The following is a 56,929-nucleotide window of genomic DNA, read 5'->3' as shown; positions in this document are numbered from 1 at the left end:
CGGAGTGGCGGCTGTGGACGAACGCCATCCCCACCTGGATCCCGAAGGGCATGCGCCTTGAACGGCTGGGCGCCGCCGACCGCGAGCGTGCCCTGGCCGTGATCGAGGCCAGCCTGAGCAGCGCCGGGTACACGTCGGTGCGCTCGGCGATGAGACTGAACGCCAACCTCGGCGAGCTGATCGGCGACTACCAGGACACGCTCACGGAGTTCGCCTACTGGTTCACGGTCTTCGGTGAACCGTCGTCGGTCGAGCCGTGGGGCTGGCAGCTAATGGGCCACCACATCGACCTGCACTGCGTCTTCGTGGGCGGGCAGATGGTCTTCGCACCCTCGTTCCTCGGCGCCGAACCCACCTCCGGCAGCGGACGGTTCGAAGGCGTGGCTGCTCTCGACGAGGAGACCGAGACCGGGCTGGCGTTCCGCCGCGCTCTCGGGGCGGAGCGGGAGCACGAGTTCGTCCTCAGTGCGTCGATCCGCGCGGCGGACCTGCCGCCAGAGCTCGCGGGACCCTGGAACGGCCGGCACGTGGGCGGGGCCGGACGTGACAACCTCGTGCTCCGACCCGAAGGCATCGTCGCGTCGTCGCTGAGCAGGGACCAGCAGGACGGCCTGGTCGACCTGCTCAGGGTCTACCTCGGACGTCTCCCCGAGCAGCACGCCGAGCGGAAGCTGGCCCAGGTCCTCGGCCACCTGGACGAGACCCGGTTCCTCTGGCGCGGCGGCCAGGACGACGAGTCCGCCTTCTACTACCGCATCCACTCCCCGGTCCTCCTCGTGGAGTACGACAACCATCCCGGGGTGTTCCTGGCCAACCCCGAACCGGCGCGGTTCCACGTCCACACGATCGTGCGGGAGCCGCACGGCAACGACTACGGCAAGAACCTGCTCGCCCAGCACTACGCCGCGCACCACCACGCCTGACTGGCGTCAGCCCCACCCGGCCGCGGTCGTCATCGAGGCGAAGATCTCGGCGATGGCGTCGACGACCGCGGTCCGGTCGGGTCGCGCCTCGGTCCGCGTGATGGCGCAGACCTGGATCGGGTCCGCGTCGGCGACCGGTCGGAACACCACGGTGGACAGCGTGCTCGTCAGTGCGATGGCTCCGGGGTGCAGGCCGACGTGGCCGCGGGTCGCGACGTGCATCACGAGCTCGTCGTAGCGCTCCACCTCCTCGACCAGAGAGTCGGAGATGCCGGCCATGGTGAGCCCCGCCCGCAGCTGCCGCTCCAGGTAGGGGTTGTTCGTCCGCGGCGTCACCAGGATCCGCCGGGACCGCAGCTCGACCAGCGGGACGACCCGCCGGGACACGAGGGGGTCGTCCGCACGCAGGACGACAACGAGGGGCACCTCGCCGAGAACACGGCTCTCCACGCCCGGCCGGGACGGGACCGACCAGCACAGCCCGATGTCGATCGCGCCGTCGGTGAGGGCGGTCAGCTGTTGCGGGGTGTGCATCGGCAGCGGCCGCCACGACGGCAGGGCGTCGGCCCCCGAGCTGGCTTCGACCAGCCGTCCCAGCAGCAGCTGGCCCAGCTCCGGCGTGTGCCCGATGACCAGCTCGCGAGCGGAGGCCGAGTGCCGCCGCGCCGCCCGATGGGCCCGCCGGAGATCCTCGATCGGCTGCCGGATCGCCGCAGCGAACTCCTCACCCTGCGGGGTGAGGCGGACTCGTCGGCTCGTGCGCTGCAGCAGCTGGACACCCAGGCTGCGCTCGAGGGCGCCGACCGCCTCACTCACGCTCGCCGGCGCGAGGTGCAACCGGTCGGCTGCTCGTCGGAAGTGGAGCTCCTCGCACACGGTGAGGAAGCACTCCATCTGGCGCAGGTTCATCTCGCCCTCCACGCTCGTACCCAGCTGGCGTCGGCCGCACTGTTCTACCACGGATCGTTCGGCATCTCCGAAGGTTGACTTCAGGAACCCGGGATTGATCGGGACGAGGGCGCGCGCCCAGAATCGGACCACCGCCTGGCTGCCGCTCGGACCCACGGAGCGATCGTGCAGCCCGGTCGACCGGAGCCCCCAACGTCGAGGAGAAGACCCGTGAGCACGAGCACCTGGATCGACGACGTCACCGCCGCGCAGCTGGAGGACGACCCGCAGCCGATCCACGCGCGGCTCCGGGCGGAGGCGCCCATCTCCTGGGTACCCGAGGTCGGCATGTACGTCGCCTCAAGCTACGAGATTAACCGGCAGCTGACCGAGGACCCCGAGACCTGGCACGGGGTGATCTCCCCCTCGGGCCACCGGACGCACGGCGAGGGCACCGTGCTCAGCGCGAACGGCGAGGACCACCGGGGTCTGCGCGCGATGATGGACCCCTACCTGCGACCGTCCGCGGTCGACGAGTACATCGACTCGCTGGTGCGGCCGTACGCCCGACGCCTCCTCGAGCGGATCGAGGACAACGGCACCGCCGACCTGCAGGCGGAGTACTTCGTGCCGGTCAGCGTCCGGGCGGTCGGCGACGTGATGGGGCTGGACCAGGTCAGCGAGGACAAGCTGGCCGAGTGGTTCAAGGCGCTGGCCGAGGGTGCGCGTAACGTCGCCGTCGGACCGGACGGTACTTGGGCCGACCCCGACGGCTTCGCCGCAGCGGACCGGGCCAAGCGCGAGGTGCGCGAGATCGTCGACCCGCTGCTCGACCAGTGGGCCGAGCGGCCCGGGCACACCCTCATCTCGCACTGGCTGCACGACGGCCTGACCGAGGGGAGCACCCGCGACCGCGAGATCATCTACTCGAACATCAACGTGTACCTGCTCGGCGCCCTCCAGGAGCCCGGCCACCTGATGGCGACCACCCTGGTGGGTCTGCTCCGCTCGCCCGACCAGTTCGACCGCGTGGTCGACGACGCGACGCTCATCCCCCGCGCAGTGTCGGAGAGCCTGCGCTGGGTCGCCCCGATCTTCGCCGCCGCCGCCAAGGTGGCGACGCGTGACGTGCACGTCGGGGGCCTCGACCTGCCCGCGGGTACCGCGGTCCTGATGGCCTACGGCGCCGCCAACTGGGACGAGAAGATCTGGACCGCCCCCGACCGGTTCGACCTCGACCGTCCGCTGCAGCCGCACCTGGGGTTCGGGGCGGGTTCCCACGCGTGCGCCGGCGCGTACCTGGGCACCCAGATCGTTCGCGTGGCGCTCGAGGAGCTGTTCCAGTCGATCCCGACCATGGAGCTGACCGAGGACGTCACGTTCCACGGCTGGGCGTTCCGCGGACCGGAGCACGTCCGCGTCCGCTGGGACGTGTAACGGTGAGCCACCGCGTCACGCTGGCCGGAGTCGCCGAGTTCACCACCGCGGACGGCCAGAGCATCCTGGACGCGGCGCTGCGCGCCAACCGCTGGATCCCGCACAACTGCTCCCAGGGCACGTGCGGCACCTGCCGGTTCAGGGTGCTCGAGGGCTTCGTCGACCATCGTGACTCGCTCGAGGACGTGCTGCCCCAAGCCGACCGCGCGACCGGCTTCGCGCTCGCGTGCCGGTCGACGCCGCTCACCGACGTGCGCGGCGAGCTGCTGGGCACCGTGGCCACGACAACGCCACGTCACCGGCTCCGCGACCTCGAGGGACGCGTCTCACATCGGGAGCTGGTGGCCCGCGAGACCCTGCGTCTGGTCATCGACCTCGACGAGCCGCTCGACTTCGACGCGGGCCAGTACGTCGAGCTGCACATCCCTGGCTCACCCCTGCGACGCGCCTACTCGATCGCCAACCCACCCTCGCAGGACGGCTCGATCGAGCTGCATGTCCGGCTGACGCCGGGCGGCCTGGCCACCGAGAGGTGGATCTTCGCGTCCCTCGCGGTGGGCGAGCGGGTGCGCATGCAGGGCCCGCTCGGGTCGTTCCGCCTGACCGAGCCCGAGGAGGGACCCGTCGTGCTGGTGGCGGGCGGGACCGGGCTGGCGCCGTTAAAGGCCATGGTGCTCCATGCGATCGAGCACGACCTGGCCGACGACATCCATCTGTACCACGGAGGACGCCGGGACGAGGACCTGTACGACCAGGAGCTGTTCCGGTCGCTGGAGGGGCCGGGCTTCCGGTACGTCCCGGTCCTGAGCGAGCAGCGGTGGGTCGGTGCGACCGGCATGGTAACCGACGCCGTCGCCGCCGACTTCCTGACCTGCCGCGGGATGAGCGGCTACATCTGCGGCCCGCCGCCGATGGTGGCAGCCGCGGTGCACACCTTCAAGAAGCGGCGGATGCGGCCCGCGCGGATCTTCCGCGAGGAGTTCACCCCGGCCCCCCTGCCGGTCGGCCTCGACGTCAGCGCCTAGGGCTGTGACCCTTAGGTGTCAAACCCGGCCGGGCGCGGTCGGCGAGCCCACTCCTGGACCCGGTACGGCCAGGACAGGCAATCGAGGCGCCGGGGGCGCACGGAGGCAGGGTCGGTGACGAAGCGTTGGTCCACGGCCGTCGAGGCGTTGCGCGATGTGCTGGCCGACGGCCAGACGGTGGCGGTCGGCGGGTTCGGTCTCAGCGGCAACCCCAGCGACCTGATCGAGGCGGTCCGCGACTCCGGGGTGCAGGACCTGACGGTCGTGTCGAACAACATGGGGGTCGACGGTCAGGGGCTCGGGCTCCTGCTCGAGAACCGCCAGGTCGCGAAGGTTATCGCCTCCTACGTCGGGGAGAACCGGCTGTTCGCACGGCAGTACCTCGATGGAGTGCTCGAGGTCGAGTTCACCCCCCAGGGCACCCTGGCCGAGCGGATGCGGGCGGGTGGGGCGGGCATCGCCGGCTTCTTCACCCGGACGGGCGTGGGCACCCCCGTCGCCGAGGGCAAGCAGGTGCAGCGGTTCGACGGCGAGGACTACCTGCTCGAGCGTGGGATCGTCGCCGACGTCGCCCTCGTGCACGCCCACGTCGCGGACGCTGAGGGCAACCTCGGCTACCGCCTGACGGCCCGCAACTTCAACCCGCTCGTCGCCACCTGCGGGCGGGTGTGCATCGCCGAGGCCGAGCTCATCCTCGACGAGACGTACCTCGACCCCGACCAGGTGGTGACCCCGGGGATCTTCGTCCAACGACTCGTGCCGTGCACCGCGCGCTCGAAGCCGATCGAGAACCGGACCGTGCGACCCAGGACCGCCGCCACCCGGGCGACCCGGGCCGCCGCTGGACCGGGCGGAGCAGCCTGATGGCGTGGACCCGCGACGACATGGCCGCCATCGCCGCCCGCGAGCTGCGCGACGGGGAGTACGCCAACCTCGGGATCGGGATCCCCACCCTCGTCGCCAACCACCTGCCGCCCGGCGTCAGAGTCACCCTCCAGAGCGAGAACGGCATTCTCGGCATGGGTCCCTTCCCCGAGGAGGGGACCGAGGACGCCGACCTTATCAACGCCGGCAAGCAGACCGTGACGCTGCTCCCGGGAGCCAGCATCTTCGACTCGGCGACGTCGTTCGCCATGATCCGGGGCGGCCACGTCCAAATCGCCATCCTCGGCGCCCTGCAGGTCTCCGAGCACGGCGACCTCGCGAACTGGACGATTCCGGGGAAGTTCGTCAAGGGGATGGGCGGGGCGATGGACCTGGTAGCTGGGACCCCCCGGGTCGTGGTCGTCACCGACCACGTCGCCAAGGACGGCACCCCTAAGATCGTGAAGCGTTGCGACCTGCCGCTTACCGGTGCCCGCGTCGTGCAGCGCATCATCACTGATCTCGCCGTCTTCGACGTCGGGCCCGCCGGGCTCGTCCTGCGGGCGCTCGGCCCGCAGGTCCGGCTCGACGAGGTCCGCACGAAGACCGGCGCCGCGTTCGACGTGAGGCTCATGGTGGACCCCGAGGACCCGCACCCGACCGACCAGGGCCGGACCTCGTGAGGGCCCTGATCGTGGGCTACGCCCGCACTGCGTTCGTCCGCTACACCGGCTTGTTCGCTGACGTGCCCGCCACCCGGCTCGGCGGGCACGCCCTGCGGGCCGCCCTGTTGCGCTCCGGCACCGAGCCGGGCGCCGTGGAGCGCGTCTTCGGCGGCCAAGTGCTTCAGGGTGGCGCAGGCCAAAACCCCGCTCGACAGACCGCGGTCGCCGCCGGCATCCCGCTGACGGTCCCGTCAATCACACTCAATGCGGTCTGCCTGTCGGGCATGGAGGCCGTCGCCCAGGCTATCAGTCTAATCGAGGCCGGCCACGCCGACATCGTCGCCGCCGTCGGCCAGGAGTCCATGAGCCTGGCGCCGCACGTGTGGCCCGGGTCCCGCACCGGTCGTCGGTACGGTGCGGTGGAGCTGCTCGACACCCTGGAGCACGACGGCCTAACCGACGCGTTCGAGCACCGGTCGATGGGGGCCTCGACCGAGGACCACAACCGCGACCTCGGCATCACGCGCGAGGACCAGGACTCCTGGGCCGCGGCGTCGCACCAGCGGCTGGCCGCGTCCGCGGAGGTCCAGGCCACCGAGATCGAGCCGTACGTGCTCACCTCTCGACGCGGCGACCAGCGGGTCGACCAGGACGACGGCCTCCGACCCGGCACCACCGTGGAGTCCCTGGCCCGGCTGAGGCCCGCGTTCGGCGACGACGGGACCATCACCGCCGGGACGTCGTCCCAGATCACCGACGGCGCAGCCGCTCTCGTCCTGATGTCCGAGGCGGCGGCCGACCGACGAGGTACACGACCGCTCGCCTACGTCCGGGCCCACGGCCTCGTCAGCGGCCCGGACGTCGGCCTGCAGGCGCAACCCGCCAACGCCATTACCGACGCCCTGCGTCAGACGTCGTGGGGACCTGGCGATCTCGGCGCCGTCGAGATCAACGAGGCCTTCGCCGCGGTCGCGGTCTACTCCACCCGTCGGCTGGGGCTCGATCCCCGTCTCGTCAACGCCCACGGTGGAGCGATAGCCCTCGGACATCCCATCGGTGCCTCGGGCGCCCGGATCGTCGGCCACCTCGCCCGCCGGCTCGTCGCGCTGGGTCCGGGGACGGTCGGCGCAGCCGGCATCTGCGGCGGTGGCGGCCAGGGGGCCGCGCTGGTCCTGGAAGCAGTCTGACTGGCGCTCCGGGCGCTGTCCCCCGCGTCACGCAGATCACCTGTCGACCGGTCCGTATGAGGGCTCTTCTTACTTGAGGTGGGGGCTGACCAGTCCGCCGCCGATGAGCAGCATCCGTAGGCGGTAGTTTTCGCGGTTGCGGAAGCCGCGGGCGACGCGCCGGTGGAGCTCGATGAGGCCGTTCACTGCTTCGGTGCCGCCGTTGGAGGCGCCGGCGGTGTCGAAGTAGGCGAGGAACTCTCGGCGCCACTTCTTGAGGGTCCGTCCGAGGCGGGCGACCTCAGGGATCGGGCACGATGCGAACGTCGTCACGATGTTCTCTGCAAGCCGTCGGCCAGCGGCTGGGTCGGGCTGGTGGTAGACCCGCCGGAGTTGTTGGGCGCACTGCCAGGCCACGAACACTTCGAGGTGAGCGGTGTCGGCGTCCATGGCCGCGGCGAGGCGCGCCTGCTGTCGTTCGGTGAGGCGTTCCTCGGCGCAGCGCAGCACGTTCCTGATCTTGTAGAGCGGATCGTCGCGTCGGCCCCGGTGGCCGTGGATGCTCTGCTGGACCCGGCGGCGGACCTCGTCGACGACCTGGCTGCCGAGCTTGACGACGTGGAACGCGTCGAGCACCGATACCGCGTCGGCGAGTTGGTCGTCGATGGCGTTCTTGTAGCCGTGGAACGGGTCCAACGTCGCCACTGCGACCCGGCGGCGGAATCCGTCGCCACGCGCCGCGAGCCAGTCGGCGTACGCCTTTCCGGACCGGCCGGGAACGAGGTCGAGCAGCCGGGCCCGGGTGCGTCCGGCCTGGTCAGGGCTGAAATCGACCATCCCGGTCAACGCCTTCGGCCCGCGCCGGCGTTCGTCGACGTGGTGCCAGATGTGTTCGTCGACGCCGAGGCTGGTGACGTTGTCGAACCGGTCCGGGTCGTCGGCCATGTCCTGCAGCAAGGGCTCGATCGAGCGCCACAGCGTGCGCACGACGTGCCGAGCTGACGGGCCAGGCCGAGGACCGAGGCGTGCTCGAAGCGGAGCTGGCGAATCGCCCACCAGCACGCCCGCACCGTCAACAACGCCCGCGGCCGGGCGACGTCGTCGTGCTGCTCGGTGAACACCCTGGCCGGGCACGCCGGCTCCTCGCACTCCCAGGTCCGCTTGCGCCACACGACGCGCACCGGTCGGCCGAAGCAGGGGGCGTCGACGAGCCGGACGGTCCGCCGACCGTGGCTGCCCGCGATCACCCCACACGCCCGGCAGCCCTGCTCGGCCCGGGGCGACTCCACCGTCACCACCAGCCGTCGGTGCTCGGTGTGGACCTTGATCACCCGCAAGCCGGGTAGCCCGACCAGCAGATCGCAACGGTCGCAGTAGTCGTGGTGGGTGTCGATGCGCAGGCAGCCGCCAGCGCAGCCCGTAGGCTCGCTCATCGTCGGGGTCCTTGTGGAACGGAAGCTTGGTCGCCTCTGATCTTGAGGACCCCGACCCTCACCTCAGCGCATCCGCCCTCACCGGCGTGTCACGCCCGCCCCACCGCAGGTACGAAGAGCCGGTAAAGCCGTGCGCAACCACCAGGTCGGGGACCGCGTCACCGTCTGCTCGTTCATCGCCTGCGGGCAGTGCTGGTACTGCTCGCAGCAGTTGTACTCGCTGTGCGACAACGGCAACCCGAACCCGGCGCTCACCGAGACGCTGTGGGGCTCGAGCGTCGGGGGCTGCTTCGCCTACAGCCACATGCTCGGCGGGTTCGCCGGCAGTCACGCCGAATACGTCCGGGTCCCCTACGCCGACCAGGGCGCCTTCACCGTCCCCGACGGGGTGTCGGACCTGGCCGCGCTGTTCGCCTCCGACGCCGCCCCGACCGCCTGGACCGGCGCCGACGGCGCCGACATCACCCCCGGCGACACCGTCGCCGTGTGGGGCGCCGGCGGCGTCGGGCAGATGGCCGCCCGCGCCGCGATGCTGATGGCGCCGAGCAGGTCATCGTCATCGACCGGCTCCCCGAACGCCTCCAGCAGGTGCGCCAGCACATCGGCGCCGAAACGCTCGACTACACCCAGGACAGCGTCATCGCCGAGCTCAAGGAACGTACCGGCGGCCGCGGTCCCGACGTGTGCATCGAGGCCGTCGGGATGGAGGCCCACGGCACCGGCCCTGCGTACCTGTACGACCAGGTCAAGCAGCAGCTGCGGCTGCAGTCCGACCGGCCCACCGCCCTGCGGGAGGCGGTCTACGCCTGCCGCAAAGGGGGCGGCCTGTTCGTCCTTGGGGTCTTCGGCGGGTTCATCGACAAGTTCCCGATGGGCGCGCTGATGAACAAGGCTCTGACCGTGCGCGGCGCTCAGCAGCACGGCCAGCGCTACATTCCCCGGATTCTGCAGCACATCGCCGACGGTGAGCTCAACACCGAACACCTCGCCACCCACGTGATGCCCCTCGACCAAGGTCCCCAGGGCTACCAGATGTTCAAGAACAAGCAAGACGGTCGCGTGCGCGCCGTCTTCCAGCCCAACGGGGCTACCGAATCGACGAAATGACCCAGCCCCGACCGGCCGTTGCCGCGGTGGCGGCCTCGGGACACCTAGGCGCCCGAGCTGCCCGTCCGGCAACCCAGTCCTCCCGGGCTTACTCAGCCGGAGGGCCGTGGACACGTTGCGCCTGTGACCAGAACGACCGCGGTAACCAGGCAGAGGGTGGTCAGGCAGAGGGCTTCGGTCGCGCTGCGCGACGTCCTGTGGGCTAGTGCACTTGGCCGGCGGCGACCGGTCCTATCCGGGGTCGTCGCACGAGTTCCCACGTCAGACGCACCGCGCCCACGGCTGTGAGCGCAACGAGCGCAACCCATGCGGGCACGGACGTCGCGACCGGGATGATGAGCAAGCACGCGATCGCGGCGAGGACGCGGTCCGGCACGAGCTGGTGGTGCTCACGCTACCGGTAGGCGACATCGGCCGCGTAGAACAGCCCGACCCCACCGCTGAGCGCGATCGCCAGGAGCAGCGGCAGCGGGTCGGCGACACCGCGAAGCGCCTCGCGGGCGCCGAAGGCGAAGAAGCCGATCCCGGCGACGAGGAACAGGTGCAGGTAGCTGTAGGCGTCGCGGGCCAGCCGGGCGCGTTCGTCCCCCTGCGCCCGTTGCAGGCGTTGCTCGGCGCCAGCGGAGAGACCGAAGTAGGTCCACCACAACGAGGCGGCGATCAGGACCCCGAGGGCCGCGGCAACGAGCACGGCCGGCCGCCGGAGGTGCTCCGCGGCGCCGCCGCCCAGCCCGACGACGGCCTCACCGAGCACGATGATGACGACCAGGCCGTGTCGCTCAACGAAGTAGGAGGGGACCACCCGGAAGCCCCTCACCCCGAACGCCAGAGGTCCACCGAAGTCGACGACGGCTGCGCCGACCCAGAGCAGCTCCCGATACGGAGACGAGAACGCGGCGGCCACGGCGACCAGTACCGGTCCGGTGAGCAGGCCCGGGGCCAGCCGCAACAAAGCCGCACGGAGTCGTCGATCGTCGTGGGAGGCCGCCACCGCGAACATCACCAGGTGCAGGACGCGGACGCCGAGCAGGGCCAGCCCGAAGACGAGTGCCCCCGTACTGAACGCGGTCGGCAGCGCGCTCGCTGCCAGCAGCATCATCGCCATGGCGACGACGATCATGCAGCGGTACGCCACCCGAGCCGTGGTGAAGGAGTTGGTGAGCCAGGCGTAGCAGACCCAGGCCCACCACACCGCCAGCAAGCCGAGCGCACCATGCGCGAACCCCTGCCACGAGACGTCGGCGCTCACCAGCTCGGTGACCTGCGACATCGCGTAGACGAAGACGAGGTCGAAGAACAGCTCCAGGTGGCCCACCGACGCGTCGCCGTCGTCGCGGGCGTCCGGCTCGCCGTCCGACTCAGGATCCTCTGACACGCCCGACATGCTCTCGCATCCGCTCGAACCGCCGTCGCACCCGACGGCAGTGTGCGGTGGACCCAGGTCGATGCGTGCACCGGTTCGACCGAGCGCGGCTGCCGCAGCCGGGAGAAACGCGCTCTTGGGGTCGATGTACCGGCTACGTCGTGAAGACGATCTCGCTCGGCCTGATCTCCGCACCGGAGCCCGACCACCACAGGCTTCCTACGCGGAAAGGCCCGCAGCCTCCACTACGATCAGAGCACTTCCAGAGCTCGAGGTCCGTTGGGTGGCGGGAAGGCACGGTCGAGAGCTTCCAGGTCGTCCCACGTCAGCTCGACGTCCAGTGCCGTGGCGTTGTCGCGCACGTGCTGCGGGCTGCTCGCCTTCGGGATCGTGCAGAGCGAGTCGCGGCGCAGCACCCACGCCAGGGCCGCCGCCGCAGGACTGACCCCGTGCCCCGCCGCGACGTCGCCCAGCGTCGCGTCAGCCAGGATGCGGCCCTGCTCGATCGGTGAGTACGCCATCACCGGCAGCTCGTTCTCGACGCACCACGGCAGCAGGTCGTACTCCGGCCCCCCCCGCGACAGGTTGTACAGCACCTGGTCCGTAGCCAGCCCGCCACTGCCCGGCAGCTGCCCGAGGTCGGCGAGGGCCCGGTGGTCGAAGTTGCTGACGCCCCAGAAGCGGATCTTCCCGACGTCGACCAGCGACCCGAACGCCGCGATCGTGTCCTCCAGCGGGTGCCCGCCCTGCCAGTGCAGCAGGTACAGATCGATCCGGTCAGTGCCCAGGCGCCGGAGACTGCGCTCGCAGGCCGCCACGGTGCCGGAACGCGACGCGTGCGACGGCAACACCTTGCTCACCACGAACGCCTCATCGCGACGACCGGCCAGTGCCTCACCGACCACCTCCTCCGCGCCACCGTCGGCGTACATCTCGGCCGTGTCGACCAGGCTCAGGCCCAGATCCAGGCTGCAACGCAACGCTGCGACCTCGTCGCTACGCCGACCAGAGTCCTCACCCCAGCCCCAGGTACCCAAGCCCAGCACAGGAACGTAGGCCCCACCCGCCAGCACGATCCGCCGCACGGGCGACCACTCTCCTCCAGCACGCGTTGGGAAGTCTCCGCGGCCTGAAAACACCGCTTTCGCGCCATCGTCCCACCAGACGGCCACCACAGCGGGAGCGGCAGACTCACTGCGCATAGCTGCAGCAGACCTGATCCATGACGGCGACCGTCTCACCGCCCCCGCCGCCTGAGTGGTCGTTTCGCTGAGGTGCCCGGTAAGACGGTCCCCTTACGGGACAGGCCCTCGACCAGGACGTAATCGAACAGCCCCAGCCACTCGAGCTTCGAGGAACCCGACGTGTACGTCTGCCTAGCAGTGAGGGCGGGTCTGATGATGGAGCGTGGACCCCAACGACCCGGCCGCCGTCTTCACCGGCCTACCGACGCGCCTGTACCTCGACACTGGCGTTCTGCAGCGGCTCTGGGACTTCGGTGGGGTCGTCTGGGAGGACGAGCCGTTCGAGCCGTCAGCGAGGGCGGCGAGGGTCCCGCACCTGGCCGATGACCTGGAGGCGTTGCGTCGCATCTTCGAGGTCAACGACCGGGCCGGGTTCGAGTTCGTCGTGACCGAGGCGAGCCTGCGCGAGGTCGAGGCCCGCGGGCAAGCGGGCTACACCCGGTGGGTGCGCGACGTCGAGGACACCTGGCTCGTCCAATCGGAGGGCGTCGTCCATGAGCCGGTCGCGATGGAGCGGCTCGGCAGCGTCAGCAGTAAGGACTGGCTCCTCGTGCACGACGCGCTCACGACGTCGTGCGACGGTTTCCTGACTGCGGATCGGCCACTCGCCAGCCAAGCGCCGATCCTCGTGCGGAAGACCGGTCTGCGCGTGCTCCTGCCGGCCGATCACTGGGCGCTTCTGGCGCGGTGGGCGCCGCTCTGGCGCTAAGGGAAGCAGGCCCCGTTTCGACGAAGCCCTGGGGAACCTCGGAACGAGTGGTGAAGTCGAGGCCCACGGCCTACCTGGTGCGTCCCCGCAGGACGATTCGGCTTGCGGCGGCTCGCCTGAATCTGAACACCTCGGGCTGCCCCGTCTAGGAAATCAACAAGATAACGAGAACCGAGACGCTTGGACATCTTGTCGTCGCCCTGGTCAGAGCAAGATCACAGCGACAAGATGATCGAGTTCCTACATGTCCCGGGGGGGTGTCGACACGAGTTTTCGTGGGCAGCACCTTGGCTCCGCACTGGGCTCGTGGCCCTCTGATTCTGAATGTCTTAGGACGCAAGTCTCAGCCGGGCCACGAGCCCTCATGCGTCACGACGCGACCGGCAAGATCACCACGAACCTCGCAGAATCGTCCTTCAGGTGGGAGTTCGACCCACAGGTCAGCGGGTCGGAGACTTCCTCAGGCGGTGACTGCCTGGCGCACGGCTGCGGCGGCGGACGCCGGGTCCTCGGCGGAGTAGATTGCGCTGCCGACGACGGCGACCTGCGCACCGGCGGACTGGACGGCGCCGATCGTGCTGGGTGAGACGCCTCCGGCGACCGAGAACGGGACGCCGGCCTCCTTGCCCGCGGTCAGCAGGGTGTCCAGGGAGTACCCGTCCTGGGCCTGTTCGTCCAGCCCGGCGTGGATCTCGACGAAGGTCGCGCCCAGCTCGGTGACCTCGCGGGCGCGGGTCACCTTGTCCTTGACGCCGATGAGGTCGACCACGACGCTCTTGCCGTGGGCGCGCCCGGCGCCGACGGCGCCCTTGATGGTGCTGTTGTCGGCGACTCCGAGGACGGTGACCAGGTCGGCGCCGGCCTCGAACGCGAGGTTGGCCTCGAGGTAGCCGGTGTCCATGATCTTCAGGTCGGCGAAGATCTGCTTGTCCGGGTGCGCGTTCTTCAGCGCGGTGATCGCGGCGGTGCCCTCGGACTTGATCAGGGGGGTGCCCAGCTCCAGGATGTCGACGCTGGGGGCTGCGGCGGCCGCAAGCTCCAGCGCCTTCTGGGTAGTGGTGGTGTCGATGGCGAACTGGATCTTCATGGGGATTCCTTTCGGTGGAGTGTGAGAAGTCGGCGGTGGAGCATCACTCGAGGTTCGCGTGGCGGGCCTTGAGCTGGTCGCGGTCCTGCCCCGAGCGGTGCCACAAGACGGCGAAGAGTGCGTCGCCGACGACCAGCACGCTCTGCTCGAACAGCGAGCCGGCGTACTGGGCGGTGACGCGGCTGCTGCGGTCGGACTTGGCGGCCGCCGGGACGACGACCGTGGTCGTGGCGAGCGCGGCCAGCGGGGAGGCGTCGTCCGTGGTCAGCGCCAGGACCTCACCTCCGGCCGAGCGTGTTGCCTCGGCGACGCGCACCACGGAGCCGGTGGTGCCGGAGCCGCTGGCGGCGATCAGCAGGTCGCCCTCGCCGAGGGCGGGGGCGGTCGCCTCACCGACCACGTGGGCCTCGAGGCCCAGGTGCATCAACCGCATCGCGACCATCCGCAGCGCGATGCCGGAGCGTCCGGCGCCGTGTACGAAGACGCGCCGGGCACCGCGGATGCGGTCCGCGGCAGCTTCCAGGGCGGCTGTCTCGTCGTGCTGGATCCGAGCCGCGACGCCGCTGATCTCCTCGGCGATCTGCACAACTGTGGAGGTGCTCGATGACGCAGAGGGGGCGGTTTGAACTGTGGTGCTCATGTCCTTCACGGTAGGAGCGCGGGGCGGTCCGCACCTCTACCCGGAGGCGGAGGGTGCCCACCCGTCCGGGTAGGCTCGGGCGGATGGAGGCGCCCCAGAGTGACCGTTCCGAGACCGGAAGGGATCCGGACCGGTTCGCCGTCGCGCTCCGGTCCCTGCTCGCGATCCTGCGCTCCGAAAGGCTGACCGACCGCGTGGCCCGTGTCGAGGCCGAGCAGCTGGCGACCCGAACGATGATCGCGCTGCGCGAGACGGTCGAGGCGGAGCAGGCCGAGGCGTTCGAGCCGGCGGTCGGCGCGTTCGAGAAGCTGAAGGACGAGCTGGCCCCGCTGAACCGGTTCGGCGACATGGCGATTGAGTTCTTCCCACCGCCCGCCACGGGCCGCGCGGTCCCGGCCCCGACCGCGCGCGCCGCCCGGGCGGCGGTCCGGAACGCGCTGCTGGTACAGCTCGACGCCGGCGACGTCACACGTGAGCGCATCGAGTGGGCCTGCGACGGCACCAACCTGCTGGTCAATATGCACGACGACGGTCCCGGGCAGGTGCGGCGCGAGGATGACGCGCTACGACCCGTCGCCGAGCACGTCGAGTCCGCCGGCGGCACCTGGGATCTCGACTCCACGCCCGGCTGGGGATCGCACCTGCAGATCGTCTTCCCCCTAGACCCGCCCGCGCCGGCGACCGGGACCGCTCTCGAGGATCTCACCCCCCGGCAGCGGCAGGTCGTCGTCCTGATCGCCCAAGGCATGACGAACCCTGAGGTCGCCGATCATCTCGGGATCAGTGCCAACACGGTGAAGTTCCACGTGCGGCAGGCCATGCGGCACCTCGGTGCGTCTCGCCGCAGCGAACTGGCCGCACTCGCCGCCAGTGGAGGCAACCCTGCCTGAACGACGGTGCACCGGGGAACGCGGCGCCTAGACGGTATGGAGTAACGCACGATCCGGTGTGTCAGAAAGGGTCGCAGAACCTGCGGACGCGCGATTAATTCTGAGACGCGTTGTGGACGCGAAAAGAGTCGTAGTTTGTGGCTTTCGCCGTTAAGTGGCGGGGTGCTGTGGATGCTCCGTGGCGGTTTCAACTTTAGGTGGGTGCTGCCGTGACTCACGGCCCGTAAGCCGATCCCGCTAGGAGACGAACGGCTCATCGAGAAGCGGGAGACGAACGGCGAGGCGAAAACGGCCACCTTCGGTGCTTGAGGCGCTCGTCGCGCTCGCATCGACCTGAGCGAGCGCGGCGAGACCGCACCGACCTGACGCGTGGACGGGCCGAGCCACCGTCGAGGACGTGACGCACGAGCCGGCTGGCGCATCCTGGGCGTCGCGCAGTTCCTCCAGCAGCTGCTGCCGGATCTGCGCCTGCTTCTCCAACGCCCGGTACGCGGTCACCGCCAGCACCGCGACGCAGGCCGGACCGGCCAGCACGGTCGGGTCGAAGGCGCTCCGCATCGAGGTCCACGCCGCCGCCACGGTGAGGACCATGACGGCGACGACTCCCGCCGCGACCGGGAACGGCAGCACCCGGAGCGCGACGAAGGCCAGCGGGACCGCGCACCAGGCGAAGGACGGAGCGATGACGACCAGGGCAGCCCAGGCCAGCACCAGCACCCCGCACCACCCCGCCGGCCACCACCGGCTCCGGCGCCAGGGCACCCAGCCGTAGACGACGTAGCCGGCCAGCAGCAGACCCGCGCCGGCAAGCACCCACCCGGCTCGGTCGTCGAACCGGTGATTCTGCAGGTACCGCACCACCGACGTCAGCGTCAGCACCGCAAGGCTGACGTGCAGCCAGCGCCCCAGCTGACTCACGCCGGCCAGGATGCCCTGAGGGCCACTGGTCGAACCGGTCGTGCTCCTCGGTTGGGCGGTCAGGTCGGGAAGACCTGGTGCGGACGCGGTCATAGCTGGGCCAGGCTAGAGGCTGTTCGGTAGCGGGACATCGCCCATTCGGCTACCGATTCCTACCCAGGCGCCGGACGCGCACCAGGCTGGTGGCAGGTCACGGTGAAGGCTCGCCCTCGACCTTCTTGGAGACCCAGATGAAGTGTGCTGCCCTTGTCGCCGCGGCCCTGTCCGCCGGCTGCCTGCTGATCGTTCCCACCACGGCCGCCGAAGCCCACCAGCGCCCCACCACCTACGTCCTCCAGGGTGATCCGAGCGACCCTCAGGGCTCGAAGTTCGAAGGCATCGGCGTCGACCGACGCGAGCGGACGTTCTACGTCAGCGAGACCACCGGCGGGGAGATCCACCGCGGCGACGTCCGCACCGGCCGGACCGAGGTGTGGCTGCGGGAGGGAGCAGACGGCCGCTCGACGGCCCGTGGCGTCACCGTCGACCGTCAAGGACGCGTGTACGTCGCCGGCGGGCCGAACTCCACCCAGTCCGGCGGGCCGGACCTGTGGGTCTACGCGCCCGACGGCCGTCTGCTCGCCGCGCTGCGGGTCGACGTCTCGAACCCGTTCCTCAACGACGTCACCATCGGCCCGGACGGTGCCGCCTACTTCACCAACTCCAACGCTCCCCAGATCTTCCGTGTCGCCTTCCAGGACGGGCGGTGGCAGGTCCGCACCTGGGCCGACGCCACCGACGTCATCCCTACCCAGAGCGGCTTCAACCTCGGCGGGATCGTCGTCTCCCCCGACCGGCGCGCCCTGGTCGTCGCCCAGGGCAACACCGGCCAGCTCTGGCGGTTCAGCCTGCGCTCCGGCCGCACGAGGCCGATCGACATCGCAGACGCGAATCTGCTCAACGCCGACGGGCTGGTGCTGCGCGGCCACACCCTGCGGGTGGTGCGCAACTTCGACCGCAAGCTCAGCACCCTAAGACTTGACGACAGCGGCCGGGCGGCCCGGCTGGTCGCGGAACGCGACACCGACCCGACCCGGGTCTTCACCACCGCCAAGATCGCCCGCGGCCAGCTGCTGCTGGTCGACAGCAAGTTCGACGAGCCCGTCGCGGCGCCGCCGTACGAGGTGGTCGCTCTGCGGCTGCACCGATGAGTGGCCGCGTCCTGACGGCCGCCCTGGCCGTACTGGTCCTCGCCAGCGCCTGCAGCGGAGGGAAGGTCACGCCGGCCGCCGATCCCACGCCGGCCGCCACACAGCCCGGGCCCCCCGGCACCGGTTCGCCGACGCCTTGCGCATCGAGTCCAGCCGTGTCGTCACCGCGCGCCCCGCGCACCGCCTCAGAACAGCAGAACCTCGACGAGTCGCTGATCGCAGCCGCGACGGACAACGACGTACTACGCGCGCGCACCCTGATCCGTCGTGGCGCCGACGTCAACGCCCAAGACGACAGCCAGCAGAGCGCCTATCTCATCGCCGCCAGCGAAGGTCACCTCGAACTGCTCAACCTCACCCTGGAGCACGGCGCCGACGTCGACGCCAAGGACTCCTTCAACGGCACCGGGCTGATCCGCGCTGCCGACCGCGGTCACGCCGACGTCGCCGGGCGACTGGTACGGGCCGGAGTCGAGCTCGACCACGTCAACAACCTCGGCTGGGCGGCTCTCCACGAAGCCGTGATCCTCGGCGACGGATCAGCCCGCTACGTCGACACCGTAAGGGTGCTCCTCGCCGCCGGAGCCGATGTCCGGCTCCGCTCACAACGCGACCAGTTCACCCCCCTGGCCCATGCCCGGTCCAAAGGCTTCGGCGCCATCGCCAGGGAGCTGGATGCCGCACTCGACGCCGACGACCCCTCCAAGCGGGAGGCCAACCGGCGCCTGCTCGCCGCCGCAGCAACCGGCGACGCCACCCGCGCCGCCCTTGCAGTACGTGCGGGCGCGAAGCTGGAGACCCGGGACAACCGGGGCCGTACCCCGTTGCTCGTCGCCGTCACCGCGAACGAGCTGGCGGTCGCGCGGCTGCTAGTGCACCTCGGCGCGGATCCTGACGCGCTCGACGACCGGCACGACACGCCCTGGCTTGTTACCGGGGTCACCGGCAGCGTCGCGATGGCTGACGTGCTGCTGCCCGCCCACCCCGACCTGCGCATTCGCAACCGCTTCGGCGGCGTCGCCCTCATCCCGGCCAGCGAACGCGGCCACCTCGACTACGTGCAGCGCGTCGTGAAGACCGACATCGACGTGAACCACGTCAATGACCTCGGTTGGACGGCGCTGCTCGAAGCAGTCATCCTCGGTGACGGAACCCGGCGGTACCAGCAGATCGTCTCGGCCCTCCTCGCCGCCGGAGCGGACCGGCAGCTGCCCGACCGCGACGGTGTCACCGCTCTGCAGCACGCCCAACGACGCGGACACGAGGCCGTCGCGGACCTGCTCCAGGGATGACCGGCAGCCGGGGGGACAGATCCAGCGCCTGGAACGGACCATCACCATGCATCGTTCGCGCGTTCGCCACCTCTGAGGCCGGGCTGACGCACCCGGCGGGGTCCGGCGCTGGTGATGCTCACGAGCTGCCCTGGCGAACGATCAGACGTCAATCGCCGGCGCAGAGCGAGTGAAACAATGCGTCTCGTGGCCCAGCCGAACCAGCTTTGGTCGAGACGAATCGACTCAGAGTCCGAGTTCGTGCGCGCGACCCGCGGGATCTGGGACGACATCCTGAATGGGGTCGAGGTCGTGATCGAAAAAGGGCGTTGAGGCTGCGAACCAAGATCATCCGGGTACTGACAACTTAAGTGACACAAAATCCGGGTACTGACAAGAGCATTGGCACAGACGGCCCCCTTTCCGGCACACGCAGGACTGTCATCTAAGCGTGGAGCTACTGCCAAGTTCGATGACGCCGGACACTTCTGTCCTCTCTAGCCAATCACGATAGAGGTCCGGGCTGACTCTTTTAGGCTCGTCGCCGCCCCCCCCGCCCCCCCGTGACGGCGGCGGCGGCGAGGAGGCGCCGGCGGGGCGGCCCGCTAGCGGCTGTCCTGTCGCATGCAAGTTGTCAGTTTTCTCACGCATCTTGTCAGCAGTCCGGATCTGGCCGCGTTTCTCACTTATCTTGTCAGTGGCCCAGTACTCGATGAAGCACGGTGAGGCGCCGCCAACCCGTCCCGTAAGAGGACTGTCGGGCGGAGTACTGAGGCGAATAAGGCGCTGTGATGATGACCGGCGCTGAAGGGTCCTGGTCGGCGACTATTAAAAGGTGGCGCCGTCGATCAGGTAGGCAGACATCGTTGCCTGGAGCCGGTTGACGATGTCGCCGGCGAGACGGAGCTCATCCATCGAGTAGTGGCTTAGTGCCGTGTGGAGCTGGTCGGCAAGAGGGGCGAAGAAGTCGTCGGCTGCTTGGTGGATGGCTGGCGTGGAGTGCAGCGTGACGACGCGGCGGTCACTGTGCTCACGTGTTCGCTGGACATGCCCGGCCGCCTCGAGACGGTTCAGCAGGGTCGACGTGGCTCCGGTGCTCAGACCGATCCGCTCGGCCAGACGTGCGGGTGTCAGCGGAAGTGCACGATCTTCGGCGGTGAGGATCTCGACGACGGCGGCGGCGTCTGTGGTGTGCATGTGCCTGGTCCGGGCAAACATCCGCCCCATCTCGGTCTGGGTCGTGGCGAAGGCGCGAAGGTCCTGCACGAGCTGCGCGCGCTGCTCCTCCTGCTCTTGCCCTTCGTCCATACCTGATCCTCTCCTGCCGTCGTGACGAGCGAATTGAAAACTAGCACGACACGGAGTATCTTCACCGCGTAACTACTTTACGAGGGAGCCTGGAGGCTGGCTGCCTCACGACGAGGGCGAGAATGATCATGAACAGGACCCACATCCCGGCAGCCGACCGGTCGTCGCCGAGCTCGACGTCGGAGGCCGGGCCCGGCAAGCCGCAGCGCCTCGGCTGGGTTCTGCTGGTGCTCGCCGTGTCGCAGCTGATGATCGTGCTCGACGGCACGGTCGTGAACGTCGCGCTGCCGACGGCACAGCTCGACCTCGGCTTCGACACCGACCAGCGGCAGTGGGTCGTGACCGCTTACGCGCTCGCGTTCGGAAGCCTGCTGCTGCTCGGCGGCCGACTGGCCGACGTATGGGGGCGCCGGACCGTCTTCATCGCCGGCCTGCTCGGGTTCGCCGTGTCCTCCGCGGTCGGGGGCGCCGCCGTGAGCTTCGGGATGCTCGTCGCCGGCCGCGCCGCGCAGGGCGCATTCGGGGCGCTCCTCGCCCCCGCCGCGCTGTCGCTGCTGTCGTCGATGTTCACCAGCCCTCAGGAACGGGCGCGCGCCTTCGGCGTCTTCGGAGCCGTGGCTGGCGGTGGCGCCGCGATCGGACTGGTCCTCGGCGGCGTCCTCACTGAGTACACGTCGTGGCGCTGGACCCTCTACATCAACCTGTTCTTCGCGGCCGCGGCCGCCATCGGCGCCGTGGCGACCATCCCTGCGGATCGGGTCCTGGGTGCCAAGCCGAAGCTCGACGCCGCGGGTGCCGTCCTGGTGTCTCTCGGCCTCGTCGGCCTGGTCTACGGGTTGTCGACCGCGGCCATCAGCGGGTGGGACGACCCCGTCACTATCGTCACCCTCGGCGTCGGCGCCGTCCTGCTCGTCGTGTTCCTGGTCGTGGAGGCCCGGGTCGCCGACCCGTTGCTCCCGCCCCGTGTGCTGGCCGACCGGAACCGCGGAGCCGCGTACCTCACCGCCGGCCTGGTGTCGCTCGCCCTCTTCAGCGTGTTCCTCTTCCTCACCTACTACCTGCAGCTCCTCCGCGGCTATACCCCGCTCCAGACCGGGCTGGCCTTCCTCCCGCTCCCGATCAGCATCGCGATCACCTCGGTCGTCATCGCCCCTCGGACCCTCCCGCGTCTCGGCGCGAAGGCCCTCCTGGTGGGAGGCCCCCTCGTCGCCGCCGCAGGGCTGCTGCTGCTGAACACGATCAGCCTCACCAGCAGCTACTGGCTGACCATCGTCCCCGCCCTGCTCGTCCTGGGTCTCGGCCTCGGGCACGTCTTCTCGGCCGCGCCGAACATCGCCACCTCGAGCCTCGACCCCCGCGACCTCGGCGTCGGCTCCGCGATGGTGAACACCTCCCAGCAGGTCGGCGGCGCCGTCGGAACCGCATTCCTGTCCGCGATCGCCGCCAGCACTGTGACCGTCTACCTCCGCGATCACGGCACCGGCGCTGCCGCGCAGGCCGCCGCTCAGCTGGCCAGCTACTACGCCGCCTATCTCACCTCGGTGGCCATCCTGACCGTCCTCGCCGCCACGACCGTGTTCCTCCTGAAGTCCGAGCGCCGACCGTCGGCGCGCACCAACCAATGACCCCGACCCACCCAGCCCCGCGGTCAGCAGACCGCCAGAACGAAAGAGATCTGTCATGCGGCTCAACCACGTCAACCTCTGCGCCAGCGACGTCAACGCGCTGACGCGCACGCTCGAAGCGCACTTCAGCTACAGCACCGTCCAGAGCGGCACCGTGCCCAACTACCCCGGCGTGCCGAACCCCGGCACCGAGTACGCGATGCTCATCGGCGACGACGGCTCCGACATCGTCATCACCCAGATCGACCCGCCTTCAGACGGGGAGTCGGCATACCCGCCGCAGTTCCACTTCGGGCTCATCCAGGACACCGCCCAAGCCGTGCACTCACTCCACGCCGAGCTGACCACAGCAGGGTACGAGCCCGGCACGATCAGCGTCTTCGAGGTGCTCGGGGCTACGTGGACGGCGTTCTACTGCCCGCTGGGCGACGGACTCGAGATCGAGATCAACCACCGCACCGACTCGGATCTGCTCGACCACGCGGGCGCACAACAGCCCGAGGGCCAGCCCTCGTGACGCGCCGACCGCTCAACCCGCTGTACTGGCTGCTGGCCCAAATCGGGTCCCGGGTCCAGTCCAACCCCCAGGTCGCAAACGAGCTCACCGCCGCCGTAGCCGTCATGGCACCGACCACGCTGTCCGTGCCGACCAGGCACGGCCACGTACGCGTCCTCGTGCTCCGACCCACCCAGCAGGGCGCCAACCCCGGCACCAGATCGCCGATCATCATGCAGCTGCACGGTGGCGGCTTCGTCAACCGGCACCCCGAGCAAGACCTCCACCTCGCGCGATACCTCGCCGCCAGCCTGCACGCCGTCGTCGTGCTGCCCGACTACGACACCGCCCCGAAGGTGCGCTACCCCGTCGCGGAGGAGGAGGCGTTCGACGTCGCCCGCTGGCTCCGAAGGTCAGGACAGGAGCACGGCTGGGACGGCGACCGGCTGCTGCTCTCCGGAGTGAGCGCCGGAGCGAAGCTCGCCATCAACGTCTGCCAGCAGCTGCACGACGCCAGCGAGGCAGCTCCCCTCGCCGTCGCGCTCACGGTGCCCTTCACGGACCCCACCCGAACCGATCGCACCTCGTCCAACCCGAAAGCCGTCATCAGCCCCTTCGTCCAGCGGTGGGTGGCCTGGGCCTACTTCCCCGACATCGAACGGCGACGCGAAAAGCTAGCCGCGCCGCGCTACGACCCGACACTCGCGGACGCCATGCCACCCACGCTCGTCCAAACCGGCGAGCTCGACACACTCGCCGCCGAAGGAGCAGAGCTTGCCAAAACCCTCGCAGCAGCCGGCGTCGAGACGAAGCACCGCGTCTACCCGCGGGCCGACCACGACTTCTACTCACGCGAACCCGTCGACAACGTTCGCAACCTACTGATCGAGATCACCAAGTTCTTCCGAGCCCGACTTTGACACCGCGCACCTGATCGAAGCTTCCCGACAAGTTTGACCACGGTGTACGGGTGGCAAGGGCGCGTCACCAACCCTCACCGAAAGACGTCCGTCCAGCGGTGGCACCAACCTGTCCCCTCCCAGGCCGCGCGCCACAGAGCGGCCTTATCTTCGTAATCCCCGCCCGGGAAGAAGTCTCGATGAATGGGCGTCACCCGGAGACACCATGGCGAGGCGCGGGACCCGATGCGACCCCACGCAGTGCATGGCTTGCCGCGTGCCAAGCAAGATCATCCGGCCGATGACAACTTGAGTGAGACAGAATCCGCCTACTGCCAAGATCACTGAGACGGATCAGTCGTGGTTCGTCGCACAGAAGGTGTCAGCGGAGCGTGGAACCGCTGACACCATCAGTGAGACCGGACAGCGCCCGCCGCCGCCGCGGGGGGCGTGGTTGTCCTCCGGCGGGCGTTGAGCGTGACGACACCTGGTCGACGTCGTGGCGTACCGCACTGAGCGTGAGCGGGTGTCCGCATGTCGGTTCAGTGAGGCGTCGCGGCGACTGAGGGTCTAGCGGTACACCAGGGACGGCCGAATGGAGTGCGAATCGTGTCGCCCCAGCAGCGACGAGTACGTGGCGACATCGTCAACGGGTTCGCTCATCGGCCGGCCGTCCTGTTCTCGGGATGGATCCGTTCAGCGGCGATCGCCTGCAGTTGGTCCTCGCTCAGCAGGTAGTCGTTCCGGCCGATTGCGGGGCCCCGGCCCGCCACGATGCGCCGGTACTCGGCAAGCATCCGCATGTAGACGTCGAGCGTCGGGGAGTGCGAGTTCCCTCCGCTAGGCCCGTGAACGACGTCAACCTGCTCGGCCCAGCGATCGTCGTCGACGAGGTGCTTCACGTAGGCGGACATCTTGTGCTCGAGGGCACGGTTGTGGTCGAACCCCCGGTAGCGCAGCGCGCTGGCCAACCCCTCGCTGACCGGCGTCCCGCTCTTCTCGAGGTGCAGCAAGCTGTAGTGCGCGATCCGGAACATCTGGAGAATGTCGACGACCCGCTGGGAGTCGCGCTTGCTGAGCTCGGGCGAGATGCCGGCGAACTCGACCCCGTACTCCTCGGTGTACCCCGCCTCGAGCACCTGAGCGCGCTCGAGCTGGTAGTCAGGGTCGCCGTCGACGTCGTTCGCATCCTCGGGAAGCACCCTGGCGAGGATGCGGTGCAGCAGAGAGAGGACGTGGCGGTCCTTGGGGGTGAGAGAGTCCGGGGCGTACCCGTCGGGACGGTCGTCGTCGGACCGCACGCTGACGACCCGCTCGTGGATCAGGTCTCGGACGAAGTCGCTGATCGTGACGCCGTCCTCGCCCGCTCGCTGCTGCAGCGCGTCGCGAGTCTCGTCGTCGAGCCGAACGGTGATGGTAGGCATTGCGTGGCTCCTGACGTCCTACAAGAGTGTGTTTGCGTAGTACGCCAATACGGTAGCACCGTAACGAGAAAGTGGACTACTTCCTCCAGCACGTCGGGCAGTCCCAGCACGCTTGCAATGTCTGACCACTTCGTGCTCCTCAACCCCACCCGTCCGACTTCGACAAGGACCACCCGCGTAGCACCAGGCCTCGACGGAACGTCAACTCGCGCTGCACGCCGCATCAGTCGAGCTCGCCGAACAGGATCTGGTGTGCGTGGTGACTCCCGCTGATCGTGTCCGTCTCGACCTGGTCCACCTCACTCCCGCCGGGCTGGCAAGCCTCCTGCGCCTCTGAGGCCCTCCGAGGACCTACTTCGCAGCCGCAAGGCCGGCGGGTGTGGGGGCAAGAACCGTCGCGATAGTGGGATCGGTCTGGCTCCCACCCGACTGGATGATGCCGGCCTGAGTGGTTTCCGACACCAGCAGCTCCGGCTGCGCCAACGACGTCAGCGCCTCGACCACGTCGAGAACGGGGTATGAGCGCCGGTCCGCCAGGTAACGCGCCACCTGACGCGCCGCAGGCCTCGGCAGGGCGACCTCCTTCGGGACCTGCGCATCCGCCGCGATGAAGGAGGTCACCACCTCCCACGCCATGTAGAACACCTCGACGAAGGCACCGTCGTAGGGGACCGGGCACACCACCAGGTTCCTCTTGTCGTCGAGATAGACGACGTCGGACTTGCCCTGGCTCGCGGGCACCAGACCCATCCGCAGACCCCGAGCACCCGTCAGCGCCGAAGGGTTGATCTTGACTGTGGTTCCGACCCACCCGTCCGAGTCCGAGTTGCCCAAGAACAGATCTGCTTTCCACAACCCGTCGATGCTCTGGGGCAACCGCGACTTGTTGCCACGCGTCCGAAAGGCGGCGGCGGCCGACGCGATGTGGCGGCGCAGCAACGGCGGCCGGCCGACCTTCGCCGTGACCAGCTTTGAGTCCCAGGTCAGCAGGTCCTTGGCGGTGTCGATGAGCTGCTGGTTCCCGGCCTTCTCGACCCCGAAGAGGATCGACGCTTGCTGGCTACCCGTGACCTTGCACAGCTTGAGCGCGTCAGCGATCCGCTCCTGCACGGATGACTCACCTCGAGTAACGGCGTCGTGCACCGCGTACTCGAAGCAGATACCGGTGTCGCCATCACCAGGCCGGTGGTTCCGAGCGAGCATGAAGAGCGGAACGTTCTCGTAGCCCCCGAGCTGGGCCGCGACGTCGCCCTTGAGCGAGTAGAGGACACCAGTGAGGATCGGCCCGACCACCGCGGTGATCGCGGACACCTCGTCCGCCACCGGGCTGAGCTGGTGCTGCTCACGGATCTCCACGACACCCCACCCTAGAGCTCTGGACTCAGAGGGCTAGTGGAAGAAGCGTCTTCTTGCCTACGACGGTGAACCTTCGGAGACCGTGATCATCCGGCGAGTGACAAGTTGCCTGTCACAGAATCCGGGCGCTGACATCTTGCCTGTCGCGGAACCAGCCCGAAGCCACACCTGAACTTGTCAGCGTGAGCGGGAGTTCGCTGACAAGTTCCACGGCAACGGACACCTCCAATCACGGGAGAGATTCGGGCTGACTGTTTCAGGCGCGACCGCAGCTAACCCCTCGGTTCCCGCACATCCGTGTGATCGCACGGGTTAGCGGTCATACTCTGAGCAAACGAGACGAGAGGTGGTGCGACATGGCGCAGCCCCGAGGTGCAGAGCCCGGCGTGACCGGCTTGGCCGAGCCCCACGACCATCCGGTCGACCCGGAACGGGTCGCCCACGCACGGGCACGCGGGTTGTCCGCCGACGACGCCGGGCGGCTGGCTGCGCTGCTGTCCCTGCTGGCCGACCCCGTCCGGTCCCGGATCCTGTACGCCCTCGACGAGGTGGAGGAGCTCTGCGTCGGCGACCTCGCCCTCGCCCTGGAGTCGACGGAGGACTCCGTAGGCTATGGCCTCAAGATCCTGCGGACCGCCGGTCTGGTCGCGACCCGCAAGCAGGGCCGGGTCGTGTTCTACCGGCTCGCTCCGGGCTTTCCCGAGCCGCTGCGCCACCACTGCTTCCGCGAGCTGGTCTCGATGACCCGAGCGGCCGAGGAGGACGACCGGTGAGCCTGCTCGGCGCCGCCTGGCACCAGCTTCTCCGCGCGCTCGAGCGGACCGGCTCGATGACCTGGGAGATCACCTGGGCGCTCGTCCTCGGCTTCACGCTGTCGGCGGCGGTGCAGGCCGTCGTCCGGCGGGAGTCGATCACCCGCCTGCTCGGCGGGAATGGTCCCCGGTCCCTGGCCGTCGCCACCGGGCTGGGTGCGGCGTCCTCGTCCTGCTCGTACGCGGCCGTGGCACTGGCACGTTCGCTGTTCCGCAAGGGCGCGAGCTTCGCGGCGGCGATCGCCTTCCAGATCGCGTCGACCAACCTGGTCGTCGAGCTCGGCATCATCTTGATCCTGCTGATGGGCTGGGAGTTCGCCGCCGCCGAGTTCGTCGGCGGACCGATCATGATCATCGTGGTCGCGCTGCTGCTCAAGTTCTTCCTTCGACCGCGCCTGCTCGAGGCCGCGCGCCGGCAGGCCGACCGCGGGCTGGCTGGTTCGATGGAGGGTCACGCGGCGATGGACATGAGCGTCCAGGGCGACGGGTCGCTGGTCCGCCGACTGACGTCCGCCCGGGGCATCACGTCGGTCAGCCACATCTTCGTGATGGAGTGGGCGGCCGTCCTGCGCGACATCGTCATCGGTCTGCTGATCGCCGGCGCCGTCGCGGCCTGGGTGCCCGACAGCTTCTGGCGGGCGTTCTTCCTCGTCGACCACCCGTTCCTCGCGAAGGTGTGGGGTCCGATCGTCGGCCCGGTCGTCGCCGTGCTGAGCTTCGTCTGCTCGATCGGCAACGTCCCGCTCGCGGCGGTGCTGTGGAACGGCGGCATCAGCTTCGGCGGCGTCGTCAGCTTCATCTTCGCCGACCTGCTGATCCTGCCCGTGCTGATCATCTACCGGAAGTACTACGGCCTCAGGACGGCTGCCCTGCTCGCGGGCGTCCTCTACGTGGCCAGCGTCGTGGCCGGCTATGTCGTCGAGATCGTCTTCGGGTCCACCGGACTCGTCCCCGGCCAACGGATTGCGCGGGTCGAGACGACGCACCTGTCCTGGAACTACACGACCTACCTCAACATCGCCTTCCTGCTCCTCGCCGCCGCCCTGGTCGTCCGGTTCGTCCGGACGGGTGGGCCCGCCATGCTGCGGGGGATGGGCGGCGGCCCCGACGACATGACCGACCACGACCACAGCTCCCACGACCACGGCGCCCACGACCACAGCGCGCACTCGACTCCGACCGCAGAAGAAGGCTCCTCATGACGTCTCGCACGCAGCTCGCCCTCGCCGGCGCCCTGGTCGCCCTGGTCCTCGCGGGCTGCTCGACGGGGGCCACCGCGCCGGGCGGCGCCAGCGCGGCACCCACCGGGTCGGCGAGCGCGCCCGCCTCGCCTGCCGCCGGTCCGGGTACGCCCGCCGTCGGCCAGCACGGTGCCGCGGACATCCAGTTCGCGACGATGATGATCCCGCACCACACGCAGGCTGTCGCGATGAGCGACACGCTGCTGAGCAAGCAGGGCGTGGACGCGAAGGTCACCGCGCTGGCCACCCGGATCAAGGCCGAGCAGGCACCGGAGATCATCCAGATGAGTGGCTGGCTGGCCGGCTGGGGGCAGGACCCCAGCCCGTCCTCGATGGGGGGCATGGGCGGGATGGGCGCCGGTGACGGCCTGATGAGCCAGGCCGACATGGACGCCCTCGGTCAGGCCAGCGGCGACGACGCCGCCAGGCTCTACCTGACGGGCATGATCAAGCACCATCAGGGTGCGGTCACCATGGCTCAGACCGAGCTCGCCCAGGGCCAGAACCCGGACGCGAAGAAGCTCGCGCAGAGCATCGTCATGACCCAGAAGGCCGAGATCACCGAGATGAACGGGCTCCTCGGCGGCTGAGACGTGTCAGGCCGCGTCGACGACGATCTCGACGCGGTCCCACGACGTGTTGGCATATCCCTTCGGGTTCCACAGCGACGCGGGTGACTCGGGCTGCTGGGCGCCGGCGTCGTCCCAGGCCCGGACGAGGAGGGTGTGCGGGCCGCCGGCCAGGTCGACGCTGGTGCTCCACAGCGTCCAGGCCCAGCGGTCGGTGCGGCGGCCGAGGTCGGCCTGCACCCACGTGCTGCCGCCGTCGGTCGACAGGTCGACCCGGGCGACGGTCCGGTCTCCGCCCACGTAGGCGTAGCCCGAGATGTCGGTGCGGCCTGCGGGCAGCCGGCTGCCGTCGAAGGGGGCGAGGATGGCGGCGTTCACGACGACCGGGCCGAGGGAGATGCCGTCGCCGGGACCGGCCTGCGTCGGGTCGACGTCGGGCGGAACGATGCGGTAGGCCGTGGCTTGGAAGTAGTTGTCGGACGGCTCGGGCTGGACCGTGAGTCGTTGAACCCACTTCACGCTGCGAGCGCCGATGTAGCCGGGGACGACGACCCGGACCGGGGCGCCGTGGGCCTGCGTGAGCGGTGCACCGTTCATCGCCCAGGCGAGGAGCACCTCCGGGCCTCGCGCCTTGGCCAGCGGGACCGACCCGCCGTACGGCTGCGGCGGGTCCGCGAGCTGGGACACGTCGGGGGCGTCGAACGCCACGTGTCCGGCTCCCGGAGCCGGGTCGAGCCCGGCCGCGTCGAGGACGTCGCCGAGCCGCGCTCCGGTCCACTCGGCGGTCGATGTCGCCCCCCGGCCCCAGGGGTCCTCACCCGGGATGTCTTGGACCTTGATCAGGTCTGCCCGCCGGTTGCCGGCGCACTGCAGGGTCGCGGTCACGGTCACATGGTCGAAGGCCTGCAGCTGGGCCAGGGTCAGCGTCAGCGGCCGCGACACCGCACCGTCGACCCGCAGCGACCAGGCGTCGGGGTCGAGCTCGGGGATCGGGCCGTGGTTGCGGCTGTAGAAGGTGCTCACCGGCGTCACGAACTCCTCGACCAGCACCCCCGGTGGTGCTTCGGCGTTGAACGGGTCCCGTTCGTGCACGATCATCTCGTCGCGCTTGCCCCAGCTGGTCATCGGCTGATTCCTCTCCTCGTCCTGGCCATCGACTCGTACCTGGTCCTCCTGGTCCTTCGTCACAGGGCGATCAGCAGCACCAGCGCGGCGGCCACGGAGACCACGAGGACCGTCGACACGACCATCATCGCCCGGCTGCTGTCGCGACCGGCGATGTCGCCCTGCTCGATCAGCGCCGCGGCCGTCCGGAACCGCCACGTCCCGTAGAACACCCCGACCGCGCCCACGACCGCGAGCAGCACCCCGGCGACCAGCGGCCCGAGGTGTCCGGGGTCGAGTAGCCGGGCCACCGCGAGACCGACGACCATCAGGCTGACCGCGGTCCGCAGCCACGCCAGATAGGTCCGTTCGTTGGCCAGCAGGTCACGCGTCAGCGTGCCCAGGTGCTCGTCGCTCACCGGACCACTCCGTCTCCTCTGACTGTCGGGGCTCCCACTGTGGCACCGCACGCGGCTCGAGCCTGGGGCGGGGATCACGGCGTGCGCGCCACCAGGGCGAGCAGGTCGCGGACAGGGCCGGCGGGCGGATCGGCGCCACCGACCCAGACTGCGCGGAGCAGGCGGCTGACGGTGAGGTCGCGGGTCCTGACGAGGACGAGCGTGCCGGCGCGGAGGTCGGCCTCGGCCGCGTGGCGGCTGAGGAAAGCGGGTGCACCGCCGGCTCGTACGGTCTCCCGGACCGCGGTGGAGGTGGTGACCTCGACGGCCGGTGGTGCGGTCGTCAGCCCGTGCGTGGCCAGAGCCTGCTCGACGACCTCGCGGGTGCCGGACCCGCGTTCTCGCGACGTCAGCGCCAGCCCGGCGACCTGGGCCGGGGTCAGCGGTGTGCGGCGGCGGGCCAACCGGTCCGAGGCGGCAGCGACCAGCACCAGCTCGTCGCGCCCGATCTCGGTCGAGGTCAGGCCCGCCGGGCGCTCGGCGCCCTCGACGAAGCCGAGGTCGGCCTCCCCTGCCGCGACGGCGCGAAGCACCTCCGCGGAGTTCGCGGCCCGCAGGCTCACCGAGGTCGCGCCGTCACGCGTCTCGGGGTGCGCCTGCTGCTGCCGCAGAGCCACCAGCCAACGCGGCAGCAGGTGCTCCGCGACGGTCATGCTCGCGACGATCCTCAGCTCCCGGTCACGCGCGCCGCGCAGCGCCGCGATCGAGGCGTCGACCTCCTCGGCGACCTGCAGCATCCGGGCGGCCCACTCCACCATCAACGTCCCCGACGCGGTCAGGGTCGTGCCGCGGGCACCACGACTCAGCAGCGGCACCCCGACCTGGCGCTCCGTGGTCGTCAGCCGCTCCGACGCGGACTGCTGACTCACCCCCTGCACCCGGGCGGCCGCGCCGATGCTGCCCGACCTCGCCACCTCCAGCAGCAGGGCCAGCGAGTCCAGGTCCGGCAGATGCCCGCTCAGTGCCACAGGGGAACCCTACCCTCGGTCACAGGCAGCGCCTGTGCATCAGCAGGGAACGGCACCCTACTGCGACCGACCGGACCCGAGCACGCTGGAGCCATGGCCCTGACACCGACGCGCAGCCCCTCCCCGATCGCCCCGATCGCCGTGGACGCGACCCACCCCGGGCGCCGCTCGGGGTTCCTCGCCGAGCTCGAGGGCCAGCCCACCTTCGGCCACATCACCCCGAACTGGTTCGCGTCGGTGATGGGGACCGGGATCGTCGCCAACGCCGCCGCCACCCTGCCGGTCCACGTGCCGGGTCTGATCGAGGCCGCCCGCGTGGTGTGGCTGCTCGACCTGCTGCTCCTGCTCGTCGTCACCGCGGCCACCGTGGTGCACTGGGTCCGCCACCCCGACCGGGCCCGCGCGCACCTGGCCAACCCGGTGATGTCGCACTTCTACGGCGCCCCGGCCATGGCCCTGATGACGGTCGGCGCGGGCGCGATGCTCGTCGGCCGCCCGGTCATCGGCGACGGGCCCGCACTCGCCCTCGACGCCGTGCTCTGGACGGCCGGGACGCTGCTCGGTCTCTGGACCGCGGTCGCGGTCCCCTACCGCGCCTTCACCGACCACGACGTCAAGCCCGACTCCGCCTTCGGCGGCTGGCTGATGCCCGTCGTCCCCCCGATGGTCAGCGCCGCCACCGGCACCCTGCTGCTGCCGCACCTGCCCGCCGGGCAGGCACGCGCCACGCTCCTGGTCGCCTGCTACGCGATGTTCGGGCTCACCCTGATCGCCAGCCTCGTCATGATCACCCTGATCTGGAACCGCCTCGTCCAGCACAAGATCGGCGCCGCCGCCGCCGTCCCGACCCTGTGGATCGTCCTCGGCCCCCTCGGCCAGTCCATCACCGCCAGCCACAACCTCGGCGAGGCCGCACCCCAGCTGCTGCCCGCGCCGTACGGGACCGCGTTCCACGCCCTCGGCCTCGTCTACGGCCTGCCCGTGTGGGGCTTCGCCATGCTGTGGGCCGCCCTCGCCCTCGCCGTCACCGTCCGCACCGCCCGCACCGGGCTGCCGTTCAGCCTCACCTGGTGGTCCTTCACGTTCCCCGTCGGCACCGTCGTCACCGGTACCTCCGGGCTCGCCGCCGCGACCGGTCTGCACCTGTTCGTCGTGCTGGCGGTCGTCTTCTACACCGCTCTCGTCGCCGCCTGGCTGGTCGTCGCCGTCCGTACGGCCCGAGGGGTCTACCGCGGCCGCCTGCTGCGGGCAGCATGACCGGCCGGGCCTCGTCGCCCGAGCACACCGACCGGAGTACGGTCACCAGCGGCGATGGATTCCGCCGGAGGTCGCGACCTCGAACCGCCGCACGGCTGATGACTCCTGGACGCTCACCCGTCTGGAGGCACGCGCGATGACCGCCGAAGCGCCACCCGTATCCCCGATCCTGCTCGGGACGACGCCGCAGCAACCGCCTGAGGTGCTCGAGGTCGCCCTGTCCCTCGCGCGACGATCCGGCACTCTCCTGGTGTGCGCCCAGGTCGACCCGATGGCCTACGTCGTCGAGGAGCACCCGGACGGCTCCGTGGAGTCACGGCCCGTCGACCCCGACCGTGCCGACTGGAACAGCGCATCGTTCGACCACGACCTGACCGTCCGGATCCAGACCGCAGCGCGGGCGGCCGGAGTGCAGGTCACCTTCCGCAGCCTCGCCGGTGACGTCGGAGCCGCACTGGCCAGGCTCGCGGAGGTCCTCGGAGCCGAGATGATCGTGGTGGGCAGCCGCGAGGGCGGGGTCCGGGCGAGCATGCACGACTTCTTCAACGGGTCGGTGGCCGCGCACCTGACCCACCGCCAGTCCCGCCCGGTCGTCGTGGTGCCGGTCAACCCCACCCCGGTCGGCACCGCAGCACCGTGGGAGGAGCCCGCCCCGTGAACGAGACCCCCGAGCTCAGCCCAGCCGAGCAGGCCGTCGTCGACCCGTTCCCCGAGCTCCCGGTCGACCCGGACGTCGAAGCAGCCGAGACCACGACCGAGAGCGGCGTGAGACGTGCCCGCCCGGTCCACCTCGCGCCGCGCAACATCGCCCTCGTCGCCATGGGCGGAGCCGTAGGCACCGGCCTGCGGCTGCTGCTCGAGGACCTGGTGCCGCGTTGGGGCGGAGTCCCGGTGGTGACGCTCGCGATCAACGTCGTCGGCGCGTTCCTGCTCGGCCTGCTGCTGGAGAAGGTCGCCGACCCTGCGCTGGACGAACGCTGGAGCCGCCGCGCGCGGCTCGGACTGGGCACCGGCGGTCTCGGCGGCTTCACGACCTACAGCGCGCTGGCCACCGACACCGCCCTGCTCGGCCACGGGCGTCCCGGTCTGGCGGCCGCGTACGCCGGAGGCACGGTCGTCGCCGGACTGCTCGCCTCGATCGGCGGGATCACGCTGGCCCGCGCACTACGGCGCACGGCGGACGACGGTCAGGCGACCGGCGCGTGAGCGGGCTCCTGGCCGCCGCACTCGTCTGTGTTGCCGGAGGTGTCGGCGCCGCCGCCCGGTTCGTCCTCGACGGGGTGCTCCGGCAACGGCTCAGCTCGGCGTATCCCCTGTCGACAACCATCATCAACCTGTCCGGGTCGCTGCTGCTCGGCCTGCTCACCGGTCTCACCCTGGGACACCTGGTCGACCCGCGCTGGCAGCTGGTCCTCGGCACCGGGCTGATGGGCGGCTACACGACCTTCAGCACCGCGAGCTTCGAAGTGGCGCGACTGGTGGAGGAACGACGCTGGGCCGCGGGCACGACGCACGCGCTGGGCACGGCCGTCACCGCGGTCGGTCTCGCCGGCGGCGGCCTCGCGCTCGGACTGGTGCTCAGCCGGTGAGCGCGCACCCTTCCCGTGCTCGTCCACCCCGACGGCGCAGGCGACCGCGAGCACCGACCGGCTCCGACCTCCGACTTCGCACCGGAGGCGCGAAACAACCCCGACGACAGGTGAAGCACTGATGGACTCGTTACCGCTGTGGCTCCTCGTCGCGATCTTCGTCGCCGCCGGGGTGGTCGTGTGGGTCGCCGGCGTCCGGCTGTCGAAGAGCACCGACGTCATCGATGCGCACTTCCACCTCGGCAGCGCCCTGGGCGGGCTGATCATCCTCGCCGTCGCCACGAACCTGCCCGAGATCGCCATCACCGTCAGCGCCGCCGCCTCCGGCGACGTCTCGGTCGCGGTCGGCAACATCCTGGGCGGGATCGCCCTGCAGACCGTCGTCCTCGTCGTCCTCGACGTCTTCGGCCGACGCGGCAAAGGCGTACGACCCCTCACCTACCGGGCCGCGTCCTTGACCCTCGTCGTCGAGGCCGCGGTCGTGGTCGCGGTCCTGGCCGTCGTGGTCGCCGGCACCCAGCTACCCAAAGGCCTCCTGATCGCCCGGCTCACCCCGGGCAGCGTCCTCATCGTGGTGATCTGGCTGGTCGGGCTGCTGCTGGTCCGCCGCGCCGGACGAGGCCTGCCCTGGCACGAGGACGGGCACGCCCCGGACACCTCCCCGCCGCCGAGCAAGGGCCACCACCGCAACCCGCCCCAGCACCGCTCGAGCACCAGGAAAGCCCTCGTCGTGTTCGCCGTCTCCGCCCTCGCGACGCTGGTCGCCGGCGCGGTCCTCGAGCTGGCCGGCGACGCCGCCGCATCGAAGATCGGGCTCGGCGGCGTCCTGTTCGGCGCCACCGTCCTCGCCCTCGCCACCTCGCTGCCCGAGATCGCCACCGGACTGCAGTCGATCAAGCAGGGCGACGACAGCCTCGCCATCAGCGACATCTTCGGCGGCAACGCCTTCCTCCCCGTGCTCTTCCTCGTCGCCACCGTCATCTCCGGGCAAGCCGTGCTGCCACGGGCCAGCGCCGCCGACACCTACCTCACTGCCCTCGCCCTCCTGCTCACCCTCGTCTACCTCCTCGGCTTGCTCTTCCGGCCCCGCCGCCGAGTCCTCGGGATGGGCGTCGACTCCCTTGTCGTCCTGGTCCTTTACGCCCTCGGCGTCGCCGGTCTCGTCGCGATCGCCTGAGGCAGCCGACGGCACCCAGCTGCGCCGTCCTCGAAAGTGACCAGACTCCTTAGCTCGACGCCAATGACCGATCACACTCCGCGGCGAAACTGCCGACCACCGTCTGCACAAGCAGCTCGACGTGTCCTGGAGCGTTCCGCCTGGGCTGCGTCGGACGGGATCACAGCGGTGGCAAGTATCGGACGCGAAGATCACCCGGGCGCTGACATTGATACTGGAACGCGTCCCCGCAGGTCGTGACCCAGGCGCTGATTGACGCTCCTCGGAGCTGTCTTCAAGTTGTTCAGTCCGGCCTGCGGGGACTGCGCCGGCCGATCTCGGGGATGACCTCATAGCGCCTCTGTGTCAAGCAGCGCCCGCTTGGGACGCTTCGTGGTCGTTGCTCAGGCGGCGGTAGACGGTGTCGGAGAGCCGACGCTTCAGGGCTCGCCGGGCCTCTTTCGGGGTCTTGGACTGGGCCAGCTTCTTCAGGTAGTACTCCCGACCGGGTCCGGGATGGCTGATCTGGTAGATCGCGATGACGTGGATCGCGGCGTTGAGCTGGCGGTCGCCGCGGCGGCTGAGCCGGTGCCGGCTGTGGTCGCCGCTGGAGGCGTCGATGGGTGCGGTGCCGTTGAAGCTGGCGTAGTGGTGAGTGTCGGGGAACCGGGCCACGTCGCCGGTGTGGCCGATGATCTTGGCGGCCACGACCGAGCCGACGCCGGAGATTTCGGTCAGGCTGGTGCCGGACTGAGCGACCAGCGTGGCGATCTGGTCGGTCAAGGTCTTGATCCGGGCCTCCAGGCCCTGCAGGCCGCCGAGCAGATCTCGGGCGAGCTGCTTGCGGGCGGTGTCGGTCGCGGTGGTGGGCCGGACCTTGCCGAGCAGCGCGGCGGCTTGGTGGCTGGACGTGCCGGTGGGGGCGCCGCCGGGGATCAGCTCGCGGAGCAGCCGGTGCAGCCGGTTCAGTCCGCTGGTGTGCTCGTGGACCAGGTCGTCGCGGTGGTCGCTGACCAGGCGGATCACGCTGCTCAGGTCCTCGGGCTGCACGGGGCGCAGCCGGCGGTGGTGCTGCGCGACGAGCGCGACCGCGATGGCGTCGTGCACGTCGGTCTTACGGCCGTGCCCGGTCGAGAGCACCCGGGCCCGAGCGGCCAGGGTCGCGGGCACGTCGACGACGTCCTCACCGTGGGCCAGCAGCCGCTGCGCGATCCCCAAGCCGAGACCAGTGGCCCCCTCGACCGCCCACCGTCGGTCCGGCCAGGCCCGGGCGAAGACCAGCAGCTCCTCAAGGGTGGCCGTGTTCACCGGCAGCCGGACGTTGGTCAATGCGTCACCGTCGGGGCCGAGTCCGACCCGCGGTGAGGGTGGACTTGTGAGGGTCGATGCCGATCGTGATCACGTCGGGCCTTCCAGGTCGCGGGGTGTGGGAGTCCGCGATGGGCAACCTGACTTCAAGACGTCTCATGCCTCTGCTGAGCCACACCACGGCCGGGTGTCAGCGGGATCGGCAGGCTATTAGAGAGCCAACCCCAAGAGGCGGCAAGGAGCACTGCGAGCCAGTCCCGCCGACACCCTCAGCACACCACGACGAGTCGAGGGTGCCTAGACCCATCAGAACAAGTCAGGAGCTTGGCAGAGCCCCATCAATGTCTTGTCTGCCCGGGATCGGCCGACGCTTCACCTGTCCGGTTCAGCAGAGAGGCTGGCTCCAGCATGGCAGCAGGAAACCCTTCTACCCGTCTGGTCGGCGGTATCGACCCGCACGCTGACACCATCCACGTCGCCGTCGTCACAACCCTCGGGAAACCGGTGGGTGACGCCGAGTTCCGCACCGATCCCGACGGCTACCAGGCAGCGATCGCGTTCCTCACCTCGAGCGGCACGATCGAGCGGGTCGGCGTCGAGGGCGCCGCTGGTTACGGTGCCGGGATCACCCGCGCCCTGGCCGTTGCCGGCCTGGACGTCGTCGAGGTCGAACGCCCCACCCGCTCAGACCGGCGCCGAGCCGGGAAGACCGACCAGATGGACGCCTACCACGCAGCCCGGTCCGTGCTGGCCGGTCGGACGAGCCCGATCAAGGGCACCGAGGTCGACGCGCTGCGGGCGCTGAACCTGGCCCGACGCTCCGCGGTCAAGGCCCGCACCGCCGCCGGCAACCAGCTCAAGGCCGTTCTGGTGATGGCGCCCGACGACGTGCGCAGCCGCTACCGCGGGCTGAACACCGACCGGCTCGTCGACGCCCTGCGCCGCGTCCGCCCCGACCTGGTCAGCGACCCCACCAGCACCGCCGTGCTCACCGCGCTGAAGTCACTCGCCCGGCGCCACCGCGACCTCACCGAGGAGATCGCTGCGCTGACCGCCCACCTCGACACCCTCGTCACCGCCGCCAGGCCTGCCCTGCGAGAGGCTTACGGCGTCGGTCCCGACGTCGCCGCGCAGCTGCTGATCACCGCCGGGAACAACCCCGAACGGCTGTCTTCGGAAGCCTCATTCGCGGCACTCTGCGGCGTCGCACCGGTCCCAGCGTCGTCAGGCAAGACCCACCGTCACCGGCTCTCTCGTGGTGGCGACCGCCAGGCCAACGCCGCCCTGCACCGCATCGTGCTCAACCGTGGCCAGCACCACGCGCCGACGAAGGCCTACGTCGCGCGTCAAACCGAACGCGGCCGCACCCCCCGCGAGATCCGTCGGATGCTGAAACGTGCCGTCGCCCGCGAGGTCTACCGCCTGCTCGTCCGCGACTGCCCGGTCGCCGTCTTCAACGACCTCCGCCCCGCCCGACAGGCCAAGAACATCACCCTGCGCGACGCCGCCCGCCAGCTCGGGACCTGGCCCTCGGTCCTGTCCAACCTCGAACGCGGACTGCGCCGCGACCACGACCTCACCACCCACTACCGCGACTGGCTCCAAGCCGCCTGACCCAGCCGCCGCTCCCCCAATCAGCTCAAGAAGGGGCTTTACAAACGATAGGAGCAACAACTCGAGTGACACAGAATCCGGCTACTGCCAAGATCATTGGCGCAGATCGGCCCTCGGGATCGCCAGCAACTTGTCATCCGAGCGTCGGGGCACTGCCAAGTTCGGTGATACCGGACAGCGGCGGCGCGTGGGACTACCTACCGCCTCGTTGTCGTCGCCGCACCCTCCATGGTCTTCTCCTCAGCGTCTCCTCCTCCCCCCAGCAGCAGCCGCTCCCGAGACAACCATGACGTCGGACAGGCTCAGGAACGACGGGATCCAGTGTGGCCCGCCGCAGGGAGACCTCTGCGCGACGGTCGTGCTCGACGTATATGCGACGTTGGGGAGCCGCGCACTTGATGAATGACCAGGCGGCGTCGGAGTCGACGGGCGGATTCGGGTTCACCGCATCCCGGTCTTGTGCGCAAGCACGCGAGCTCCTTGCCGAGCTGATCGACCCGACTCTCATCACGAACACTTGCGCCACGCGGCGCAATGCGGCAAGCACTTCAGATTCGGGCGTTTCAGCCTCGAGGACATTTCACTCAGCCTCACTCGGGCAGGATCCGCACCGCTCCACGGTCGGCACTGCTGGTCGTCGAGGCGTACGCCCGGAGGGCACCGGAGACGACCCGGGTCCGAGCAGCGGGGGCGTACCTGCCGCCGAGCGCCCGCCGCCGGTCGCGGAGCACGTCGTCGGGGACCAGCAGCTGCAACGTCCGGGTGGCGATGTCGATGCGGATGAGGTCGCCGTCAGCGACTAGGGCGATCGTGCCGCCTGCGGCGGCCTCCGGTGAGACGTGCCCGACCGACAGCCCGGACGTGCCGCCCGAGAACCGTCCGTCGGTGACCAGCGCGCACACGGTTCCCAGGCCGCGACCCTTGAGGTACGAGGTCGGGTAGAGCATCTCCTGCATGCCAGGTCCGCCGCGCGGTCCCTCGTACCGGATCACCACGACGTCGCTGGGCCGGACCCGGCCGCTGAGGATGGCCTCGACCGCGTCGTCTTGCGACTCGCAGACCACGGCCGGCCCCTCGAACGTCCAGATTGACTCGTCGACCCCGGCGGTCTTGACGATGCCGCCGTCGGGAGCGAGGTTGCCCCGCAGCACGGCGAGGCCACCGTCGCGGCTATAGGCGTGGTCGACATCGCGGATGCAGCCGCCGGCCGCGTCGGTGTCGAGCTCGGCCCACCGCGCGGACTGGGAGCAGGCTTGGGCAGAGCGCCGCCCGCTGGGTGCGGCGTGCCAGAGCTCGAGCGCCTCCCCGGTGACGGACCCGCCCCGGACGTCCCAGTCCTCCAGCCAGGCCTTGATGCTCGGCGCGTGTACGGCGTGCACGTCGTCGTGCAACAAACCGGCTCGGTAGAGCTCACCGAGGATCGCCGGGACCCCACCCGCCCGGTGCACGTCCTCCATCAGGTGCCGCCCGTTCGGGGCCACCTTGGCCAGGTAGGGAATCCGCGCGGACAACGCCTCGATGTCGGGCAGCCCGTAGTCGAGCTCGGCCTCGTGCGCGGCGGCCAGCAGGTGCAGGATCGTGTTCGTCGAGCCGCCCATGGCCACGTCCAGCGCCATGGCGTTGTCGAAGGCTGGGTGGCCGGCGATCGAGCGAGGCAACACCGAGGCGTCGTCCTCGTCGTAGCAGCGCCGGACCAGGTCGACGACGGTCCGCCCGGCCCGCTCGTACAGCGCCCGGCGGGCGGTGTGGGTGGCAAGCACGGAACCGTTGCCGGGCAGCGCAAGGCCCATCGCCTCTACCAGGCAGTTCATGGAGTTCGCCGTGAACATGCCCGAGCACGAGCCGCAGGTCGGGCAGGCGGCCTCCTCGATCCGTGCGAGGTCGACGTCGGAGACGTCGTCGGCCACCGCGTCCGCGATCGCTGTCACGAGGTTGAGGCCGGTACGGACGGTGCCGTCGACGAGCGTGGCCGTGCCACCCTCCATCGGGCCGCCGGAGACGAAGACGGTCGGGATGTTCAGGCGCAGCGCGGCCATCAGCATGCCCGGGGTGATCTTGTCGCAGTTGGAGATGCAGACCAGGGCGTCGGCGCAGTGCGCCTGCACCATGTACTCCACCGAGTCCGCGATCAGCTCCCGCGAGGGCAGGCTGTAGAGCATCCCGCCGTGGCCCATGGCGATGCCGTCGTCGACGGCGATGGTGTTGAACTCGCGCGGGATGGCGCCCGCCTCGGCGATGGCAGCGGAGACGATGCGTCCGACCGGCTGCAGATGGGTGTGGCCGGGGACGAACTCGGTGAAGGAGTTGGCCACGGCGATCACCGGCTTGCCGATGTCGGCGCCTGCGACGCCCGAGGCGCGCATCAGGGCTCGGGCGCCGGCCATGTTGCGGCCGTGGGTGACGGTGCGGGAACGCAGAGCAGGCATGTCCCGATCCTCGGCGGTGCCACCGCTACGAGGAAGACGGCGTTGATGCTAGTAGTGGGACTACTAGGATTCGAGCGTGGCGGATCCCGGCGCACGGACGGAGCTGGCGGCCTTCCTGCGGGCCCGTCGGACCCAGCTCGACCGGGTCTCGCTCGGCCTGCCCGAGGGCGGTCGGCGCCGGACCGCGGGCCTGCGGCGCGAGGAGGTCGCGGCGCTGTCCGGCGTGAGCGTCACCTGGTACACCTGGCTCGAGCAAGCCCGAGACGTGCAACCCTCCCGGCAGGTCCTCGAGGCGCTGGCCAACGCCTTGCGGCTGACCACGGCGGAACGCACGTACCTACTGTCCGTCGCGGGCTTCGCTCCCGGTCCGGTAGTGGGACCGACGCCCGCTCCGGGTGTTCAGCACATCCAGCACCTGCTCGACGCGTTGGTCGGCTCGCCGGCCTTCGCGATCGGCGCAGACTGGACGATCAGCGGCTGGAACGCCGCCTACGCCGCCCTCTACCCGCCCGTCGCGACACTGCCCGAGCAGGACCGCAACCTGCTCTGGGTCGTGTTCACCGACCCCTTCGTCCAGGGGCTGCTGCCGGACTGGGAGGTCACCAGCCGGCGGTTCCTGGCCGAGTTCCGTGCAGAAGCCGGTCCGCGGCTCAACCAGCCCGACTGCCTACGACTGGTCGCCCGGCTGCAGCAGCACAGCGCGCCGTTCCGCGAGGCCTGGTCACAGCACAACATCGAGGGCTTCACCTCCCGACGGCGCAGCTTCCTGACCGCCGAGGGCGAGCTGGAGTTCGAGCACCACCGGCTCGCCGCCGCCGACCAACGCGACCTGTTCGTGGTCGTCTACACCCCGACCAGCTCAGCCACCGTGGCACGCCTCGACCGGCTGTCCCCGAAGTCCTGCCGGTAGCCGCAGGCACGACGCCCGCCCAGCTGGAGATCTGACGGGGGCGCGGTTCGACCACGCTCGTCGCGGCAGGGCTGGGGTCTTGGGCTGAGGTCTTGGGCTCCGGGTCGCGACGTCAGTCCGAAGACCGATCTGAGGGATTGTTGAGGTAGCTGCGGGGGTCGCCGGTCGGTCGGGCGTCGTGTGCCAGCCACTCGGCGAAGCCGGCTGGGTCGCGGCGTTCGAGCTCGTCGAGGTAGGCCTGCCTGAGGGCGACGAGTCGAGCCTGCGCCGGAAGGTCGCCGCGGCGCCTCGCGCGGCACAACGCGGGGTGGCTGGTCCGCCAGGCCAGGCAGAGCTCTGCAGTGCTGAGCGACCGTACGGGCGCGGACGGTAGGGACGGCTGCGGCCGCTCCAGCCCGTCGCCCTCAGGCGAGTTGTGCGGCTCGATCTCAGGGAGCCGCCACCGTCGGTACCGAAGCGACGTCGCCAGGTACTGGTGCAGGGCCGGTGACGACGCCGCGGCCAGCGCGACGACTGCCGCGAGGGCTCCGGGGCTGAACATCTGCAGCAGACCGAGAAGGGACACCCCGGACGCTGCTGTCACCGCACCCGTCGTGACCGTGCGTCGGGCCTCGCCCCAGCGTGACGATTCGGGGCGACCGATCAGGGCGGCGACGCAGCCGGCGGCTACCGCGACGCCGATCACCCCAGCAACATCGGGGGTGTGAGCGTTCAAGAGTCCGACGAGGGCTCCGAGGGCGCCCAGCAGGCAGGCCGTCCAGGTCCAGACTTTTCGGTAGAAGCGCACGACGGTCGGTCACGTGCTCGGTCGGTTGCTGCCACGTCGATCCCGCCTGGTGCGGACGGACGTCGACGCAGCGGCTCGATCCCGGTTCGGCACGGTGCTCATACCCGGAGCCCGATGGCGACGCCGGCGGCTGCGGCGGCCACGGCGAGGACGAGCATCCCGGCCCCGTTGAGGAGGGCGGCCACGTAGCGGCGGTCTTCGGCGAGCCGGATGGTCTCGAAGCTGGCGGTGCTGAACGTGGTGTAGCCGCCGAGCAACCCGGTTCCTACGACGGCGTGCCACAGCTGCGGGACGCCGTGGCCGAGGGCGAGCCCGGTCAGCGCGCCGAGGAGCAGCGACCCGGTCACGTTGATCACGGTGGTCGCGAGCGGGAACCTCATCTTGGCCCGGGCTCGGATGGTCCCGTCGACCACGAACCGGAGAGCCGCGCCGACGGCGCCGGCCGCGCAGACCAGGACGAGGGTCACGGCAGCATCCATCAGGCACCGTCCTTGCCGTCGGCGGTCGAGAGGCGCCGGGCCAGCACGATGCCGGCAAGCGCGGCGGCGGCCCCGCCGACAACGGTGGCGAGGGCGTAGCCGACCGCGTGGACCGGTGCGACGACCATCAGGGTGGCGGTGTCGTTGGCCAGGGTGCTGTAGGTGGTGAAGCCGCCGAGGGCGCCGGTGCCGGCGAGCAGCCGGACCGCGCGGCGGCGGCCCGCGTCCACGCCGCGCATCGCCACGGCCTCGAGCAGCGCCCCGAGCAGGAAGGCACCCACGACGTTGATACCCAGCGTGGCCACCGGTATGCCGTGGACCTGGGGGAAGGCTGCGCTGATGAGGTACCGCACGCCGGTGCCGACGGCCCCGCCTGCGGCGACGAGACCGATGTTGGTCCAGCTGAGGTGCACCGGTCTCGCCGCACCCGAACGGTCCTCGCTGGTCTCGATGTCGCTGTCGACGCCCAGCTGCCGATCGGGCGAACGGGCTTCTGGCCTGTCGACGACGTCGCGCTCCGGTCTCACGAGACGCCCACCTCTTCCCACGGAAGCCGCTGACCGGCCGGGACCGGGGCGATCGGGACCACCACCACGCACCGGTTCTGCCGGTGCACCAGGTGCACCGCCACCGAACCGCCGAAGTACTCCCGGACACTTGCGCCGATGCCCTGCTTTCGGGTGCCGACCACGATCATCTCGGCCTGCAGGGTCTCCGCCAGCCGCCCGAGCGCATCGGCGCTGTCGCCCGCGAGCTGGCGGAACGTCACCTCGACCTGCTCGCCGCGAAGCACCCGGCGGATGTGGTCGGCGAGGCCGCTGTCGAAGCTGGGCGCGGTGATGTCGGCCATATCCGGGTCGATCTGCCTGGCGTCGACCGACCCGTCGGGGTGCTCGTGGACGACGTAGCACATCAGGTCGACGTTGGCGCAGACGAGGGTGGCGTCGAACCGGCGGGCGAACCGAGCCGCCTGCAAGAGCACCGCGTCGGGCTGGCCCGGCACCACCCCCACGATGATGGACCGGGCCTGCTGGTGGTCGTTCATGATCGATCTCCTTCGAGCTGCAGCTTGTCGATGCACGGTCGTGGCGTCGGTCGCTCGCCGACCAGCTCCACGCTCCAGTGCCGGCGCCCGCGGGAGAGCAGGCTCCACGAGCCTGTCGGCAGCCGGTTGGCGTCGTCGGGGAGCGGGACGCCGAGGTCGTCGAGCAGCACCCGCAGGACGGCGTCGTGGGTGATGATCACCACGTTGCCCTCGTCGAGCAGCGGCACCTGGGCGTCGAGCACGGTCCGGCTGCGGCGCCGGACCGACGCGACACTCTCGACCCCGGGAGCCCGGTCGACGCTCCCCCACCGCTCAGCCACCGTCGCTTCCGGCTGCCCGGACCACTCGCCCCAGTTCCGGTCCACCAGGGCAGCGTTCGCCGCGGTCGGCGCGCCGGTGGCTCCAGCGACCGCCTCGGCGGTCTGCAGCGCGCGCAACAGCGGACTGGTCACGATCTTCACGACGTGCTGACCGGCCAGCACAGCCGCCAGAGCCAGGATCTCGCTGCGGCCGACCTCGTCGAGGGCCGGGTTGAGGTGCCCACGCAGCCGGCCCTCCGCGTTCAGCGGCGTCCGCCCATGGCGTACCAGGAACACCCGGTGCGTGGGAGGGATCGAAAGGACGGACATCTCGCCGATGAGCACAGCACGCTCCTAAGACAGAACTTCGTCCCAGGAGTCATCAGCCACACGGCGGTTCGAGGCCGAGGCCTCAGGCGGAATCCATCACCACCATCAATGTAGCCCATTCCCGCCGCAGCGACGGAAGTCCTTTTCCCGGTCTCGCCCGCACAGCCGGCGATGCTTCGATGCATTCGATGCAGCAGGACCGGTGAGGCGGCGCGGCAACCCCACTGGCTCGACGGACTGCGCACCGTGGATGCTGAGAGCGCGTCCCGGGCTTGTCAGAGGCGCTCCCGCCAGCGGCCGGAGTTTCACATCAATCTCGGTCTGATCCTCTTCGCCGGCATCCGACGCTTTCGCGGCAGCCGCCCGGGACGCGGTGCACGGCAGGACACCGCACATCACAGAAGGAGAGACCTTGAGCATCACCGTCCGATCAGTGCAGGCCCTCGAGATCCTCGACTCGCGCGGTCGACCCACCCTGGCCACCACCGTGACGACCTCGAAGGGCGCGTCCTTCCGCGCGGGAGTCCCGTCCGGGGCGTCGACCGGCTCGGGCGAGGCCGTCGAGCTGCGTGACCGCGACCCCGCCCGGTACGGCGGCGCCGGCGTCCTCACCGCCACCGCCAACGTCAACGGTGCGATCAACGACGCCCTCGCCGGGCAGGAGTTCAGCGACCTCGCCCAGCTCGACCAGACACTGATCGCGCTGGACGGCACCGACAACAAGTCCGCCCTGGGCGCGAACGCGATCATCGGGGTCTCCATGGCCGCCGCCCGCGCCTTCGCCGCCACCGCCGACCTCGCCCTGTGGCAGTACCTCACCCCCGCCGGGGTGACGCCGGCCCTGCCCGCACCGCACTTCAACGTGGTCAACGGCGGCGCGCACGCCCCGAACAAGCTCGACTTCCAAGAGTTCATGCTCGCCCCTCTCGGACTGCCCAGCTACGCCGAGGCCGTCCGCGCCGGCGCCGAGGTCTACGCCGCCTTGAAAGCGCGGCTCGGCAAGGCCGGCCACGCGACTGGGCTCGGCGACGAGGGCGGCTTCGCACCCGACCTCGACCGGCCCGAGGAGGTCCTGGAGACCATCGTCGCCGCCATCACCGACGCCGGCTACACCCCCGGCACCGACGGCGTCGCCATCGCGCTCGACCCGGCGGCCAGCGAGTTCTACCGCGACGGCAGCTACCACGTCGCCGGCCAGACCCTCAGCAGCGACGACATGATCGGCTACTACGCGAGCGTCGTCGCCCAGTTCCCCATCTGGAGCATCGAGGACGGACTGGCCGAAGATGACGACGACGGCTGGGTCCGCCTCACGCAGACCCTCGGCGCCAAGATCCAGCTCGTCGGCGACGACAACTTCGTCACCAACCCCACGATCATCGCCGAAGCCGTCCGTCGAGGCGTCGCCAACGCCGCGCTCATCAAGGTCAACCAGATCGGCACCGTCACCGAGACCCTCGAAGCGCTCACCGTCTGCCGCGACGCCGGCTACGCCGCGATGATCTCCCACCGCTCCGGCGAGACCGAGGACAGCTTCATCGCCGACCTCGCCGTCGGCTCCGGCTGCGGCCAGATCAAGTCCGGCGCCCCCGCCCGCGGCGAACGCGTGGCCAAGTACAACCGCCTCCTCGAAATCGCCGCACAGAACCCCGACCTGCCCTACCGGCGATGAACGACGTTCACGGCCGGGGTCTTGCCTCGGGGCCTGAGGTGACTTCCCGCGCTGGCGTCGCTAGGGGTGAGTACCTCGTCCCCGTGGAGTGCCACGCCTCCGAGGCAGACATCGTCGCCCGGCGCGCCCCACGGCACGAGCAGGGGTAGCCTCAAGGACGGCGATGGATTCCGCCTGGGGCGTTCTCGCTCCGAACCGCCAGATTGGCTGATGACTCCTCCCGACGTCGATCGTCTGGAGCCTGTCGTGCGCCTTCCTGCCGCATCTGTCGCTGACCGTCCCACGCGGGGCCGGAACTGCCGCTGCCCCCAGGAAGGGCTGGCACCGGAACTTGATCGGGGCCCGCTTGTGACGGAGCGGCGCTGGATGGCGGGCACCGCACACGCCCTTGCCACGGTGGTCGGGTCTGCTGCCCTCGCCGGGGCCGGTCTGGCCACCGGACACGGGGTCGCTCGGTGACCCCCGGGCCGAGCGTCCTCTTCCCGGGGGAGGAGGAGCCGGACCAGCCCGCCCAGGTCGAGGACCCGTCCTGCTTCGGCGACCTGCACCTCGACCAGGTCGCCGACTTCCTGAACCCGGCCGGCCAGGTCGACCTGCGGTCGGTGTTCCGGCAGCGGCTCACCACGGTCGCCTCCGTCGAGGCTCGACTCCACGTGTTCGCCGACCTCGAGCGGGACGCCGACCTCGTGGCCGGTCTCCGACGGTTCGTCGACGCGCAGAAGCCGGTGCAGCAGGCCCTCGAGGTCGCGTCCGGACCCTCGTACCCGCGTGAGCGCGACGGGTGGTTCCTCGAGGCGGCCCAGCGTGACCTGGCCTGCGTCGCTGATCTGGACCGCCTGCTGCGTGACCGCCCAGGTCTCAGATCCGCCCTCGGCGCGATCGCCCGGCACGTCGTCGCCCTCGTCGACGGGACAGCCCACCGGCGCCTGCACACCGACGCCGACGCTGCGCGATCGGCGCTCGGTACCGTGCGCTACCAGGTGCGGATCCAGGGCGCGCGGGTCACGGTGAGCCTGGACGACGCCGGGGACGACGACTTCAGCGCCGAGGTGACGCGCTCCTTCGCCCGGCTGCGCCAGGGCCCTGCACCCCAGGTACGAGCAGCGTCCGCGCCGCAACAGCTGCAGGCCAACCACGTGGAGTCGAAGATCCTCGGCCTGGTGGCGCGGCTGGACCCCGCTCCGTTCGCCGAGCTCGCACGGTTCCGGAGCGAGCACGCCGACTTCCGCGACCCCGTGCTGCTCCGGTTCGCGACCGAGATCCAGTTCTACCTGCGCCACCTCGACCTGATGGCCGCCTTGAGCGCGCACGGGGTGCCGTTCTGCCACCCCCGGGTCGAGGTCGATCCCGACCAGGAGGAGGCACGTGGCTTCGTCGACGTGGCCCTGGCTCTGCGTAGCGGACCGGGAGCGCTGGTGCCCAACGACGTGGCGCGTTCCGGGGCCGAGCGCGTCCTGGTCGTCACGGGACCGAACCAGGGCGGCAAGACCACCTTCTGCCGCGCCGTCGGACAGCTGTTCCACCTGACCGGTCTGGGTTGCCCGGTCCCGGGCACCGCTGCGCGGCTCCGGCTGGCGACGAGCATCGACACGCACTTCGAGCGGACCGAGGACGCGGCGGACCCGGGCGGACAGCTCGAGGACGACCTGCGGCGGATCCGTACCGTGCTGGACCGGTGCGGCCCAGGTTCGGTGGTGCTCGTCAACGAGATGTTCTCCTCGACCAGCCTCGAAGACGCCGAGCTCCTCGGCCGGCGGGTCGTCGACCAGCTCGCCCGCACCGGGGCACTAACGGTCTGGGTGACGTTCGTGGAGCGGCTGGCCCGGCTCGGCCCGGCCATGGTCAGCCTCGTCGCCGAGGTGAGCGAAGACACCGAGGTGCGTCGGACCTTCCACGTGCGACGGCGCCGTCCCGACGGCCACAGCTACGCCCTGGCCCTGGCCCGACGGCACGGGCTCCTGCGACAAGACGTGCTGGCCTGCATCACCGCCGGGCACGACCCGGACACGCGGAAGGGATCGGAGGAACGATGAGGGTGCGGCTGCTGTCCCCCGATCACCAGCTGGACCTGGACGCCGACCCGCCCTGGCCCGCGCCGGACCTGGTGGTCGACCTGCAGCTCGATCCGGTCCTGGACGCCATGGCCGACGGCGACGCGCTGATCCGCCGTGTCGCGACACAGGTCCTGCTGGCACCGCTGAACGCACCGGGTTCGATCGTCTACCGACAGGAGGTGGCGGCCGACTGCGAGCAGCGCGAGGACGTGGTCCGCCGGCTCTACGTGGTGGCCGGCGAGGCGCTGGAGTCGCTGCGCCACCTCTACCCCGGGTTCCTGCGCCGGACCCCGGAAATGGTCGTCCGCGACTCGACCGAGGTGATCGCGACGCTGCTGCCGCACCTACGGGTCGTGGCCGACGTCGCGACGGCTGCTCTCGCTGGCTCGCTGCCCTCGCAGAGCCGGCACGGCAGCGGGCTGCACCGGCTCTTCACCGATCTCGTCACCGAGCTGGACGACGCCTGCTTCGCCGACCTCGACACCCAGCTGCGTCGGCTCGCCTTCCCTGGAGGCATGGTGGTGGGCAAGCGGCTCGGCACCGGCCTCGCCGGCGTCGGCGACGTCCTGCACCCGCCCGCCAAGCAGCACCTGGTCGACCGGCTCGGCCTGGGCGACCACCCGTCGCTGTCGTTCGAGCTGGCCGCACGCGACGAAGCAGGTTCGCAGCTGCTGAGCGACCTGCGTGACCGGGCCCTGGTGCCCCTCGCACCCGCCGCCTCGCAGGCGCAGGAGGACGTCAAGTCCTTCTTCCGCGGCCTGCGGACCGAGCTCGCCTTCTACCTCGGCTGCCTCAACCTCCGCCGGCAGCTGACCGAGGCGGGCGGCGTGACGTGCAGGCCCGACCTGGCTCCGCCCGGCACGGGCCAGTGGAACGCTCACGGGCTCTACGACCCCGGGTTGCTGCTACGCCACCCCACAGCCACAGCCGTCGGCAACGACCTCGAGGCCGACGACCGGGCGGCGGTGGTGCTGACCGGGGCGAACTCCGGCGGCAAGTCGACCTTCCTGCGCGCGGTCGGGGTGGCGACGTTGATGGCCCAGAGCGGGATGTTCGTCTGCGGGTCGGACTGGACAAGCAGCGTGCGTAGCGGGATCTTCACCCACTTCGTCCGGGAGGAGGACGCGACGATGGCGAGCGGACGCCTCGACGACGAGCTCGTGCGACTGCGCAGGATCGTCGTCGCCCTGCGTCCCGACGGGCTGGTGCTGCTCAACGAGACCCTCGCGTCGACCAACGAGTCCGAGGCGGCCGATCTGGGCGTGGAGGCAGTCGACGGCCTGGTCGCCGCCGGCGTGCAGGTGGTGCTGGTGACGCACCAGTACGCCCTCGCCGCGAAGCTGGGCGGGGGTCCGGACCGTCTCTTCCTGCGGGCGGGTCGCGCGGACGACGGTCGGCGGACGTTCCAGTTGCTGCCGGGCCCGCCGCTACGGACCAGCTTCGCCGACGACCTCTACGCGCGGATGGGTCCCTGGCCCGAGGACTCTGCTCGAGGTCCCGCTGGAGGTCCCGCTGGAGGTTCTCCTGGACCGGGCGCTGCCGACGACCCGTCACCGGTCAGCCCCTGAGCGATCTCGGTCAACCGTCCACCGACCTCGGACAGCGCCGCGAGGCGTACAGCCAGCTGTGACCGGCGGGGCGCGCCGGACTCGTCACGGCCGACTTCGGTGTCGCGTGCCCGCACGAGGACGGCCGTCAGCTCGTCGAGCCGCTCGCGGTGATCCGTCGCCAGCTGGCGACGCAGCTGGCGCACGGCGTCGCAGAGCGCACGTTGCAGATCCCCGCGGGTACGCCCGACCTGCCGGTCGACGAGCCCGGGCAGCTCGGCGAGCAGGCGCCGGTGCGCACGACCGGCCGCGCCGGGCGCGTGCTCGCGCACCAGGCTGGCCGCCGGGCCTTCCCATCGGGCGCCGGGCTCGTAGTCGAACCTCGCCTCCGGCGCCGGCGCGAGGGCGAAGCTCGGCGGTACGGCGTCGAGGCGCACGCCGAGCAGCTCGAGCGCATCGGACGACATCTGGCCGACCTGGGCTGCGACCCGCTCGGCGACGGTGCGTCGCAGCACCGTCAGGCGGTTCTCGATCGACGCGTGCTGCACCCGCTGCCAGGCCTGCACGGCAGGAGTGGTGCGCGCCTCCACGAGGCGGCGGCCCTCCTCGGCACTGCCGAGCGAGGCGACTGCGGCCGTGAGCTCAGCGACCAAGGACCCGGTCAGCGACGTCGCAGCCTGGTCCAGGTCGTGGCGCAGCCCGCGCTCGGTGACCTCGCACTCCGCGTCGAGCCGGGTCGCGTCGGCCGCGACGGCGTCGACCCGGGTGGCCAGCTCTTGCACCCGCCCGACGCCGTCGGACAGCGCCGCGTCGAGGACGCCGCGCTCGAGCCGTGCGTCGTCCGCCAGCGCACGCTGCAGCTGCCGAGCGTGCGAGACCAGAGCCTGCTCGGCATCGGCGCGAGCACGTTCCGTCACGTAACGCACGAACGTCTCGCGGAAGGAGCGAAACCCGGCGTCCTGCTCGCGGGCGGAGCCGAACCAGACCTGCTCGAGGCCGACCCCGGCAGCGGTGCAGACCCGCCGGGTGAAAGCCTCGATCTCGGCCTGGTCCTCGGGCCGGACCTGGTCCAGCTTGTTGACGACGACGAACGTGCGCACCGAGACCGACCCGAGGGTCTCGAGCAGCTCTCGGTCGGCGGCAGAAGCCGGGGGGTCGGCGGTCAGGACGACCACGACAGCGTCCAGCGTCGCGTACGCCGCCCGCGCCGCCAGGGTGTTGTGCTGCCAGACCGAGCCGGTGCCGGGCGTGTCCACGAGCTCGACCAGTCCCGGCAGCCCGGTCGAGGCCACCACGACCCGCACCTCCCGGACGCCCAAGACGTTCCCCGGGTTGCGGCCCTCGGTGACCAGCCCAGCCAGGTCGCTCACCGGGCGGCGCTCACGTCGCCCGTCGACGAGCTCGACGTCCAGGAACCCTGCGGCGGAGCGATCGTCGGGGACCACGGTCGTGGCGACCGCCGTGACGGGAACGGCCCCGGTGGGCAGCAGGTCCATCCCGATCAACCGGTTGACCAGCGTGCTCTTGCCCCGCTTCGCCTCCCCCGCGACCAGCACCCGCAGGCGCGGGACGGCGACGCGCCGCTGCAGCGCCGCCGCAGCGGCCGCACGCGACGGCGGGGCGAGCGCAGCCAGGCGCGCGACCGCCTCGTCCAGCCCGGTCACGTCGCCGCCTCTGTCTCGCCGCCGGCGCCGCGTCGCCGCACCAGCGCGAGGCAGAGGACCACGGACAGCAGCATCCACGCGGCTGCGTAGGAGAAGCCGACGCTGGCGGAGAACGCGGCCCAGAGGGCGCCGACGACGACCGTCGAGCCGAGGTCGGCGAAGGCCTGCACCAAGCCGAGCAGCCCGAAACCGTGCGGGCGCAGGTCGTCGGGCAGCGACTGCGCCAGCAGCGTCGACTCGGCAGTCTCGGCGAGGCCGATGCCGGCACCGGCGAAGACGAAGGCAATCAGCAGGGTCGGCCAGCCGTGCGGTCCGACGGCGAGCAGGCCGTACCCGAGCACGTACACCGTAGCCCCGCCGGCCAGCGTCCACCGCGGGTCCGCGCGGTCCACCGCCGGACCCGCCACGAGCGCGGTGCCCGCCGCGACCACGTTGTGCCCCGCGTAGAGCAGCACCGCCAGGCTCGTAGCCGCCGCGACCGAACGTGCGGTTCCCCCCGACGCTGACGTCTCCAGCAGCCCGGTGGCCCGCAGGATCAGCAGGGTGGTCGCGACGTTGCCCAGCTCGAAGGCCGCGACGGGCAGCAGGGTCCGGACCACCCCGGCCTGGACCAGGGCGCGCAGGTTCAGCCCGATCCTGTGACGCGTCTGTGGCTCGGACAGGGACGTACGGGCCTGTCGGGCGGCGACGACGATCGCCACTGCGGCCAGCAGACCAGGGAACACGGACAGCAGGATCGCCGGCCGCGTGCCCACCACACCCACGAGCAGCGCCGCCGCGAGCGGGCCCAGCACCGCGCCGAGGTTGTCCCCCGCCCGCTCCACCGCGAACGCACGGCCGTAACGATCCTTGCGGGCCAACGTGGTGAGGACCATGTCCCGAGCCGGGGACCGCAAGCCCCGTGAGGCCCACGCCACCGCCCGCAGCAACCCGACCTGCCAGACCGCCGTCGTCAGCCCGATCGCCGCGGTCGCAAGCGCCGTCCCGACGTAGCCCGAAGACGCGAGCCGGACCCGTCGTTGGGGGTCCGCGGCCAGGGGTCCGCCGGCCAGCTTGGACAGCCCGGTCAGCGCGTCGGCCGACCCCTCGACGAGCCCGAGGAGGCCGGGCCCGGCGTGCAGCGTGCTGCCCAGGAAGGTGGGGAGCAGCGAGGTCACGAGCTCGTGGCTGGTGTCGCTGAACAACGACGCCGCACCGACCCCGAGCACCCCGACGGACGGCCGCCGCGCTCCACTACCGGCTTCCTGAGCGGCCCCCTCGCTGACGGAGCCGGTGTCGTCGGTGGGGTCGTGGGGCATGCGCCTACCTCAGCTCTCGCGTCGAGGTAGGGACTGTTGGCGACGGGCGTCGCGGTTCGGTTCCGGCGAGCCCCACCGCCGTAGAACGAGCGTAACGCCCCACGAGCGCGCCGCAACGGTGTGCCGGGGTAGCAGGATGGCGTCATCGAGGCGACCGTCCTCGGAGGAGACACGGATGAACGTACGCAGGCTGCAGCTCGACGTCGACAAGGCGGTGCACCGGCCCGAGCTGCTCGAACTGGCAGCGGCGATGGAAGCGGTGCGCGGCGTCGAGGCGGTCAACATCACCGTCACCGACATCGACGTCGAGACGGTCGGGACCGAGGTCACGATCGAAGGCGACGGCATCGACACCGACGCACTCTTCGCCGCCATCGAGGAGGTCGGCGCCGTGCTGCACAGCATCGACGAGATCGTCGTCGGCCAGCACCTGCTCGACCGCGTCCCCCGGGTACGCCGCTCCTCCGGCACGTGACCTCGCTCGCAGCGCTCTGGCGGCGCAACCTGCTGCCCCTCACCCTCGGGCTGGCCGACGGCATCGTCAACGCCCTCACCCTGGCCTCCGCCACCGTCCTGCACGGACGCGGGCTCGACGCCGCCCTCGCCCTGAAGGTCGGAGCCGTCGCACTCGTCACGGCAGTATTCACGATCTTCGTAGCCGAATACGCCGCACTCCGAGCCGACCTGACCCGCGCCGAGAAGGAGCTGAGCCTCACCCGGTCCGGGCGGCTCGCAGCCGGGAACCTCGGGCGTCAGGTCCGGCGAGAGGCCCTGGTCGCCGCCGCCGTCGGATGCCTAGTCAGCTTCATCGGAGCATTCACCCCGCTCGCTGTCGGAGCACTGACCCGGCCGTACGGGTGGTCCGCTCTCGTCGTCTCCGTCGCCGGACTCGGCGGCCTCGGAGCGGGCCTGGCGCGAGCAGTGCACGGCCACACCCTGCGCTGGGTCGTCTCCATGACCCTGATGGGCATCCTGGTCGCCCTCGTCGGCGTCGAGCTCGACATCGCCTGACCCGGTCCCGAACGGCGCTATTAAACCAAGATCATCGCCTGCTGACAGCTTCCATGACACAGAATCCGGCTACTGACAGCTCGACTGACAGAGCAGTTTTGAGCTGAGCAGAGAGGCACGGGAGGCTGCGCTCGCCATCGTGATCCAGCCGACGAGAAGCCAGGACAGCGCGCTTGCTGTGCCAGGCCGAGAACATGTCCCGGCCGCGTCGTGCCGAAGTTCAAGATCATCCGGCTACTGACAACTTGAGTGAGACAGGATCCGGCTACTGTCAAGATCACTGAGACGGATCAGGCGTGGTTCGTCGCACAGAAGCTGTCAGCGGAGCGTGGAACCGCTGACACCATCAGTGAGACCGGACAGGCGGCGGCAGTCGGCGCGCGCGCGGCGGCGGCGGCGGCGCGCGCGCCGGCCGGCGTTGGTGTGGCGGCGGCGGGGCGACGACGACCGCCGCAGCTGTCCGTGCGTTGCTACCTCCTGCCCGCCTTTCTGGTGGGCGACGGCCATGGTGCAGCAGCAGCCCCATCGCCCGTTGAAACAGACCGTGATGTGCCGGGTGGACCGCCGCGATGTCGAGGGCATTCGCCGATACCCCGCGCGTGGTTCAGCCGGGCGGCGACGTGAGCCGGGCGACGGCCGCGGTGATGGCTTGGATCTCGGCGTCCAGGTCGTCGTCGGGCACGCCCAGGAGCAGCGCGAGGGCGTTGTCGTCGGGGTAGATACGCCGGAGCACTGTGGCGTACCGTTCCGCCGGTTCGCCGTGCAGGCCGAGCTTGGCGGCGAGGGCGACGATGTCGGGCGCGTCCTGGGTACGCAGCGCGATCATCTTCATCGCCAACAGCTCATCCCCCGTGGCGTAGCGCACCGTCAGGCCCGGCCCGGCTGCAGGCGGCTCGCGGCGGTGCCCGGGTGGTGCCCACGCGCCGGCGGCGGAGTTCAACCAGTCCGCGGGCAGGCCCTGTTCTTCGCCGAGCAGGCGAGCCTCGTCGAGCACGGCCGGGTCGAGGTGGGTGACGTCGACGTCGCGCGTGACTCGCCGTAGCCCGGTCACGGCCAACACGGCCGCACCGCCGACGACATAGAGCGAGGCAGCAGCGCCGCGAGCCCGGAGCCGGGCATCGAGCTGTTCGAGCAACGCCTCGATGCGGTCAGCGTCCAGCTCGAGGCCCGCGGCTGCATCTGTTCCTGCCGTACGCCGTCCCCGGCCGGAGGACCCGCCCGACGGCCGGCCAGGCTCGGACCGTGCGCTCATGCCGTCACCAGGTCGCGACCGGCCACGAGGACGCCGCGCTCGGCGAGCCACGGTGGTGTGCGCCGGCGGACCTCGTCTGCATCGAAGTAGGGGTTGGCGAACGTCCACGGGCCGGTATCGACCCCACGTCGAGTCCAGCGCGGCGCGACCCGGTCGGCCTCGTCGAACTCGTGGGCGATCACCGCGCAGAGCAAGGCGTCCCACGCCGGCGCATCAAGAGGACCCGGGTCGCACTCCCACGCGTCTGCGCCCGCTGTCTCGTCGTTCAGCATGGCGCGCAGGTCATCGCGGCCTCGCAGGAGCATCTTGAACGCCCAGACCTCGTCACCCTCCTCCAGCGCCTCCCGCACGACGATGCCGATGCTGCTGGGCGTCGTCCGTCCGAGCTGACCGCTGACCTTCAGCCCGTTGGCCAAGCGCTGAGCACGGACGAAGAACGCGGCCGACGGTGATGTCGATCCCGACAGGTACGTCGAGAACCGACTGGCTGACGTCTCGAGCGCCCGCGCGAAGCCAGCCTGCGACAGTCCGCTGTCGTGCAAGGCAGCCTGAAGCCCCTGGACGACCAGAGCCGTATCCCGGGCGGCGTGTGAATACTTCGACGGCATCACCGAACCTTATCAGATTAGATAAGTAGAAACGGTCCTCGGGAGTCGCCAGAGATCCTTCGCGACAGAGGCGTGACACCCACCTGGAGAAGCGGGTTCCGGCTGACCCCTGCTGCCCCGGTCTGCCTGTCGATCTGCTGAAGATCCGCGATCGCAGGCACCCTCGCCTGTCGCGCGCTCCTTAGAGTCCGCTGCGACTGTTCGTCCCACCGAAAGGTTCGTCATGCCCGGACCCCGTCCGCTCGCCGCCGCCCTCGTCGGCCTGTCCCTCGTCGGTGCCGCCCTCGCGGTGACGGCCCAGGCCGCACCGTCGACGAGCCCGGCGCCGGCGTCGAGCCCGTCCCCGGCTGCGAGCCCAGTGGCGCGGCAGGCGCCGAACGTGGTCTTCGTCCTGACCGACGACCTCGAGCCGAGCTTGCTGAAGTACATGCCGACCGTCCGCGCGATGCAGAAGAGCGGTGCCAGCTTCTCCGACTACGTCGTCTCGGACTCGCTGTGCTGCCCGTCGCGGACGTCGATCTTTACCGGGCAGTACCCGCACACCTCCGGCGTGTTCACCAACAGCGGCGACGACGGCGGGCTCGGCGCGTTCGACAAGAACGGCCTGGCCGACCAGACGTACGCGGTCGCGCTGCAGAAGGCCGGCTACAGCACCGGGTTCATGGGGAAGTACCTCAACGGCTACGACCCCAAGGCCGGCGACGGCACACCCGGGTCGAACGTCCCCCAGGGCTGGGACGAGTGGGACGTCGCCGGGAACGGCTACCCCGAGTTCAACTACACGATGAATGAGAACGGGCGTGAGGTGAAGTACGGCAAACGACCCCAGGCCTACCTCACCGACGTGGTGTCGACGAAGGGCCAGAACTTCATCCTCAACGCCAGCGCTGCCGGGAAGCCGTTCGCGCTGGAGATCGCGACCTTCGCCCCGCACGCGCCCTACACCCCGGCGCCGCGGGACGCGAAGAAGTACAAGGGATTGAAGGCGCCGCGCAGCAAGGCGTTCAACGAGGCGTCGATGACCGACAAGCCGGCCTGGATGAAGGACCGGCCCAAGCTGACCAAGGCTCAGGTGAAGAACCTCGACACGGTCTACCGCAAGCGAGCACAGTCGGTGCGCTCGGTCGACCTGATGCTGTCCCGGCTCCGCTCGACGCTGCGCGCGACCGGGCAGCTCGACAACACCTACGTCGTCTTCAGCTCCGACAACGGCTACCACCTCGGTGAGCACCGGCTCCCTGCGGGCAAGCAGACGGCGTACAAGACCGACATCGTCGTGCCGCTGGTGGTGACCGGGCCGGGGGTCAAGCACGCCACGATCAGCCGGCCGGCGCAGAACATCGACCTCGCCCCCACCTTCGTCGACCTCGCCGGCGCGTCGGCACTGCCCGAAGCGGACGGGCGCTCGCTGCTCCCGCTGCTAAAGGGTCAGCGTCCGACCGACTGGCGCGCCTACGGGCTCGTCGAGCACCACGGACCGAACCTCGACCCCTCCGACCCCGACTACGCCGGCAAGAACGGGGCCAACCCCCCGTCGTACGAG

Annotated in this window: 53 protein-coding genes, 2 pseudogenes and 3 riboswitches (2 of these 58 cut by a window edge); of the genes and pseudogenes, 32 read left to right on the top strand and 23 right to left on the bottom strand. The window is 70.5% G+C overall.

The annotated features are described in order from the left end of the window. Positions 1–923, top strand: the 3' portion of a protein-coding gene (locus FHX39_RS10060) for a DUF3500 domain-containing protein (RefSeq protein WP_183338048.1). It extends 316 nt beyond the left edge of the window; only the last 923 of its 1,239 coding nucleotides appear in the window; the start codon falls outside the window, past its left edge; its stop codon occupies positions 921–923. Positions 924–929: 6 nt separating this feature from the next. Here the strand turns inward: FHX39_RS10060 and FHX39_RS10055 are convergent, their stop codons facing one another. Next, a complete protein-coding gene (locus FHX39_RS10055) occupies positions 930–1,832 on the bottom strand; it encodes a LysR family transcriptional regulator (protein ID WP_183338046.1) in 903 nt (300 codons plus the stop codon). A gap of 210 nt (positions 1,833–2,042) precedes the next feature. Between FHX39_RS10055 and FHX39_RS10050 the strand changes: the two genes are divergently transcribed. The 5 genes from FHX39_RS10050 to FHX39_RS10030 all read left to right on the top strand — a co-directional run bounded on the left by FHX39_RS10050 (position 2,043) and on the right by FHX39_RS10030 (position 6,989). Then, entirely contained in the window at positions 2,043–3,248 is a 1,206-nt protein-coding gene (locus FHX39_RS10050; protein ID WP_183338044.1) for a cytochrome P450, read from the top strand. 2 nt (positions 3,249–3,250) lie between these two features. Further along, complete coding sequence (locus tag FHX39_RS10045) at positions 3,251–4,273, top strand: 2Fe-2S iron-sulfur cluster-binding protein (RefSeq protein WP_183338041.1); 1,023 nt, start codon at positions 3,251–3,253, stop codon at positions 4,271–4,273. A gap of 114 nt (positions 4,274–4,387) precedes the next feature. After that, a complete protein-coding gene (locus tag FHX39_RS10040) occupies positions 4,388–5,137 on the top strand; it encodes a CoA transferase subunit A (RefSeq protein ID WP_183338039.1) in 750 nt (249 codons plus the stop codon). Next, positions 5,137–5,820, top strand: coding sequence for a CoA transferase subunit B (locus FHX39_RS10035; RefSeq protein ID WP_183338037.1), 684 nt, complete (start codon positions 5,137–5,139; stop codon positions 5,818–5,820). Before FHX39_RS10040 ends, FHX39_RS10035 begins: the two co-directional genes overlap by 1 nt. After that, positions 5,817–6,989, top strand: coding sequence for an acetyl-CoA C-acyltransferase (locus FHX39_RS10030; RefSeq protein ID WP_183338035.1), 1,173 nt, complete (start codon positions 5,817–5,819; stop codon positions 6,987–6,989). The genes FHX39_RS10035 and FHX39_RS10030 overlap by 4 nt, the downstream gene beginning before the upstream one ends. A 69-nt stretch (positions 6,990–7,058) precedes the next feature. Here the strand turns inward: FHX39_RS10030 and FHX39_RS10025 are convergent, their stop codons facing one another. Further along, positions 7,059–8,102, bottom strand: a complete 1,044-nt coding sequence (locus FHX39_RS10025; RefSeq protein WP_198423346.1) for an ISL3 family transposase — start codon at positions 8,100–8,102, stop codon at positions 7,059–7,061. A gap of 429 nt (positions 8,103–8,531) precedes the next feature. Here FHX39_RS10025 and FHX39_RS22425 point away from each other — a divergent pair. Together FHX39_RS22425 and FHX39_RS21130 are read left to right on the top strand one after the other, a co-directional pair. Continuing rightward, a pseudogene (locus FHX39_RS22425) lies at positions 8,532–8,702 on the top strand (alcohol dehydrogenase catalytic domain-containing protein); the annotation flags it as partial. A gap of 185 nt (positions 8,703–8,887) precedes the next feature. Continuing rightward, positions 8,888–9,508, top strand: coding sequence for a zinc-binding dehydrogenase (locus FHX39_RS21130; RefSeq protein WP_332836764.1), 621 nt, complete (start codon positions 8,888–8,890; stop codon positions 9,506–9,508). Positions 9,509–9,902: 394 nt separating this feature from the next. Here FHX39_RS21130 and FHX39_RS10015 read toward each other — a convergent pair whose 3' ends face one another. Both FHX39_RS10015 and FHX39_RS10010 read right to left on the bottom strand, forming a co-directional pair. Continuing rightward, positions 9,903–10,883: a low temperature requirement protein A gene (locus tag FHX39_RS10015; RefSeq protein WP_198423345.1), complete on the bottom strand. Its 981-nt coding sequence runs from the start codon at positions 10,881–10,883 to the stop codon at positions 9,903–9,905. Between the two features lie 239 nt (positions 10,884–11,122). After that, entirely contained in the window at positions 11,123–11,956 is an 834-nt protein-coding gene (locus FHX39_RS10010) for an aldo/keto reductase (RefSeq protein WP_332836763.1), read from the bottom strand. Positions 11,957–12,278: 322 nt separating this feature from the next. Between FHX39_RS10010 and FHX39_RS10005 the strand changes: the two genes are divergently transcribed. Further along, the gene (locus tag FHX39_RS10005) at positions 12,279–12,824 is read left to right on the top strand and encodes a hypothetical protein (protein ID WP_183338031.1); all 546 of its coding nucleotides are present in this window, start codon (positions 12,279–12,281) and stop codon (positions 12,822–12,824) included. 460 nt (positions 12,825–13,284) lie between these two features. Here the strand turns inward: FHX39_RS10005 and hxlA are convergent, their stop codons facing one another. Continuing rightward, complete coding sequence (gene hxlA, locus FHX39_RS10000; RefSeq protein ID WP_183338029.1) at positions 13,285–13,911, bottom strand: 3-hexulose-6-phosphate synthase; 627 nt, start codon at positions 13,909–13,911, stop codon at positions 13,285–13,287. A 43-nt stretch (positions 13,912–13,954) separates the two neighbouring features. After that, positions 13,955–14,551, bottom strand: a complete 597-nt coding sequence (gene hxlB / locus FHX39_RS09995) for a 6-phospho-3-hexuloisomerase (protein ID WP_183338027.1) — start codon at positions 14,549–14,551, stop codon at positions 13,955–13,957. An 83-nt stretch (positions 14,552–14,634) separates the two neighbouring features. On the opposite strand from hxlB, the gene FHX39_RS09990 reads away from it, so the two are divergent. After that, positions 14,635–15,441 carry a helix-turn-helix transcriptional regulator gene (locus FHX39_RS09990; protein WP_183338025.1) on the top strand — a complete coding sequence of 269 codons (807 nt, stop codon included), beginning with the start codon at positions 14,635–14,637 and terminating at the stop codon, positions 15,439–15,441. A 237-nt stretch (positions 15,442–15,678) separates the two neighbouring features. Here FHX39_RS09990 and FHX39_RS09985 read toward each other — a convergent pair whose 3' ends face one another. Continuing rightward, complete coding sequence (locus FHX39_RS09985; protein ID WP_183338023.1) at positions 15,679–16,359, bottom strand: hypothetical protein; 681 nt, start codon at positions 16,357–16,359, stop codon at positions 15,679–15,681. A 230-nt stretch (positions 16,360–16,589) separates the two neighbouring features. Here FHX39_RS09985 and FHX39_RS09980 point away from each other — a divergent pair, with 230 nt between their 5' ends. From FHX39_RS09980 to FHX39_RS21760, 3 genes are all read left to right on the top strand, one after another. After that, complete coding sequence (locus FHX39_RS09980; RefSeq protein WP_183338021.1) at positions 16,590–17,549, top strand: SMP-30/gluconolactonase/LRE family protein; 960 nt, start codon at positions 16,590–16,592, stop codon at positions 17,547–17,549. Between the two features lie 155 nt (positions 17,550–17,704). Continuing rightward, on the top strand, positions 17,705–18,841 hold the full coding sequence (locus tag FHX39_RS09975) for an ankyrin repeat domain-containing protein (protein ID WP_332836762.1): 1,137 nt from the start codon (positions 17,705–17,707) through the stop codon (positions 18,839–18,841). 186 nt (positions 18,842–19,027) lie between these two features. Continuing rightward, positions 19,028–19,153 carry a hypothetical protein gene (locus FHX39_RS21760; RefSeq protein WP_269778518.1) on the top strand — a complete coding sequence of 42 codons (126 nt, stop codon included), beginning with the start codon at positions 19,028–19,030 and terminating at the stop codon, positions 19,151–19,153. A 495-nt stretch (positions 19,154–19,648) separates the two neighbouring features. Here FHX39_RS21760 and FHX39_RS09970 read toward each other — a convergent pair whose 3' ends face one another. Continuing rightward, complete coding sequence (locus FHX39_RS09970; RefSeq protein ID WP_183338016.1) at positions 19,649–20,128, bottom strand: MarR family winged helix-turn-helix transcriptional regulator; 480 nt, start codon at positions 20,126–20,128, stop codon at positions 19,649–19,651. A 128-nt stretch (positions 20,129–20,256) separates the two neighbouring features. Here FHX39_RS09970 and FHX39_RS09965 point away from each other — a divergent pair, with 128 nt between their 5' ends. Genes FHX39_RS09965 through FHX39_RS09955 form a run of 3 tightly spaced genes read left to right on the top strand, consistent with a single transcriptional unit; the run spans position 20,257 to position 23,169 of the window. Beyond that, the gene (locus tag FHX39_RS09965; RefSeq protein ID WP_183338014.1) at positions 20,257–21,753 is read left to right on the top strand and encodes a DHA2 family efflux MFS transporter permease subunit; all 1,497 of its coding nucleotides are present in this window, start codon (positions 20,257–20,259) and stop codon (positions 21,751–21,753) included. Positions 21,754–21,808: 55 nt separating this feature from the next. Next, positions 21,809–22,270, top strand: coding sequence for a VOC family protein (locus tag FHX39_RS09960; protein WP_183338012.1), 462 nt, complete (start codon positions 21,809–21,811; stop codon positions 22,268–22,270). Then, a complete protein-coding gene (locus FHX39_RS09955; protein WP_183338010.1) occupies positions 22,267–23,169 on the top strand; it encodes an alpha/beta hydrolase in 903 nt (300 codons plus the stop codon). The genes FHX39_RS09960 and FHX39_RS09955 overlap by 4 nt, the downstream gene beginning before the upstream one ends. A 638-nt stretch (positions 23,170–23,807) precedes the next feature. Here the strand turns inward: FHX39_RS09955 and FHX39_RS09950 are convergent. After that, positions 23,808–24,572 (bottom strand): YfbU family protein, encoded by a 765-nt coding sequence (locus FHX39_RS09950; protein WP_183338008.1) that lies wholly within the window; start codon positions 24,570–24,572, stop codon positions 23,808–23,810. 351 nt (positions 24,573–24,923) lie between these two features. Beyond that, the gene (locus FHX39_RS09945; RefSeq protein WP_183338006.1) at positions 24,924–25,928 is read right to left on the bottom strand and encodes a hypothetical protein; all 1,005 of its coding nucleotides are present in this window, start codon (positions 25,926–25,928) and stop codon (positions 24,924–24,926) included. Positions 25,929–26,284: 356 nt separating this feature from the next. Here FHX39_RS09945 and FHX39_RS09940 point away from each other — a divergent pair, with 356 nt between their 5' ends. The 3 genes from FHX39_RS09940 to FHX39_RS09930 are packed head-to-tail and all read left to right on the top strand — an operon-like array spanning position 26,285 to position 28,571. After that, a complete protein-coding gene (locus FHX39_RS09940) occupies positions 26,285–26,701 on the top strand; it encodes an ArsR/SmtB family transcription factor (RefSeq protein WP_198423344.1) in 417 nt (138 codons plus the stop codon). Further along, complete coding sequence (locus tag FHX39_RS09935) at positions 26,698–27,942, top strand: permease (RefSeq protein WP_198423343.1); 1,245 nt, start codon at positions 26,698–26,700, stop codon at positions 27,940–27,942. Before FHX39_RS09940 ends, FHX39_RS09935 begins: the two co-directional genes overlap by 4 nt. Then, entirely contained in the window at positions 27,939–28,571 is a 633-nt protein-coding gene (locus FHX39_RS09930) for a DUF305 domain-containing protein (RefSeq protein ID WP_183338004.1), read from the top strand. Before FHX39_RS09935 ends, FHX39_RS09930 begins: the two co-directional genes overlap by 4 nt. A 6-nt stretch (positions 28,572–28,577) precedes the next feature. Here the strand turns inward: FHX39_RS09930 and FHX39_RS09925 are convergent, their stop codons facing one another. The 3 genes from FHX39_RS09925 to FHX39_RS09915 form a co-directional block, all read right to left on the bottom strand. After that, positions 28,578–29,675, bottom strand: a complete 1,098-nt coding sequence (locus FHX39_RS09925) for a sulfite oxidase (RefSeq protein WP_198423342.1) — start codon at positions 29,673–29,675, stop codon at positions 28,578–28,580. Positions 29,676–29,734: 59 nt separating this feature from the next. After that, positions 29,735–30,073, bottom strand: a complete 339-nt coding sequence (locus FHX39_RS09920) for a YidH family protein (RefSeq protein WP_183338002.1) — start codon at positions 30,071–30,073, stop codon at positions 29,735–29,737. Positions 30,074–30,147: 74 nt separating this feature from the next. Next, positions 30,148–31,080, bottom strand: a complete 933-nt coding sequence (locus tag FHX39_RS09915; protein WP_332836761.1) for a LysR substrate-binding domain-containing protein — start codon at positions 31,078–31,080, stop codon at positions 30,148–30,150. Between the two features lie 93 nt (positions 31,081–31,173). Here FHX39_RS09915 and FHX39_RS09910 point away from each other — a divergent pair, with 93 nt between their 5' ends. The 5 genes from FHX39_RS09910 (at position 31,174) to FHX39_RS09890 (ending at position 35,103) form a co-directional block, all read left to right on the top strand. Continuing rightward, positions 31,174–32,337 carry a TDT family transporter gene (locus FHX39_RS09910; protein ID WP_183338000.1) on the top strand — a complete coding sequence of 388 codons (1,164 nt, stop codon included), beginning with the start codon at positions 31,174–31,176 and terminating at the stop codon, positions 32,335–32,337. A gap of 41 nt (positions 32,338–32,378) precedes the next feature. Continuing rightward, a riboswitch (Fluoride riboswitch) is annotated at positions 32,379–32,452 on the top strand. Between the two features lie 21 nt (positions 32,453–32,473). Then, the gene (locus tag FHX39_RS09905) at positions 32,474–32,995 is read left to right on the top strand and encodes a universal stress protein (RefSeq protein WP_183337998.1); all 522 of its coding nucleotides are present in this window, start codon (positions 32,474–32,476) and stop codon (positions 32,993–32,995) included. Then, positions 32,992–33,543 carry a fluoride efflux transporter FluC gene (locus FHX39_RS09900; protein ID WP_198423341.1) on the top strand — a complete coding sequence of 184 codons (552 nt, stop codon included), beginning with the start codon at positions 32,992–32,994 and terminating at the stop codon, positions 33,541–33,543. The genes FHX39_RS09905 and FHX39_RS09900 overlap by 4 nt, the downstream gene beginning before the upstream one ends. Next, on the top strand, positions 33,540–33,926 hold the full coding sequence (locus tag FHX39_RS09895; protein WP_183337996.1) for a fluoride efflux transporter FluC: 387 nt from the start codon (positions 33,540–33,542) through the stop codon (positions 33,924–33,926). Before FHX39_RS09900 ends, FHX39_RS09895 begins: the two co-directional genes overlap by 4 nt. 121 nt (positions 33,927–34,047) lie before the next feature. After that, entirely contained in the window at positions 34,048–35,103 is a 1,056-nt protein-coding gene (locus FHX39_RS09890) for a sodium:calcium antiporter (RefSeq protein WP_183337994.1), read from the top strand. A 345-nt stretch (positions 35,104–35,448) separates the two neighbouring features. On the opposite strand, the pseudogene FHX39_RS09885 reads toward FHX39_RS09890, so the two are convergent. Continuing rightward, positions 35,449–36,414: pseudogene (locus FHX39_RS09885) on the bottom strand (IS110 family RNA-guided transposase); the annotation flags it as partial. A gap of 384 nt (positions 36,415–36,798) precedes the next feature. Between FHX39_RS09885 and FHX39_RS09880 the strand changes: the two are divergent. Then, complete coding sequence (locus FHX39_RS09880; RefSeq protein ID WP_183337992.1) at positions 36,799–38,004, top strand: IS110 family RNA-guided transposase; 1,206 nt, start codon at positions 36,799–36,801, stop codon at positions 38,002–38,004. A gap of 590 nt (positions 38,005–38,594) precedes the next feature. Here FHX39_RS09880 and ilvD read toward each other — a convergent pair. Then, entirely contained in the window at positions 38,595–40,430 is a 1,836-nt protein-coding gene (gene ilvD / locus FHX39_RS09875) for a dihydroxy-acid dehydratase (protein WP_183337990.1), read from the bottom strand. A 76-nt stretch (positions 40,431–40,506) separates the two neighbouring features. Here ilvD and FHX39_RS09870 point away from each other — a divergent pair, with 76 nt between their 5' ends. Further along, positions 40,507–41,340 carry a helix-turn-helix transcriptional regulator gene (locus FHX39_RS09870; RefSeq protein WP_183337987.1) on the top strand — a complete coding sequence of 278 codons (834 nt, stop codon included), beginning with the start codon at positions 40,507–40,509 and terminating at the stop codon, positions 41,338–41,340. A gap of 885 nt (positions 41,341–42,225) precedes the next feature. Here the strand turns inward: FHX39_RS09870 and FHX39_RS09860 are convergent. Genes FHX39_RS09860 through FHX39_RS09845 form a run of 4 tightly spaced genes read right to left on the bottom strand, consistent with a single transcriptional unit; the run spans position 42,226 to position 44,295 of the window. Further along, a complete protein-coding gene (locus FHX39_RS09860; RefSeq protein WP_332836760.1) occupies positions 42,226–42,594 on the bottom strand; it encodes a fluoride efflux transporter FluC in 369 nt (122 codons plus the stop codon). An 11-nt stretch (positions 42,595–42,605) separates the two neighbouring features. Beyond that, entirely contained in the window at positions 42,606–43,133 is a 528-nt protein-coding gene (locus FHX39_RS09855) for a fluoride efflux transporter FluC (RefSeq protein WP_332836759.1), read from the bottom strand. Then, complete coding sequence (locus FHX39_RS09850) at positions 43,130–43,651, bottom strand: universal stress protein (RefSeq protein WP_183337981.1); 522 nt, start codon at positions 43,649–43,651, stop codon at positions 43,130–43,132. The genes FHX39_RS09855 and FHX39_RS09850 overlap by 4 nt, the downstream gene beginning before the upstream one ends. Further along, the gene (locus tag FHX39_RS09845) at positions 43,648–44,295 is read right to left on the bottom strand and encodes a histidine phosphatase family protein (protein ID WP_183337979.1); all 648 of its coding nucleotides are present in this window, start codon (positions 44,293–44,295) and stop codon (positions 43,648–43,650) included. The genes FHX39_RS09850 and FHX39_RS09845 overlap by 4 nt, the downstream gene beginning before the upstream one ends. A 21-nt stretch (positions 44,296–44,316) precedes the next feature. Further along, positions 44,317–44,390: riboswitch (Fluoride riboswitch) on the bottom strand. 308 nt (positions 44,391–44,698) lie between these two features. Here FHX39_RS09845 and eno point away from each other — a divergent pair. The 3 genes from eno (at position 44,699) to FHX39_RS09830 (ending at position 49,574) form a co-directional block, all read left to right on the top strand. After that, complete coding sequence (eno, locus tag FHX39_RS09840; RefSeq protein WP_456299349.1) at positions 44,699–45,952, top strand: phosphopyruvate hydratase; 1,254 nt, start codon at positions 44,699–44,701, stop codon at positions 45,950–45,952. Positions 45,953–46,102: 150 nt separating this feature from the next. Next, a riboswitch (Fluoride riboswitch) is annotated at positions 46,103–46,179 on the top strand. Positions 46,180–46,407: 228 nt separating this feature from the next. Next, complete coding sequence (locus FHX39_RS22110; protein ID WP_183337975.1) at positions 46,408–47,985, top strand: MutS-related protein; 1,578 nt, start codon at positions 46,408–46,410, stop codon at positions 47,983–47,985. Then, positions 47,982–49,574: a MutS-related protein gene (locus tag FHX39_RS09830; protein ID WP_183337973.1), complete on the top strand. Its 1,593-nt coding sequence runs from the start codon at positions 47,982–47,984 to the stop codon at positions 49,572–49,574. Before FHX39_RS22110 ends, FHX39_RS09830 begins: the two co-directional genes overlap by 4 nt. Here the strand turns inward: FHX39_RS09830 and FHX39_RS09825 are convergent. Continuing rightward, positions 49,460–51,217, bottom strand: coding sequence for a dynamin family protein (locus tag FHX39_RS09825; RefSeq protein WP_183337971.1), 1,758 nt, complete (start codon positions 51,215–51,217; stop codon positions 49,460–49,462). The two genes, FHX39_RS09830 and FHX39_RS09825, sit on opposite strands and share 115 nt — an antisense overlap. Next, positions 51,214–52,515, bottom strand: a complete 1,302-nt coding sequence (locus FHX39_RS09820; protein WP_183337969.1) for an MFS transporter — start codon at positions 52,513–52,515, stop codon at positions 51,214–51,216. Before FHX39_RS09820 ends, FHX39_RS09825 begins: the two co-directional genes overlap by 4 nt. 175 nt (positions 52,516–52,690) lie before the next feature. On the opposite strand from FHX39_RS09820, the gene FHX39_RS09815 reads away from it, so the two are divergent. Further along, entirely contained in the window at positions 52,691–52,990 is a 300-nt protein-coding gene (locus FHX39_RS09815; RefSeq protein WP_183337967.1) for a DUF211 domain-containing protein, read from the top strand. Further along, positions 52,987–53,526, top strand: coding sequence for a hypothetical protein (locus FHX39_RS09810; protein WP_183337965.1), 540 nt, complete (start codon positions 52,987–52,989; stop codon positions 53,524–53,526). Before FHX39_RS09815 ends, FHX39_RS09810 begins: the two co-directional genes overlap by 4 nt. Positions 53,527–54,130: 604 nt before the next feature. On the opposite strand, the gene FHX39_RS09805 is transcribed toward FHX39_RS09810, so the two are convergent. Together FHX39_RS09805 and FHX39_RS09800 are read right to left on the bottom strand one after the other, a co-directional pair. Beyond that, positions 54,131–54,661 (bottom strand): hypothetical protein, encoded by a 531-nt coding sequence (locus tag FHX39_RS09805; protein ID WP_183337963.1) that lies wholly within the window; start codon positions 54,659–54,661, stop codon positions 54,131–54,133. 113 nt (positions 54,662–54,774) lie between these two features. Next, positions 54,775–55,386: a helix-turn-helix domain-containing protein gene (locus tag FHX39_RS09800; protein ID WP_183337961.1), complete on the bottom strand. Its 612-nt coding sequence runs from the start codon at positions 55,384–55,386 to the stop codon at positions 54,775–54,777. A gap of 223 nt (positions 55,387–55,609) precedes the next feature. On the opposite strand from FHX39_RS09800, the gene FHX39_RS09795 reads away from it, so the two are divergent. Continuing rightward, a protein-coding gene (locus FHX39_RS09795; RefSeq protein WP_183337959.1) for a sulfatase family protein crosses the window boundary here: on the top strand, positions 55,610–56,929 show its 5' portion. It continues 192 nt past the right edge of the window; the window shows 1,320 of its 1,512 coding nt (coding positions 1–1,320); its start codon is at positions 55,610–55,612; its stop codon lies beyond the right edge, outside the window.

The sequence above is a fragment of the Microlunatus antarcticus genome (assembly GCF_014193425.1).
In the GTDB taxonomy this organism is placed as follows: Bacteria; Actinomycetota; Actinomycetes; order Propionibacteriales; family Propionibacteriaceae; genus Microlunatus; species Microlunatus antarcticus.
Note: the sequence above shows the minus strand (reverse complement) of the source record. Positions and strands in the feature narration are given on the sequence as shown.

Excerpts from the sequence above, each read along its gene's own strand:
- FHX39_RS10055 (WP_183338046.1), bottom strand. The coding sequence starts at position 1,832 with ATGAACCTGCGCCAGATGGAGTGCTTCCTCACCGTGTGCGAGGAGCTC.
- FHX39_RS10035 (WP_183338037.1), top strand. The coding sequence starts at position 5,137 with ATGGCGTGGACCCGCGACGACATGGCCGCCATCGCCGCCCGCGAGCTG.
- hxlA (WP_183338029.1), bottom strand. The coding sequence starts at position 13,911 with ATGAAGATCCAGTTCGCCATCGACACCACCACTACCCAGAAGGCGCTG.
- hxlB (WP_183338027.1), bottom strand. The coding sequence starts at position 14,551 with ATGAGCACCACAGTTCAAACCGCCCCCTCTGCGTCATCGAGCACCTCC.
- FHX39_RS09990 (WP_183338025.1), top strand. The coding sequence starts at position 14,635 with ATGGAGGCGCCCCAGAGTGACCGTTCCGAGACCGGAAGGGATCCGGAC.
- FHX39_RS09980 (WP_183338021.1), top strand. The coding sequence starts at position 16,590 with ATGAAGTGTGCTGCCCTTGTCGCCGCGGCCCTGTCCGCCGGCTGCCTG.
- FHX39_RS09970 (WP_183338016.1), bottom strand. The coding sequence starts at position 20,128 with ATGGACGAAGGGCAAGAGCAGGAGGAGCAGCGCGCGCAGCTCGTGCAG.
- FHX39_RS09965 (WP_183338014.1), top strand. The coding sequence starts at position 20,257 with ATGAACAGGACCCACATCCCGGCAGCCGACCGGTCGTCGCCGAGCTCG.
- FHX39_RS09960 (WP_183338012.1), top strand. The coding sequence starts at position 21,809 with ATGCGGCTCAACCACGTCAACCTCTGCGCCAGCGACGTCAACGCGCTG.
- FHX39_RS09950 (WP_183338008.1), bottom strand. The coding sequence starts at position 24,572 with ATGCCTACCATCACCGTTCGGCTCGACGACGAGACTCGCGACGCGCTG.
- FHX39_RS09940 (WP_198423344.1), top strand. The coding sequence starts at position 26,285 with ATGGCGCAGCCCCGAGGTGCAGAGCCCGGCGTGACCGGCTTGGCCGAG.
- FHX39_RS09930 (WP_183338004.1), top strand. The coding sequence starts at position 27,939 with ATGACGTCTCGCACGCAGCTCGCCCTCGCCGGCGCCCTGGTCGCCCTG.
- FHX39_RS09925 (WP_198423342.1), bottom strand. The coding sequence starts at position 29,675 with ATGACCAGCTGGGGCAAGCGCGACGAGATGATCGTGCACGAACGGGAC.
- FHX39_RS09910 (WP_183338000.1), top strand. The coding sequence starts at position 31,174 with ATGGCCCTGACACCGACGCGCAGCCCCTCCCCGATCGCCCCGATCGCC.
- FHX39_RS09905 (WP_183337998.1), top strand. The coding sequence starts at position 32,474 with ATGACCGCCGAAGCGCCACCCGTATCCCCGATCCTGCTCGGGACGACG.
- FHX39_RS09890 (WP_183337994.1), top strand. The coding sequence starts at position 34,048 with ATGGACTCGTTACCGCTGTGGCTCCTCGTCGCGATCTTCGTCGCCGCC.
- FHX39_RS09880 (WP_183337992.1), top strand. The coding sequence starts at position 36,799 with ATGGCAGCAGGAAACCCTTCTACCCGTCTGGTCGGCGGTATCGACCCG.
- ilvD (WP_183337990.1), bottom strand. The coding sequence starts at position 40,430 with ATGCCTGCTCTGCGTTCCCGCACCGTCACCCACGGCCGCAACATGGCC.
- FHX39_RS09850 (WP_183337981.1), bottom strand. The coding sequence starts at position 43,651 with ATGAACGACCACCAGCAGGCCCGGTCCATCATCGTGGGGGTGGTGCCG.
- FHX39_RS09830 (WP_183337973.1), top strand. The coding sequence starts at position 47,982 with ATGAGGGTGCGGCTGCTGTCCCCCGATCACCAGCTGGACCTGGACGCC.
- FHX39_RS09820 (WP_183337969.1), bottom strand. The coding sequence starts at position 52,515 with ATGCCCCACGACCCCACCGACGACACCGGCTCCGTCAGCGAGGGGGCC.
- FHX39_RS09815 (WP_183337967.1), top strand. The coding sequence starts at position 52,691 with ATGAACGTACGCAGGCTGCAGCTCGACGTCGACAAGGCGGTGCACCGG.
- FHX39_RS09800 (WP_183337961.1), bottom strand. The coding sequence starts at position 55,386 with ATGCCGTCGAAGTATTCACACGCCGCCCGGGATACGGCTCTGGTCGTC.